The sequence below is a fragment of the Alteromonas gracilis genome, from assembly GCF_043642145.1.
Lineage (GTDB): Bacteria > Pseudomonadota > Gammaproteobacteria > Enterobacterales > Alteromonadaceae > Alteromonas > Alteromonas gracilis_B.
On record NZ_JBHZRZ010000006.1, the window covers coordinates 1 to 57,671 of the forward strand.

Consider the following 57,671-nt stretch of genomic DNA (forward strand, 5'->3'; position numbering starts at 1 on the left):
TGCTGTTTTGCTTTTCCCCCGAAGCGGATGCGCATTTTAGGGAAATGAGCGCTCACGTCAACACTTATTTTAAAAAAGTTGAAAAAACTGAACTAAACGACTAATTTTCATTCAAATGTGATAAATAGTAGACAAAAAGGGCTAGTTGCTAATAGGATGGAGCTTCAGATCCTATAAAGCAGTAGTTCTTAAAGTAGTATCTGATCCTGCCGTTGTTATAAGGAAGGTTGCGTAAAGGATTACGTATAAGAACGTATATCATCGTAAATAAGCAAAGCTTTGCGTTCTTAATAAAAGCAACAATACTGGTAGTGTCAGTAATTGACTACGCAATAATTATAAAGGTGGGTTTATGTTACGAATTCTTTCATCACTTTGTGCAGCTACATTAACAATTCATGTTAGTAATGTGGCGATAGCGAAAGAAATCTCTTCAGACGAAATTATTCAGCCAACCGCCTCAGCAAACGTTGAGCCCGTAGAAGAATCAAATCACTTCCAAACAGCTTTTTTGCGACGTCAAGTTGATCAAACCATGTCAGTGGGGAGAGCAATTAGTTCAATTGCAGGACATTATCCGAAAGAAATAGTTTCTATCGTTGATATTGCTTTAGATACTTATCCAGACAAGTATCGTGAAATTATTTTCGCAGCAATTTCTGCTCATCCATCTTCTACAGAAGAAATTGTTCAGCTTGCCATTGAAAAAGAGGTAAGTAGCTGCCCTAACATTGTTCAACTGGCAATTAAAGCAGAACCGACTTATGTAGACTTTGTAGTTCATGCCGCAGCCATGTCTACGCCAGAGGAACTTGACGAGATAGTGCGCGTTGCCGTGTTAACGCAACCTGATGCAGCGGATAGTATTGTACAGACACTTTCGAAAGAGCACCCTAACAAGATTGTTGACATTATGACCAGTGCTTTAAATGCCGTACCGTTTGTTGGCGAGTATGTCGTCGATGCTCTTTTAGCGGTATTCCCTAATGAAGCAGAGACCGTTGTTGAAACAGCAGTAAGGGAGTCAGCACAACAACGCGAGCAAGTAATGCGTATACTTAGCACAGCACAGCATGCAGGTGTTGCTCACGATAAATTAAAAGGGTACGCGATGTCAGCAGGCTTAAGTGAAGATGACTTTAATAGCGCTGTAAGTAATTAGCGCGACTACGCTTGGTTAGCCTTATTAAAAACGGCGTTTCGAGAAATCGAAACGCCGTTTTGCGTTTTAGGGTTTGACTGTTTATATAGATAGCGTCATAAACTTGAATAACCCAGAATGCTTGTAGCTTAAAATAGACAAGAACCTTTTATAGCGTATATAGCAAAGCCGCTTCTTTATAGAGTGCTAGCTCAGCTTTTAACAAGTCGACTTTTGCCTTTATTTCTCTTATTTGCGCCCTTATTTCATTTTGCGCACGTGCATTCAACACAAACATATCACTGTCTCCCGCATCAAAACGCGTCTTCTCTACCTGAGACAGCGTCTTCGCCAATTCCGCATTTTCACTTTGAAGTTCTACGATATCCTTAGCCTGTCCCCAATAAATAAGTGCTTGTTCAAATCGTTGAACAATTGCTTGCTGTGTGGAAGTAAGTTTGTGTTTGAGCTCTCTTTGTTTTGATTGGAGTTGAGCGCGCTCAGCTTTAGCCTTTCGGTTTCCTAAAGGATATGAAAATGATAACCCGACTTTCGTTTCTGTTCCTTCAAGCGTTTCAGATCCCGCGCCTACATCTCTGGCAATAGACGCAGTGAGATCTAATTTAGGTAACAGTGCATTGTTCGCAAGTTCAACTTTATTCTGCACAACCTGTTGCTCTAGTTTCATAACATCTAGCTCTGGATGACTTCGCAATGCTTTGCGTAGCGTGACTAGTTGGCCGTTACCCACCCAATATGGCCAGCTGATATCTTGGGGTAAGACATCACTTTTAACGGGTAACATTTCTCCATTAGGAGAGCGCCAGTAAAACGCCAACATTTGTGCGTGCATATCCCGTTTTTGTTTTAGTTCAGCCAACGTAATTCGTTGCTGAAGTAAATTCGCTTTAAACTCGGTAAGCACAATGTTCGCTAAATCCCCTTTCCTCACTCGTGTAACTAATGCCTTCTCTCGTTCAGAAGCGGTATTAAGAAGATCAGTGACAGCTTGTATCTGTAATGCACTTTCATACCAAGCAATATATTCGCTTACTCCCTTGTAAACGAACTCATTTATCAGGCTAGTCGCCAAAGCTTGCCATTGAGATGTGGCGAGGCCAGCATTTCGTAACTCTGTTCTACGCTTATCAATTTCGCGATTTTGTAACAATGACATCGCCAAACCAACGCTTGCCTCACCGCCAGACAACGTTTCGTAATCTCCTTCGTAACTCGGAAAGTCGCCATCTGAGATACGATATTCTCCAAACAAAGAAGCATTAAAGTCTTCTATAGGATTGGTAAATCGTTGTGTTAGGTTCGTGCCATCATAATATCCAGAAACACGGCTTTTAGTTTTTTGTTCAATGAAAGGGTCGAAACTGCTTCTCGCAATTTCAAGTTCAGCTGCTGCTTGGTAGTTACCTTCATTTATAGCAAGGACATAAGGGTGATAGCTCACCATACTTTCAATAAATGCTTCTATAGACGGCGCCTGCTTAGCTTCTTCACTTTGGGCCAAAACATGGGGAACATTCACTCCCCCAAAAAACCCGATTACCAACGATAACCATGCAAACCTTCGCACTACCATATTGAAGCTCCTGAAGGATCAGGACTAGTTGTAGTTGGTGTTTGGGTAGGCAATGGTGGGAAATTATTTAGTTGTCGCCACATCTCATAACCTAAACGAACTTCTTGAAGTAGAATCCACGCTTTTACCCGACTGCCAAGACGAGCTGAACTTTCGGCCGGCCAAGGGATATCAGAGTCATCTGGTCTGATCCAAACATTGAAGTCTCCTACTGATGTTGCTACGGGTTCAACATACACAACTTCTCCACCAAAGGTACCAATTGCACTGCCAGGCCAGCCACTAAACTGAAAAACAGGCCAGCCTTCAAATTGAATTCGCGCTTTGGCACCAGGCTTAACTAGCGGCGCGTCTAAGCCTCGCACCGTAACCCGGACGCTTCGCTTAGCATCTGCTGGAATAAACTGACCTAGAATGTCTCCCGCCTTAACAAATGTAGATACACCACCTGACAGTAAGCGCACCACGGTTCCGTCCACCGGCGCAAACTTAGTTTGTGTTGATTGGCGAGAAAGGGTCATACTCACCTCGTTAATTTCGGACACTGATGCTGCCGCCTTCGCCTTCAATTCTTGAACTTTAATCTCAGCTTGCTCAACTTCTTTACGAGACACTAATCCTTGTGCCTCAAGTGCCTTTTGACGCGCGAGATTATTTCCTGCATTTCTAACGGCAGTTTCGTTGGCTTGATTCTTTAGATTAGCCGCTGACAGCTGTGATTGCAGCTTTTCAAGACGTTGGGCATCAATGTCGATGAGTGTGACGATTGGCTCGCCAGCTTTCACTTGCTGCCCTTCACGCACATGCCATTGCTTAACCTGTCCATCAACTAAGGCATTAATGGGCTGAGTTCTATCTTTTGGATCAAGTGAATCGACCATACCAGTGCCGTAAGCCGTTTGAATCCAAGGCGTGAAATACAGGATGAACCCAGAAGCAATAACCAAAAAGATGATGACGCCTGTTATAACCCTGTGCAATTTGGGAACTTTCAAAGAAGGCAGTGAGGTAATGTTGCCTAAAAAGCGACGTTCTGCATTATTCATTTACTCACCCTTCTTATCAACTTGCGCATTGTGGTTATCGATTTGATTAGTTTCCGAATCTGCTGACGCGTTACCATTTGCGCTATCCTCTATTATAGCTGTTGCATGGTCCTGCAAATGAAGTACTCCGTCTAGGCACCCAGTCAATGGCATGTTCGTAAAATAAATTACTGTAAAGTCATATTTGCTCAAACGTCTCAGCAAACGCTCTCTCAAATCCAACGGGATCGCATCAAAGTGCTGATTAAGAATTAGTAATTTTGGTTTGCTGATTATCGCGGCAGCAAGTTTAAGTAGCAAAAACTCTAAGGGCAGGAGCGGCGCTCCCAGTACCGACACTTTGGTTTGAAGACCCTCTGGTAAGGCTTCAATGACCTTGGCCATTTCAACAACTTCAAGCGCGGTACGAATATCTGAAATCGTCGCCTGGGGTTGAGCAAGCTTCAGATAGCGTTCTATCTCTACTTCGATGATTAAAGAGCGATCAAGAATTGTCACAGCTTGTCTTAGTTCGTGCGTATCATAGTCGTTCAAACTTAAATCGCCCAACATGATGTCGCCTGATTTAACTTTATCGTACTGTTTCAATAAGCCTAAAAGCTGCTTTTGTATCCAACTTTTATCGGTGGTAACAAAATACTTTACTCCAGGTTCAAAAATAACGTTAAGCAAACATTCATCGTTTCCATGTCGAAGCTCGACATCGTGGAAAACAAGCTTAGAAGAAGCCGGTAAATGTTCTGACGAATTTAACTGTTCTTGTGGTATGGAAAGTGCCCCACCAAGCTTTTCAGCGGCACCATACAGCTCGTAGTAAAGTTTTAGATACTGAGTAAATCGAGATAGACCAAAGAACACCGCTGACATTACTAGCTCTGCTGCCACCAGCTGTCCTATTGATAACTCTCCTTGCACCACTAACACACCGCCGATGCCCAATAAAGATGCACTCGCTACCGCATAAAGCAATAAGAACATCACCACCTGAGAGAAGGTATAGTAAAAATGATTTTTGTGTTTTTTCACATAGTCTTTGATAAAGCTTTCTGTATTGCGACCAGCATAATCTACGTGGTCTGCTGATTTGAAAAACTCATGTGCACTTGCGATATCATATAACCACTTAGCAGTGCCATATTTTGCGTGAGACAGTTCGATGGCTGTGCGTTTAGCCCCTCGCCCCCAAATTTTCCACACTGCGTACATGGTAAGCAAAAGCACAACGTTAAATACAAATAAGGCTGGGTGATAAAAAGACACAAGCGTAAAGCCCACTAGCATTTGCAGTACTAACGCAAAGCCGTCGATCATTAAAGACGGCATATTTTTTTGAAACGTCATTATGTCGAAATAACGCTGTGTAATACTTACGTTTTGATGGCCTTCAAAAAAGCTATGAGGCGCAAGGATGGTCTTGAGGCCTAAGTCAGCTGTTAACCGCGCGTACACCTTGCGCTCGTAAAACTCCATAACTCGCATACGGAGTGCACTGAACACCCCTGATACGAATAACGTGAGAAACAATATAACTGCCAATATGACAACAGCGCGAGTAGAACCAATGTTGGCAATACTATTGATGAGCGTTTGTACGGCTATAGGCACCGCGAGTGTCATTAAACTAATTGCTACGCCATATGCGATAGCAACCCAAAAAAAGCCAGCTTCTGGTCTTAATAGCGAAAATAGGGTCTTTCGCGTTTTACGTAAATCAATTTTTTTAGCCATAAATATGTCTTCGTCAAAACCGCTAGCTTAAAGAAATCAGTAACTTGTACTTCTTCAATTATATAGAAAGGGACGGGATATAGTGTATTTCATTATTTAGTTAGGTTAAATCTGTTATATTCTTAATACTTCATCGATAATTTCTGCCTTTTAGCAATTCAAATTGCAGCGGTTATTTTTCAGATAATCGGTAACAGCCGAGAGATTAATGCATCACTTAAACTATCATCACTTGTACTATTTTTACTTAGTTGCGCGCGAAGGCAGTATCGCAAAAGCAGCCAAACTTCTTCACGTTACCCCTCAAACTGTGAGCGGACAATTAAGCACATTTGAAAATCAACTTGGCTATACACTCTTCGATAGAATAAACAAAAGGTTATACCTTAACGCAAAAGGAAAGGTAAGTTATCAGTATGCCAGTGAAATATTTCATAAAGGTAATCAACTAGCTGAAATTCTTAATAATAGCGATGAAGTAAATACGAAAGAATTCGTGATAGGTATTACAAATGGTATTCCAAAAGTACTTTTTTACGATTTTGTTCATAATACTATGCGCCAGTTTTCTCATGTGAAGTATGTGATAAAGGAAGATAGCTTCGATGGTTTGTTAAAGGAACTTGCGATAAATGCCATTGATTTCATTGTGGCGGATAGAGGAATTGCCCCCGGCACACAAATAAACGCCAATAGCTTCTTTTTAGGAGAAAGCTCGTTAAGTTTTTTTGCAAAGTCACCACTAGGTGAGAACCAAAAGTTTCCCGACTGTTTAAACCAAATGCCCTTACTCATTCAAGGTAATACATCTGGAATTCGCCATGCACTTGCAAGCTGGCTGGAAAACGAACAACTGTACCCTAGGATTGTCGCTGAATTTGATGATACTGCACTGCTTAAATTGTTTGGCAGTGAAAGTTTCGGCGTTTTTTGTGCCCCTTCAGCTATATCCAAGCACGTAGAAGAACAATATGGCGTGCACTGTATTGGAAACGCGAATACGTTAAACGAGAGATACTACGCCATAACAGGCAAAAGCCGCGCTGACTACACAATCAGTGAAGCCATTGTTCAAGAAGCTAGAATGATCTTGGGCTAAAAATTGGGGTCAGAGTATTTTTCTGCCCCAATTTTTTTATGCTGCAACGCCACCATCGATGTCTTGCGTGTAATAGCTAAGTATTAATATTTTTGCTGGCGCGAAACGCAGCATTTCTAAGGGAGGCACTTCAATATCTGGCTGGACAGCTCACGCTGCCTATTCATAACGACTCCGCTAATAAAAGCAAACTAATACAAATGCTCATGCTTTTTGAATTTAAAAGGTTGCATGAGCTCAACACTCTGTTGACTAGCTAAAGTTACCAATTGGACAGACTGCAGTGGAGGCGGAAAATGTACTCTGACCCCAATATTTTGAAGCATGCTTCTTCACTGTCTTTGATATGAGAAAGCTTGAGGCTTGCGGCTGGGGTTGAATTGGTGCGGATTTCATTTTGATTTTTGGGGTTTGGGAAGTGCTTTTTGGAACACTAAACCAATAAATCGTACCCTAATATAAGTAGCTTTTGCTGATTTCAATCTCACTATAACTCAGTATACTAAGTGGATAATAAGTAATTTTAAAATCAAGGAACGCTAATGAAGCCAGTTATTCTTGCAGGCGGTACTGGAAGCCGTTTATGGCCAAAGTCTCGCGCCGCTTTACCAAAACAATTTTTGTCTCTTACTTCTGACAAAACTATGATTCAAGAGACTGTGCTAAGGCTGGATGGGATAGAGTCTCTTCCTCCATCTATAATTTGCAATGAAGAGCATCGCTTTTTGGTTGCAGAGCAAATGCGACAAATTGACGTCGATAACAGCGATATACTTTTAGAGCCAGTAGGCCGTAATACTGCCCCAGCAATAGCACTTGCAGCTTTTCAAGCAATAGAAGACGGAAGCGATCCTATTCTTTTAGTTTTGGCCGCAGATCACCTAATTCAGGACAGCGAAGCCTTTCGCGTTAAGATTAAAGAAGCACAGGCTTTGGCTGAGCAAGATAAACTCGTTACATTTGGCATTGTTCCAACGCAACCTCATACTGGCTATGGATATATTAAGGCAGGAAGTAAGTTAAATGTAGGGTTCGATGTCAGCGAGTTTGTTGAAAAGCCAGATATGCCTACCGCAACAAAGTATGTAGATTCAGGAGAATACTTCTGGAATAGCGGTATGTTCATGTTCAAAGCAAGTGCATTTTTAAAAGCACTTGAAACTCATGCTCCAGAGATACATTCAACTTGTAAAAAAGCCATTGAAAAGACTGAGAAAGACCTCGACTTTGTCCGAGTTGACCAAGAGGTATTTGCTTCCTGCCCTAGTGACTCTGTCGACTACGCTGTAATGGAAAAGACTTCCGAAGCCGCTATGGTCACATTAGACGCTGGCTGGTCAGATGTAGGCAGCTGGTCATCTCTATGGGAGACCGGAGACAAAGACACGAATGGAAACGTGACATTTGGTGATACGCTACTTGAAGGCACCAACAATAGTTATGTAAACGCAGAACATAGTCTTGTGGCGGTTATTGGACTAGATGATGTGGTCGTTGTCGAAACAAAAGATGCTGTGATGGTAGCTAATAAGAAGAATGCCGAGCATATAAAAACCGTCGTGAACCACCTGAAAGCTGAGAAACGCCCTGAGTTTGAATTTCACCGTGAAGTATTCAGACCTTGGGGAAGTTATGATTCAATTGATAACGGCGGACGCTTTAAAGTCAAACGCATTACAGTTAAGCCAGGTGAGAAATTATCTGTTCAAATGCACCATCATAGAGCCGAGCATTGGGTGGTAGTATCTGGTACGGCTAACGTGACTATCGGTGAAGAAACGCAAATGCTAACAGAGAACGAATCGGTTTATATTCCAATTGGTGCTGTTCATGCTTTAGAGAATCCAGGTAAGATTCCACTAGAATTAATTGAAGTGCAATCAGGTGCCTATCTTGGTGAAGACGACATTGTTCGTTTCTCTGATAGATATGGGCGGTCTGACAAATAACCGCTTTTTAGTTTCCCTTGTCAAAACCAAAAGGGCCAGGTTAAAAAACTGGCCCTTTTCAATTGTGGAGTTAGAAAATGTACTCTGACCCCATAATTTTGCTTAGTCTGCGTTGAACAAATCGCGGCTATATACTTTATCTAGTACATCTTCGATATCGCCAGTTACGCGGTTAGCTACAATAACATCAGAAATCTTCTTAAACTCTTCTAGGTCGTTTACCACTCGAGAATTGAAGAAGTCTTCCTCTTTAAGCACAGGTTCATAAACTACAACTTCAATACCTTTAGCCTTAATACGTTTCATGATGCCTTGAATAGCACTTGCGCGGAAGTTGTCCGAGCCCGATTTCATGATAAGGCGGTAGATACCGACAATTTTTGGCTTTCGGCTAACAATTGAATCAGCAATGAAATCTTTTCTCGTACGGTTAGCATCTACAATGGCCTGAATCATATTATTAGGCACTTCACTATAGTTAGCTAACAGCTGCTTGGTGTCTTTTGGTAAGCAGTAACCACCGTAGCCAAAACTTGGGTTGTTGTAGTGGTTTCCGATGCGAGGGTCTAAGCCCACACCTTCTATAATCTGCTTAGTATCCAATCCATGACGTTCTGCGTAGCTGTCTAGTTCGTTGAAGTAAGCAACACGCATTGCTAAGTAGGTATTCGCAAAAAGCTTTATTGCTTCGGCTTCTGTACTATCAGTAAATAGTACGTCGATATTTTCTTTAATGGCGCCTTGCTGAAGAAGCTTAGCAAATACTTCGGCGCGCTCACTACGTTCGCCAACAATTATGCGGCTTGGGTGAAGGTTATCGTATAGCGCTTTTCCTTCGCGTAAAAACTCAGGAGAAAAGATGATGTTGTTTGAGCCAAAGCGCTCTTTAGCATCTTTTGTGAACCCTACTGGTACTGTAGATTTTACGACCATGACTGCATCAGGATTTATTTCCATTACGGTCTTAATCACTGCTTCTACACTACCAGTATTAAAATAGTTGGTTTGCGGGTCATAATCAGTTGGAGTCGCAATTACGACGTAGTCGGCATCTTTATATGCCACCTGAGCATCTAGCGTTGCCTCTAAGTTTAGATTTTTTGTTGAAAGATAGTCTGAAATCTCTTTGTCTTCAATTGGAGACTTTTTGTTGTTCAGCATCTCGACTTTTTCTGGGACTAAGTCGACTGCTTTCACTTCATTGTGTTGTGCTAGTAGCACTGCATTAGAAAGCCCCACATAGCCGGTACCCGCCACTGCTATTTTAAGCTTCTGCATAGTACTATCCATCTAATTTCTCTCCAGTTTATACAATTTAAATTCTGCAAATGATATTGCTAATATTACAAAATAGTTTTAAACAATCATGAACGCACTAGATAACAAGTTCACAGTACGCATTCGGCCTTTTGCTTTAACCCTAAACTTGTTATGCATATTATGCGCCTTTTAAACCCCGTTAAACTCTTCTCTACTCTTTATTGAAAAATTTTCGCGCTTTAACGTTAAATTCGGGCTATACGCGGGATCATTCTCGATAACATCGGCCCATTGTGTTTGTAAATACGAGAGCTCTTTATTAAATCGCGCCGCTTTCTCGGGTGATATATCTAGCCCCCTACTCACAGATTCATGATGGAAAAGCTCGGCTTCAGCGCAATAAACATTGTTAACACCTAACGCTTTTACCCTCAAACAAAAATCAACGTCGTTAAAGGCCACCGATAAGTCCTTTTCGTTTAGACCCGCAACTGCATCAAAGTGAGCGCGTTTCACTAACAAACAGGCTGCGGTAACAGCACTATAATTATTTGTTGCAATAATTCTTTTTAAATAGCCAGTGTGATAGCGAGGGAAGTTCTTATGAGCGTGTCCGGCACCACCTCCGTACCCCAAAACGACGCCAGCGTGCTGGATACGTGTATCGGAATAAAGCAATTTTGCACCAACACAGCCAACCTCTGCTCGTTGTGCATGCCCCACCAAATACGTTAACCACTCAGGAGTTATTACCTCTATATCATTGTTGATAAGACCAATAATATTACCTTTCGCGTGCTCGACCCCAAAATTGTTGATGGCTGAGTAATTGAAAGGGGCTGGGTATTTTAGAACAGAAACTTTTTCGAGCGTGTTCAAGTAGTCGAAATATTCAATACTCTCTTTCTCATCGGAACCATTATCAATGAGCAAAATTTCAAAATTTTGATAGGTAGTCTTTTTTAGAATAGATTCAATGCATGCCTGAACAAGTGCTTTACCATTTTTGGTTGGAATAATTAAGCTAACTAGAGGGTTAGTGTTACTCCAACAAAGTCTGTTTACCATAAACTGCTCATCAAGCGAAACGGCAACAGCGGTATGTTTTTCTAATACTCTTTTTACAGCGTTTAACGTCGCTACATCGGCAGAATTATTGCGCGTCGTGTGCACTAGCGTTTTAGGCACGTGGGCTACTTTTAGCTCTTTTTTTGACAACGCTAATTCAGTAAGAACACCCGCCACTCGGTTAAATTCAGTAGCATTTAATAGTTTAAGTAGCGAAGTTTCAATGAAAACACCAGTGTTGACGTATGCAGTCGAGAATTGCAATTCAGGGCTCCAATCAGGTAAAAACCTAGGATTAGTTCTCGTGCCATCTTCACTAAATTGGTCTGTATCACAATAAACAATATCGCTATGTGTCAATGCACTGACCAGCGTTGAAATTGCGCTAGCGTTAAGCGTATCACCACTGTTTAACAATAACGTAGGTAAGTTATCGTCAAGTTCCATCATATGTTGAGCATAGTTTTCATCTGCACCGTGCTTAACATTTACTATTTTATGCGCCCCCAACTCATTTAAGCATTTTTCGGTTTCACAGCTGCCGTTTTCTCCGAACACAACTGCTTGCCATCCAACCTGATGCGAAGAGGCAAAGCCCTCAGAGCCCTTTTCCATTTCTAACCATTGCGCATATAACTGTTGAGTTTGTTTGGGCGTGGGCGCGTCAAAAAACAGACCTGAGCGGCGGACTGATTTAATATATAAATTAGTTAAACGCTCATTTTGCTTAAGCTTATCTTTTAAGTTTTTGGGGATAAGTTGAAGAGCGGCTCTTACTGACCGCATAGCTATTTTTTTCATGAAGACAATTCAACGCCGTAAATATAAAAAGGCCGCTCTGAATAGCAGAGCGGCCTTATAGCTTATCATTTGTAAGCGCGTAAGTGTATTAACTACCTGTGCCCAAGCGCTCGCCTTGATAGCTTCCATCTAATACCGCTTTCCACCAGCTTTCATTATTCAAGTACCATTCTACCGTTTTGCGAATTCCACTTTCGAAAGTTTCCTCTGGCTTCCAACCTAGCTCACGTTCTATTTTGCTAGCATCAATCGCATAACGCATATCATGTCCAGGGCGGTCTTGAACATATGTGATCTGTTCAGCGTACTTGCTCTCTTTTGGCTTAACCTCATCTAAGATCGAACAAATGGTTTGCACCACTTCAATATTCTGCTTTTCGTTGTGACCACCAATGTTATAGGTTTCGCCAATTTCACCATTTAACGCAACCACGACCAATGCGCGAGCATGGTCTTCAACATATAGCCAATCACGAATTTGGTTCCCTTTTCCGTATACTGGTAATGGCTTTCCAGCTAATGCATTTAAAATAACCAATGGAATAAGCTTTTCCGGAAAGTGGTAAGGCCCATAGTTATTCGAACAGTTAGTTACCAGTGTAGGTAACTTATAAGTACGAAGCCATGAGCGTACCAGCTGATCTGAACTTGCTTTACTTGCTGAATAGGGTGAGCTTGGTGCGTATGGTGTTGTTTCAGTAAAGAGCGGAAGTTTAGTATTTGGCTCTACTTCATCTGGATGAGGCAAATCACCATACACTTCATCCGTTGAGATATGATGAAACTTGAAGTTAGATTTCTTCTCTCCTTCAAGCGCTGACCAATACGCTCTTGCTTGTTCAAGCAAGGTGTACGTGCCAACGACGTTAGTTTGAATAAACTCACCAGGGCCATCAATAGAGCGGTCTACATGTGACTCTGCTGCCAAGTGCATAATGATATCTGGCTGGTGCGTGTTGAAAACACGCTTTACTTCTTCAGCATCACAGATATCAACTTGTTCAAAGCTGTAGCGGTCGCAGCTTGAAACAGGTGTTAATGATTCTAAATTACCCGCGTAAGTTAGCTTATCTAAATTAACCACAGTGTGGTCAGTGTCGTTTATAAGATGGCGAACTACTGCTGAGCCAATAAAGCCCGCGCCACCTGTTACTAAAATCGTTTTACTCATTTTCTTTTTACCAAAAGTATAATCTTGTTCTTGTCGCTTACGCTTTCAATTCATCTAACATGCTGGCTAATTGCTTACGCCAGTGCGTGGGCTTACACGCCGCAAACACTTCGCGTGCAGATTGCTTGTCTAACACACTATAGTGAGGGCGCTTTGCGGGTGTGGGGTATTGACTAGAAGGAATTGGAAGAACAGGGATTGCCTTACTTGATAAGCCTTTTTCAATACCCAGCTCTTGAATAGCTAAGGCAAAATCGTACCAGCTTGCAACACCTTCATCAGTCCAGTGATAAATGCCCACCGTTTTATTTTCTGCAGCTGACACACAGGCTTCTGCTAATCCTTTCGCCCACGTTGGTGTGCCAATTTGGTCGTCTATTACAGCTAACTGGGGCTTTTCCGCCATCAAGCGAAGCATGGTTTTCACAAAGTTATTACCGTGAGACGAATATACCCAAGCAGTTCGAATTAGGCAGCTGGCCTCAGGCAGTATCTCGAGTAGGGCTTTTTCGCCTTCTGCTTTTGACTTGCCATAGGCACCTTGTGGCTCGATTGGATCGTCTGTTAAGTAAGGCGAACCTTTATGCCCGTTAAACACATAGTCGGTAGACACATGTACCATGAAAGCGCCACGAGCCTTACAGAACTTTGCTAAGTTCTTAACTGCGAGAGCATTGATTGCATTGCATGCATTGGTATCTTCTTCAGCTTTATCAACGGCGGTATACGCGGAAGCGTTAATCAAAACATCGGGTGATAAAGGCACTAGCGTTTCATTAATGTTATCGCTACTAGTAATATCAATATCATCGCGCCCCAAAAACGTAACTTGGTGCTCACTATTTTTTAGCTCACGAGAAAGCTCAAACGCTAGCTGACCAGACTTGCCTATAATTACAATATTCATTAATCGCTTCTTCTTGGTAAAAATTAGAATGTAGGTGCATCTACAAACATTAAACCCGCCTCGTCTTTACCAGACAGCGAAGGCTTCGCACCATTTACTAACGGCCAAGCAATATTTATTGTAGGGTCATCATACTTAACCGACACTTCAGACTCTGGGTGATAATAGTCTGTGCATTTATACACGAACTCAGCAGATTCGCTGGTTACGTAGAAACCGTGAGCAAAGCCCGTAGGTACCCATAACTGGCGCTTGTTCTCGGCAGATAAAGTCACCCCAACCCATTTACCATAAGTTGGTGAGTCTTTACGCATATCTACGGCTACATCGTACACTTCGCCGCTAACTACTCGTACCAACTTACCTTGAGTTTGCTCCATCTGGTAATGAAGGCCGCGAAGAATACCTTGGCTAGACTTAGAATGGTTATCCTGAACGAAATCAACATCTGCACATTCTTTCTTAAACCAATCGGTACGAAAGGTTTCTAGAAAGAAGCCGCGCTCATCGCCAAATACTTTAGGTTCAATGATTTTAACGTCTGGGATTTCTGTTTTAATTACTTGCATTTACTTTCCGTAAAACTTGGCACACGAATATTATGAGAAAGGTGGCAATGCCACCTTATAAAATGCGAATATAGGTTAAACTTTTACTCGGTCTTTGAGCACTTTAAGCAGATAGTCACCATAGCCACTTTTCTTAAGTGGTGCAGCAAGCCTTTCTAGCTGTTCAGCGTCGATATAACCCATTCTGTAAGCGACCTCTTCTGGGCAGCATACTTTTAAGCCTTGGCGTTTTTCGATAGCCGCAACGAAATTTGCCGCATCAAGGAGTGAATCTAAAGTGCCGGTATCAAGCCAAGCCGAACCGCGCCCCATTAACTCAACTTTAAGCGAACCATCTTTAAGATATAGGTTGTTAAGGTCAGTGATCTCAAGCTCACCACGTGGTGATGGCTTAACTTCTTTGGCGAAATCTACTACGCGGCTGTCGTAGTAGTAAAGTCCTGTGACAGCATAATTGGACTGGGGCACCGAGGGCTTTTCTTCAATTGAAAGTGCGTTCCAATCATTATCAAAATCAACAACGCCATACCGTTCGGGGTCGTTAACATGGTAACCGAATACGGTTGCTCCATGCTCTTGGCTATACGCACTTTGAAGAGACCGCTTTAGATCATGTCCATAATAAATATTGTCGCCAAGAATAAGTGTGCAGCAATCGTTACCAATAAAGCTCTCACCAATAAGGAACGCCTGTGCTAAACCATCAGGTGTAGGCTGCACTGCATATTGAACGCTAATTCCCAATTCACTACCATCGCCTATAAGCTCAATGAAACGACGCTGTTCATCAGGTGTTGTGATAATCAAAATATCTCTGATTCCCGACATCATAAGCGTTGCCAAGGGATAAAATATCATCGGTTTATCGTACACCGGCATGAGTTGCTTACTCACCACCTTGGTTAATGGGTGTAAACGGGTGCCGGAGCCGCCAGCTAATATTATTCCCTTCCGTTTCATAGTTTTTCCTTGCTAATTCTTTTTGATAACGCCCGACAAACTATTTGCCAGGTCAATGGCAAGATGTTCATCGACGGCCTCTATCATCACACGGATTAATGGCTCTGTTCCAGATTTTCTAAGTACCAGACGCCCATTTGAGCCTAGCACTTTCTCAACGCGGTTTACCTCTTCTTTTACAACATCCAAATTAAGCACTGAATCAAGTTCGCTGTGTCGGACGTTCACCATACACTGGGGAAGTTTTGTCATTCCTGCTTTTAACTCATTTAACGAGTATTCGCTTTTCACCACAACTGTTAGAATTTGCAGTGCTGCAATTATGGCATCTCCTGTGGGGGCGTAATCTAAATTGAGAATATGTCCTGATGTTTCCCCGCCAATTCGCCAGCCCGTCTCCTTGAGTTTTTCAACGACATACCTGTCACCCACTTTCGTTCTTACAAATGGAATATCTAGCTCTTTTAGCGCTATTTCTAAGCCTAAATTGCTCATCAATGTGCCAACAACGCCACCTTTATAACCCGCCTGCTTGGCTTCACGGGCCATTAAAAAAAGAATTTCGTCGCCATCAACTACTTCACCTTTCGAGTCAACAAACATTATTCTGTCTGCATCACCATCGACAGCAATCCCTAAATCAGCCTTATTTGTTGTTACAGCTTTACTTAAAGAGTCTAGAGAAGTTGCACCGCAGTCCTTGTTAATGTTTATGCCATTTGGCGTATTGGCGATACTAATTACTTTCGCGCCCAGCTCTTCAAAAACACTTGGAGCGACTTTATATGCAGCACCATTAGCACTATCAACAACAATAGTGAGACCATCTAAACTGAGTTCACTTGAAAAAGTACCTTTGCAGAATTCAATGTAACGACCAGCTGCGTCTTCAACTCTTCTTGCTTTGCCTAGACGTTCAGAACTAACGCAATCAATGCCATTTTCTAAGGCATACTGAAGCTTTTCTTCAATAGCTTTCTGTTGCTCAGTACCTAACTTTACTCCGCTTCGACCAAAAAATTTAATACCGTTATCGTAATAGGGGTTGTGTGATGCGCTGATAACGACGCCAGCGTCAGCCCGAAAAGTAGAGGCTAAATAAGCTACCGCTGGTGTGGGAATAGGCCCTGCCAATGCAATATTAACTCCTGCCGCAGACAAACCTGCTTCTAATGCAGACTCCAACATATACCCACTAGCTCGTGTATCCTTACCAACTAGTACTTCTTTTGTACCGTCTGCAGCCAAAACTACACCAGCGGCCCAGCCTAGCTTCATCACAAAATCGGGGGTCATAGGAAATTCGCCCACTTTCCCGCGAATTCCATCTGTTCCAAAATACTTTTGAGACATTTTTACTTCCTAAAAAACGAAAGGCCACAACCCAACGAGTTATGGCCCGATATCAATGCGTTAGTTTTATTCTACTGTAACTGACTTTTCATGAATGAGAGGCTGAACCACGTCGATACCTCTTATCAATGTCATGTTATTCTCGATTATATTATTGTGTACCGCAGCTACATGGTTAGATGAATAGTAAGGAAACGTGCTAGTTTCGTTCGTGCCGCGACATGCAGCCCATTGATCATGAGCAATACCTGTCTGGTCCGAAGCCGTTTCATTATCAAAAACTCCAGCTGAATTATTAACCTTATTTATTTTGCACCTGCGTTTAAATTTGCCATTCTTATCAATCATCGCAACACCACAAGAACATTATACCCTCTATCTTCTTTTCGACCCGAACCTTCTACAGGGGTTTTAAAAACATTACTTTAAGCTACTGGGTTCACTAATCCACACATATATTGAAGCTTTTAACACATGTATTACTTTCTGCTATAAACTCTTGGAACTCTATTTGAAATCAAACAAACGACTTCGTAAGGAATTGTTCCAATCTCTTCAGACATTTGGAGAACAGACAACTCGTCATTGATAATCTCGGCAATGTCTCCTGATTGCACATTTGCATCTACCAAAACCATACATTGATCCATACATATTCTGCCTATTACAGGGTATTTAGTTCCATCTATCATTACGGAACGGCCCTGATTTCGCCGAATAAAACCATCTGCATAACCAATAGGAAGTGTTGCAATGTACCCTGCTTTCTCCATCGTAAACGTGTGGTCATAGCCAACGCTAGTACCGGCAGATACATGTTTTACTTGGGTAACTCGTGCAAACAGCTTGATTGCTTGTTTAATTTCTCCGGCGATACTTAGTCGTTTGGGCTCAAGTAGGCCATACATAGATATTCCCAGCCTTATCGTATTACCTAAACTCAAGCTGTCTTCTAGTGACGCACTATTGCTTAAGTGCAAATAGTAATAATCAGATTTGTTGATACCTTTAGTAAGTTCATTAAAGAGTAACTGCTGTTTTTTCATGCTGTCTGGGTTTTCCCCAAAAGCATAATGAGTGTAAAGGCCTTCTTTTTTGAATAGATTGTTACTAGACAAAATGAAATCAGCTTCATTAACTTGTTCAGCTGTGTGAAGGCCTAATCTGCTCATCCCAGTATCGACTTTAAGGTGTATATTGATGGGAAGTCTTATGGCGTTATTGGCCATTTTTAGCCATCGTAAATCATGTACGGTTATGCTTAATTTGTTTTCAGATACAATGGGTAGCTCATCAACGTCAACAACCCCTAAAATGAGAATAGGATGCTCGGGAAAATTTTTTCTTAGTACCAGCGCTTCTTCTAATGTAGCGACAGCAAGCACGTTCACACCACACTTTATTGCTATTTTTGAGATTTCTATAGCACCATGGCCATAAGCATTAGCCTTTACTACAGCAATAGAGTAAACGCCCTTAATAGCACTAAGGACCGCTGAAATGTTATTTTCGATCCTCGTTAAATCTACCTCTGCCCAAGTTCGGCGCTGAGCGTTGAGCGATGTCATTTGGTGAACTTTCCAAATATTTCATTTTCCTCTTCTAACAAATTTTCCAATTCGTAGAGGGCATGAGGAATATCTAACTTCTCAAACTTTCCATTACTGATATCAATAATATTTTCAATTCCCTTTTTAACGTTAATTTCACTTCCGTTTTTTACTATTAGAGTAGTTATTGAAGACGTATTGGCGTCCTTTAAAAACTTAGAATAGACAGTACACAAATAATGGTGTTCGTATTTGGTTAAAATAGTTTTTGCCAGCGATAGCAAAGAAGCCACTTTGTGTCGTTCACATATAGCTATTAAATCATTAAATATTGGTTTCGGAGACTCAGTATCTAAAACATAATTTAAATGTGACCAGAACCTTTCTATCGGGCGCTGTAAAAACAATATGCGCTCACAACTATCTTTAGAGTCATCTTCGAATGCATTCGGGCTAAAGTGCCCTATTTGATTACCAGAAAAGCCGTAATTCTGAGCTCTTTCAGCTTCAGTTAATTCGCGCCCGTTCAATTGGTTGTAGTATAACTGCCAAAACCCTCGCTTGCTTTCTTGAGCGGCTTTTAACCAAAAAAAGTCAGAAGAGAAAGGTATATCGAAGAGTTTAACTTCGGTGTTCTTAGGTACTATCTCAGAAAAGCTACTACTCTTTCCAAGGGCCATTTCTTTAAAACTGCCCTTAAATCTCTTTACAGCATGAGCTTTGAAGCTTTTTAAAAATGCCAAGTCACTAATAGACGTATTTCGGGAAACCTCGGCTTCAATTGCTTTAAACCTTAAATAATCGCTCCTAGTATTAGGCGTGTTCTGTGATAGGAATTCATTAAGGTAACTTAGGTTTCTTTTATCTTTCTTAATGAATGATGAAATTAAGCGAGAAAAAACTTCTAAAGAAATATGCTGAAGCCTAACTTTACCTATTTTTTTTAATGCACATTGATTTAAAAGCTTTTCTGCATTGTTCACCGAATAATTTTTACAAAATGCGCTTAGCTGGCTTAGATAACTCGCTTTTGCACTATCAAACTTTTCAGCATCCATTAAACTGTAGCTTTCTGCGCCCTGTCCTTGCATTTGCAAAAATGTATCTAGGCTTCTTTGAAGGCTGCCTAAGTCGAATTGATTAAACCAACGCTTAAGCTGCAGCCCCTCATGCGAATAGCTGCTGTTAATACGCTTCTCTTTTTTAATTTCAATATGCCGTAGATCAACCTCTTCAAAAGAAGATAAAAAATCGGTAATGATGTTTCCGCCAGAGAATACGGGATCGCCATAACCTCGAAGAATCATCCTAGAATTGTTTCCACAACGTTCAGATATTTTTTGCAATTTAACCAGAGTCTGTGATCTAGGATGATCTGGAATTGATAGTTCAGCAGTTCTGCCGTGTCGCTTCACACCCTGATTATAAGATGACTCGAATTGCTCTAAACCAAAACGAATGTAAGCAATAAACTTCGCATCAGGGATAGCATCTATGAGGAGTTCAGCTTGTTTGAAAAAAAACTCTGAGGAAAAAACTATTATTTTTGCGCCAATTCCTTTTGCATGCTTTATTTCTTTTAATAGTTTGGTTTGTTTAAACTCTAAATTCCCACTAGAGTCTTTAGAGAACAATGACCTCAAATTCCCTGAGCTTATACCGTTCTCATCGACAGTATGAGATGGGTAATAAACAGAGTTTTCTAGCAACGTTTGTTGATGACGCGCGCACCAGTTCTGAATAGCGGAAGTACCACTCTTGGGAGGACCTATATGAATGTAAATTTGCATAAAAATTTTAGAGTAATTCTACTACCCTTACTTTAATTTCTTAAAAAAAGAAGAAAACTTCGTTAAAAGCGCTTGTTCACTAAAGGAGTCGGTTGCAAACCTCTTTGCCTTGTAGCCTATTGAATTCCTGAGAGAGGAATCATCCTTGAGTGCCATCAATACATCAACAACTCCCTGTACATTTCCACATGGCACTAAGAAACCCGTTTCGCCATTTTGAATAAGCTCAGATACTGCGCCCTTGTCATAGGCAATAGCAACTTTTCCGAGTAATTGCGCTTCAGCCACTGACCGACCAAATGTTTCAGAAAAGGACGAAAGACTTAAAACAACATTGAGAGTTGAAATTGCATCACTGGGAGTATCTACGTATCCACAAAATTCTACATTACCAGTTGCCTGAGCCATTGCATTTTCTAGGTACGCTGTCTTAGGCCCATAAATCTTAAAAGATAGGCCCTGAACCCCAGAACAAATTTTAGCAACTTTTATAAAATCGCCAACTCCTTTTTTCTCGATATTGCTGCTGATCAGTCCGACGGAAACATTATCAGTTTCTTGAGAAATCATAACGTCGGTATTTTCACACTCAATTAAGTTGTAGATTGCTGAAATATGCTTATTAAAAGACTTAGGCAATAAATTCTTAGTCTGTTGAAGGCAATAGGTCGAATTACAGAGAATGTTACAACCATATTCTACTAGTCTACTGATAGCTTGATCGGGCGAACAAAGCATAGTCTCACAGAGAGCTCTATCTGTTGGTAAATCTTCTCTAATGTGAACTACAGCCTTAATATTAAGCGCTTTGGCCGCTACTAGAGGCTCGTCTAGAACCAATGTGTTGGTGTGAAGTATATCGATACTGTTCTCGGTTAAAACGCCCTTGATTATATCAACAGTTTCTAAATTAGGTTGTTTGCCGTTAAACCACCATGTGTAGGGCGCAACTATCACCTTCAAAGAGTACTGCAAAAGTTGCTCAATATAATCACTATTTAACGCCTCTGGCAGCAAAACAAACACATTGAAATTCGAATTACACAGTAATTTAGCTAAATCCAAGAGGCTACGTTCAGCTCCAAAAAGCACCTGCTTCGCTTGGTGTCCAACTAGCAAAACATTCAAATTTTCACTTTGCGCTCTCTTACTTTCAAATTTGCCTAAATAATAAGAGTTGGCGTCGTGAAATCTAGAGTATCTAATTACTGCTTCTTGAGCTTCACATTGTTCTTTCTGAACATAAGAAGAGAGCGAAAAACGAGGCCCAGGATCTCTTAGTTCTAAAATACCACGTGATTGAAAGTGTTCGAAAGGGTGTACTCCCCCTTCTTGAATATCTTGGTAACGTTGAACATACCACGCTGCGTCCCACAAGCCTGATTGCTTTACCTGCTCAGCCCAATCCTCTGGATTAATTTGCCCCTCTTGCAGTAGTGCATTCGGTGCTCTGAAAGGGCGAATAGCCAAATTAGTACTTAAGTAAAGGCTATCTTTACTCTGGTTGTGCCATTTTAAGGCGGCGTCCATATACCATTTTCTAGGGCCTTCAAATTGGGTAGTTAACCCTATGGTTTTAGAGTTAGTTAAAGACTCATCTCTTACAAGTTGCATTGATAAAGGGGCATCAGGTAAAACATGTTTTATTGAATGTCGCCCAAAAGCCGTCTCAAGCCGATAGTAATACTCTGTATCAGCATTTGCTTTAACTTCATCCCAATAGCCCAAACTGGATAAAACGCTTTTGCGGATCATTAATGAGCTAACATTTCTTTGTATCCAAACTTGCTCAATGTTCACACATTTAAATTGAAATTCAGAAGTGACTCTGACACAAGAGCTGACAGTTGCTTGAATAGATTCGTCAATAAAAGCAGAATACTGAAACTCCAGCTTTTGGCAATGTGCCCAGTCATCAGCATCATTTACCGTTAAAAAGTCTCCTTTAGCCAATTGCATTCCTACATTCCGGCTATGGTAAGCACCTTTGTTCTGCTTATTTTCTACATATTTTAGTTTGAAGGTTTCATTATCAGGGTTGGTTAACAACCACTGTTTGTAAACAGAATAGGTATCGTCAGTACTTGCGTCGTTTACAACTATCACTTCAATATTGCGATAGGTTTGGTGTCGCAAAGAATCCAGCGTCGAAGTCAAATGCTCAGCCGCGTTGTAAGCGGGAACAATCACTGAAATCAGAGGAGACAGTGGCTTCTTCGAATCTTCAACTAATAGTGAGAAATTTTTTTTACAAGCTTCCAGTCTATTTTTTTCGACTAATACGACGGGAAAACAATTGTTAGCTAAAAGAATTTTATTGAGATAATTTACCCATTGAGCATTCGGGCTACACATCTTTTGTAACAGGTTTGATTTTAATAAATGATATTCGTTACAGTTCGGGTAATTCTCTTCAAGTACCTTTAAGCTTTTTTCTGTAAAGGAAAACTGTTTAGCATTGGTGGCTACATCAATTACCAGTGTAATATATGATTTATTCGGCTTAACCTTAAAGGTGCTTATAACAAAGAATAATTCTTCAACATAATGGAGTGCTTCCGCAACATACCCGTTATAAGCGTACCATCTTGATAAGTACCATAACGCCCTAGCTTTATCTTCCTCATTATTGGAAGAAACCAATAAACGCTTTAACTTTGTTAGCATGAGCTCTGGCCTACCAAGCCAAAGCAGGGCATCGTATTTATCTAGACGACTGTCGTTTGCAAGTCTTCCTTCGCTTCTTCCAAAAAACACAAAGTGGAAGAATGGTAATAATTGGTTGCCAGCAACGTCCTTGTACTGTTCTACATACCATTGTGAATCGAAATTTGGAATGTACTGGGGATCCAGAGGACTCCCATAAGTAAGTGAGTAAGCTACTTTGTATTTAGCCAATAAACGAGCTTTCGTTCCCCGAGGACACTCAAACAGAGGATCATTCACTATTCGATTAGTTTTCGAAGCAACAAATGGAACTATGCCACGTAGCAACTCTCGAGCAAACGTTAAAAAAAGCAAAATTTTGCCCTTGAAAATCATTCCGCTATTACTCTGCAACAACACTCACATAATTCCCTAAAGGGTCTAACTCTCCATCCTCGACACCTTTGTTGGTGTACATTATGCGATTTGCAGTAATCAAAGGAGCTTTTTCAAGTTTTTGTTTAAAAAGCTCTGTTGAAGGCGTGACTACTAACGAACAAGTCACTTCCATGCCATAAACTACTGGGTATACATTTGCCAAATCAAGAAGCTCAAAAAACATAGGAAGAGGCTCTTCTTTATCTTTACCATATTCTGGCCAATGAAGTAGCGCCACTTTAAAATTGGCTTTCCTTGTATCTGCCTCTAAATTTTTCTTTAGGGCATCAAATGTGGCTTCCTGACTAAAGTCGGCGAGATAAAGCACATCGCACGAAAGGAGGTTATCGCCACGCTTCAACATTGGATTTGGAACTGGAAAGGCTCGTTTTTTGTTCACTATCGACAGTTCATCTGACGTCTTATGCCACCATTGCGCTGCATTGCGGTACAGATTTCTCAGCCCCAAATGAATAGTGCTTACGTGAGTAGCCTTAGCCCTTGTTAGTGAAGCATCGTCATCTAAAGCGAATGAAAAAGGGATATTTGGCTTGTATTTAACTACCGCTCCCTTGCCGTAATGAGCTTGAACTCGCCAAATGAACTCTGTGTCACCACCAATAATTACGCTGTCCCAAGACCCTAACTCAGACAGCACTTCCTTTCGAAACAGAAAGGATGAATGGTTCCACTGCAGTAACTTTTCATTCAAATTCCAGTTGTGCGTAAACGTTAAGTCATCTAGTGCTCTAGTCCAATAAGTACATACTCCCATAACAGATTCTTTTCTAAGCAATAAATCCATCTGAGTTTCTATTTTTTGGGGGTGCGACCAATCATCCGAGTCGTGGGTAGTTATATAGTCACCAACCGCTTCTTTGAGGCCTCGGTTTCTCGCTAAGTAGGCTCCACCATTTTTTTCTTGCTTAAAAACCTTTACTCTAGAATCTATTTTCGCAACGTTTGACGCTACTTGGACAGTATTGTCAGTGCTACAATCGTCAACCACGATTATCTCGAGGTTGCTCCAAGATTGATTTAGCAAACTAAAAAGCGCTGCGCTAATTTTATCTTCTGCGTTAAAGGTTGGCATAATAACGCTAACCTTCTGCGAATGATGCCTACTTTGACTCGTGGCTTCTATATTACTTAAGCTTAAAGGTTTCTCAGCATCAATCTTCTCAATCAGAGCCAAGTCTCGTTGAGCAAATATTGTATTTACAACCTTTAACTTTTCTTCTTCGTTTTCATAGGTATTGGCCAAAACAAGCAACATATCTGTATCATTCTTGTTAGCTAATAAATATTGCTCGGCCAGCTCTCTTGCCTTAAGAGGCTCTCCCATCGCAAGGTATGCAGATGTAAACATCATTACTGTGTTTTTTTCATTGATGTAGTTCTTGTCAAGAGAGATAACGAGCTCGGCTAGTTCCAAAAGAACGTCATATGCTTGAATATAAAAATACCATCGAGCAGCATGCCAAGCGGCAAAAAAACGTAACTCAATGTGTTGAGACTCAGAAGCGTAGATTTCCTTCAGCTCTTGCAAAGCAATCTCTGAGTAGCCCCCCCACAGATGTTTTATTGTAGAGTTTCTCAGCTTTTCACGCTCATCTCTGGTTCTTTCTGTATATTTTCTTCCAGAAATACGCCGCCCTTCTTTTTGACCATACTTTAGATAATGAACTAGTGGATTAATACCTTCTTGCGCTACATCTTCGTAGTGCTCAGCGTACCATTCCGTGTCGAACCATTTAGAACACTTACGTCTCTCATCGCCACCAATAAGAAGAAAATGAAGAATAGGATTTTTAGACCAGTATTTATCACGCGCTACATCTTTGTGTTTCCACAAATAATACTTGCTACTGAACAAATCTGAATTCTGCAATAAAGCTATGTCAGCTTTATACTTTCTCTTCATTAAGTATGGATGGTTCTCAACCACCCTTTTTAGAGTTTTCAGTCCCATTTAACATCCATTGAGGGCAATAATTATAAACAGCCGGAGTATATCATTTTAATGAGTAATACTCGAAATGAAGATTGGTCATTGGTTTTTACAAATGACGATGAGTTGAAATCTCTATCATGCTATATTTGCTTTAATTATTTTAGGTCTACGCCTATAGCCTGTAGACCCGTTATCAAATTGGATATTATCGACGCAGATTTTGTGCGTAGCGTAAGGATTTTTAATGAACGCAGAAGCAATACCTCTACTTTATAAATTTGGATATCTAGCCAAAGCTGGAGAGCGTCTTAAATTGACGAGTAGCTTAAAAAGCAAACTTCCCTTTTGGCGCGAGCACTTCTTCAACGGACTCTCGTTGTTTGCACATCCAGATTTACCCATAGCGTTCTCTACTCAGAATAATAATAACGTAGTAATACTGGGCCATGCTTTTAACCCTTTCTCGAAAGTCCTTGATTCACAGCTGGTATGTGACAAATTGGCTAGCTTCAAAGAAGAGTCTTCAGCGTTTTTTGAAGAAATGGACGAATTAAGTGGTAGGTTCATAGTATTTGCAAAATTCGACGAGGTATGGCGCGCTTATCCTGATGGGTTTAGCTCTAAAATGCGCTACTTCACAAAAGAGTTGAACCCTACTTTGTCTTCTCATGTCAATTTACTTGCGGAAGCTACGGGCAGCAGTATAGATTTTGACATGTACGCCTTTATTACAAGCGAAGCTTACAAGAAAAAAGACGTAAAAAACCTACCTGGTTTGAAAACAGAATACGAGAACGTTTTCGTCGCCCCTGCCAACCACAGTTTAAGATTGGACAATGCATCATTATCTCGATTTTGGCCACGAGGCAATATTTGCCACAAAGATACCGAGTTAGCGAGTAACGTTTTAATAAGTTATTTAGATGGCTATTCTGACTACATTGCTCAAAACTTTGACGAAGAAATATTTGGCCTTACTGGAGGTATGGACAGTAGAACCATGCTAGCTCCACTGATTGCCAAAGGGGTGAAATTAAACACTTTTACACAGCTTCGTGGAAGTCAAAGCAATTTAGCAGACCTAAAAGCGGCGAAATCATTAGCAGAAAAGTTTAATTTCTCGCACCAAGTTATCGATGTTTCATCGCAAGATGCAAGGGTGAACGGCTATTTTTCTGAGAGCAGAAAAGCACTGCGAACGAATGGCGGCCCTCACCGATTAAATACAATTTTTTCAACAGATGCACTTTACAATGCATTCAAAGATTTAACGTCGAAGACTAATTATTCAAGAGGTTTCGGTGGCGAAATTTTAAGAGGGTTCCACCAACGAAATGGCAAAAAACTCAAAGTTGCAGAGGCTGAACATTTTTCCAGAATAATGGCTATTCACGCACAAACAGCCCTTTCTATTGATTCATTTTCAGAGCACATTGAAATGCTTGATTACAACAACTGTTATGACGCAGATTTGTATGATTTGTTTTATATGGAGCATAGAATGAGTAAATGGGGTGCAAATTCAATGAACGAAACTGATGTTGCTGTTCACACAATGGTTGGCTTTAATTCTAGAAAGTTATATGCATCCAGCATGGGCTTACCGCTTAAGATAAGAGAAAAAAGAAATGCCTTCCGTGATAGCGTCAACTACTTCTGTAAAGAGCTTTTTGAAGTGCCCGTTGTTTAAACACCAAACTCTCATAGTAAGAATTAGGCTTACTTCGATGTGAGCCTAATTAAACTAGTGTGAAAAGATTCGGGCATCATGATTACCATTTTCATCTTGCTATAAATGATATCGACCACAACAATAGCAATGTCACCACAGAAAAAAATAGCATCTGCCATAAGCTTCTACAAAGTGATATTGAGTTAGTCCTATCAAGTTACCTCCCGCAAGAAGCGCTATGAATCGCTAAACGAGCCTCAAAAAATCACTGGACGTGTGGCTCAACAGTAAAAGGACTCATCAGAGAAAAATGTACTGCGGTAGACATTACCGAAAACAATAATCGATGGGAAACAAACTTGGGCCGAGAAGAACCTAGCTCAAATCTAATCTGACAGCGCCACCTGGAGCAACGGGTAACTGTCAGATTAAGTCTGAGATAGTAAAGCCTAATTAATGAACCACTTCTTTTTAAGCACAAAAAAGCACGTTTTTACTAAATAATACTTAAGCTAGTCAACTCGTCAAAATAAACCAACGAAGTATTATAGTCCTGATTATGAGGAAGAAATCCGCGAACATCATTTGAACCAATCTCACTATTTTCTTTAACAGAAATTAGTACGTTTTGGGTTAATACCTCTACCAACTGGTCTGGAACATGTTTTAACAGCATTTCATTTAGGAACAGCGTGTTTCTTGAATTTACTTTCATGCCAAAAACACAGACGCTTATATTCTTTTCCATCAACAGACTATAAAACTTGCTGGAAAGTGGCTTAACACTCTTTCCAAATTGAGGGATGTGATATAAGACAATACTCATCCCATTCTTTGAATGCTCAAGAAGTAAGTCAAATTGCGCTTGAGAGAACCTGCCCAGGCTAAAATCTGAAACAGCTAAGAAGTCGGCAGCAACTTCATTGTCGCCCCTTTTCAACATCGTTTGAGGGGCAGGAAAAGGCCTATCGACGTAATTCGAAATATTAAGGGAATTTTTATTTTTCTTATGCCACCACTGGCATCCTTCTCTATATATGTGACGCATTCCATTATGCATAGTTTTAATATGAGTCGCTTTATTTCGAGTCAGCGAGCCTTCATCGTCTAAGGCAATGGCCATAGGAACTTCGCTATGGATTCGTTTGAACGCCCATTTCCCATATCTGGCTTGAACACGCCAGATAAATTCTGTATCTCCTCCCGCTATTACATTATCCCAATAACCAATGTCTGATAAAACCTCTTTCCTGAATAGAAAAGAGGAATGAGACCAATGAATCAATCTTTCATTCAATCGCCAATTATGCTGAAATTGAAGGTTGGAAGAAGCGCGAACCCAGAAAGTTGAAACACCTTTTACCTTCGGCATCGAGTCTAAGTACGCAACCTGACTGGCAATCTTTTGAGGATGCGACCAGTCATCACTGTCGTGCGTTGTAATAAAATCGCCTTTTGCGACTTTAAGGCCAGCATTTCTAGCGACATAAGCTCCGGCATTCTGCTTTTGTTCGACAAGCTTTACTCTAGAATCCAACTGCATTAACTGTTTCACGCTTTTAACGGTATTATCTGTACTGCAGTCATCAACAACAATAACCTCGATGTTGCTCCAAGACTGCTTAAGCAATGACTCTACAGCGACCTTTATTCGAAGTTCAGCATTGAACGTTGGAATGATTACACTGACACGTCTTGGATCACTTATTGTAGTAGCATCTCCATGTAAACTTCGAAAATCAATACTCTGCCCATCGCCTTTTAAGTCGATTCCCCTAAATCCATTTTTCTCAAACGCTTTATTTATCCAACTTAATTTTTCGCTTCGTTCGTGGTACAGATTAGACATCGAAAGAAGCGCATCAGCATCATCTGGCATGATATTCAAATATTCACGCAATACCTCTTCAGCCTGCTGGTTTAGGTTCAATTGCATGAGACAGAAGCTATGCATCAATACGACTGTCTTATCTAGAAGATACTCTTCCCCGAGGCTTCGGATGAAATGAGACAGCTCAAGGGCTTTCTTGTAATTTTCAGAGAAATAATACCAACGAGCTGCATGCCATGCAGTAAAAAACCTCAACCTTGTTGCCTCTCTACTGTCAGAGTAACAATTTTCGAGAACTTTTAGTGCTGGCTTCGAATAGCCTCCCCACAAGTTTTCTACAACACTAGTTTTGATACTTCTAATTCGTTTTTTTAACCAGGCATCGTGCTGCCTTTTATTGGGTTTTCTACCTTCAGACTTTCCAAATAAAATGTAATGAACAAAGGGGTTAATTTGCGTGACTTTAACATCAGTATAATTTTCTAGATACCAAGTGGTATCAAACCAGCTTGAAGGGTTATGCCCAAGCTCTGCTCCTTTTGTCAGATAGAATTTTATTGGATTTTTTGAGTCTGCTTCTGGGTATTTCTTTAAATAATATTTCCGATCAAACTTATTGCTATCATCAATAATTTTCTCATGAAGCTCAATAAGTCTGCCGCTACCGCGCTTTTGTTTCAAAGAAGACACAAGTTTCTTTAGCATCATAATACCGTACCAATGAATTTCGTCATATAGTACCAAGTAAGCTTGTCGCTAACTACTGTTTTGCTGAGTGGGGAGAGATACTCAATAAATTATGAAGAACTTATTTTTCTATGCATAGTAACACTTACTGCTTCGATATTTGGTTTTTCAAACAAGTCTGATGCTCATGTTTTCGTGAGCCCATCCATTTTGAATACAATAGAAGAGCTCTAGCGTCACTATACTTTAGATAAATCGACATCAGAGTTTACTAATAAAGCGTTAAATCAACTATCTAACTCTGAACATGTCGATTTTCAACGTAAGTTTTACGCCGTTAGGATTGTGGAAATTGCTGCAAGAGCAAGCACAAAACATGAAGAACAATTTAAAGGAGATGCAGCAGCAAGAGCTCATGCACTTTTGTGGCACATTACATAGAACCCAGCTCACAAAAAGAAAAGTGCAGAAATTATAAAGCTTGGGCCTCTACATTTAAGGGTTTCAAAGTTGCTAAAGGATACCAGCCAAAAATATTCCTCGAAAGCGCGTGGATACTGCCTATATGGATACCGTCTTTGGATATGATTAAGAATGATCTTACCGATTGGACATCGGATGACGAGCGGGAGTTTAGAATTTTTATAAAGAAGCTTCATCCGTATGCCAGAAAAGCACACAGAGACAATAATTGGGGTACATCGGCAATGTTGGCCGATATGTGTAGCGCAGTATATTTTAAAGATGAAATACTTTTCACAGAACAGCTTAAAAAGTTCACCTATTACTTAAAAATTTTATTAAATAAAGATGGCTCTTTAAATGCTGACTACTTATCTGACCCATGGCACCCACGATTATTGGATTAATACAAAAAGCAGAGATAGCTGCAAATCAAGGGGATAACCTCTTTGGTACGGTTATTGGTGACGAGAAAACACCAAGGCTGAAAGCGATTTTAAATCATTTTGAAGGCCTGTTTTTAGGCGAAGTAAAAGCTCCCAAGGGACTTAAAAGAGGGAGTTACAAAGGTGCGCACAATAATTAACAAAGTTATCAAATCGCGCTTTCATATTATAACCAGTCTGTTGGCAGTAGAGCGTTGACTGAATCTTTCCGAAAGAATTGGAACCCTAGCGAAACTTCTCAGCTTTTCATGATGTGGGATAGAGTCACTCACTCGCTGGAGATCATAAGAAGTTCAGATACTCTGCGGAAAAACTAAAAACACAATCAGTCAACTCAGATGATGACGATTCTAGAAGTAATGCATGACTATCAATTGAGGGCAGTCGATAATGACTTGGCACACTATGAATTTAGTATGCCTAACGTTGGAAAAGCACTGATGATAGTGATAAATTGCAGAGAAGATTTACTCTCTGACCTAGAATAAGGTTAAATTTTCTGCGTCGGAAGTCTCTAACAGTATTTTTAAAAGTAGGATAGTATGTCTATAAACTCCCTTCAGGAGAAAGGTCTTCTTGAAATAAAGAACACTGAACGCTCTACAGTTTCACCGGATGTAACCCTTGCGTTTGCATTTGACAGCGGTTACGCAGAGTGTTTCAAAGTTATGCTTGCGAGTATGGCTGAAAATGGCGTGTTGTGCCGAAATCCGATTGTTGTATATACCGATGATGAACAGTTACAGGATGACCCGGTAGTAGCTGCGGCAGCCGACAGGATTAGCATACTGTCTGGGGAACGAAAGAAGCGTCTTTATACGTTAGCTAGAGACAATGTAAAACGCCCTGAAAGAGCTAACTGGAATAGAGGAACTTTTCTGAAATGGTGCATTTTTGAAGAGCAAGAAACAAGTAAATTGCTTTTCTTAGATGTCGATATGCTAACCCTAAACTCGCTGGATGGTCTTTTAAGCGCGTTTCCAGATAAACCATTAGTTACATGCCCACAGTTTCAGCAATCTATTCGCACAGAAAATACTGATGAACAACTGCTTAATATGCTAAAAGGCGAGTTCGACAATAAGCACAAGAGCCGAATAAACTCAGGTGTAATGCTTGTAAATAACGAATTATTAAGCGATAGCTTTTTTGATGAAATAACAAAGTTCGCTTCCGAGAGAGTATCAATTCACGAACAAGGACTTCTTAGCGAATACTTTGCTAGTAACAAAAATATGCTCGGTATGGCTTCATCTCGCTATAACTATCAAGACAGCTACCTTCGTTTTGCAAGCGACTCAGTTTATAAAGACATCTTGTTAGATATCTCAATTATTCACTACGCTGGTGGAGTAAAACCTTGGCTAGATACCTCAAAATCAGTTGAAGATCTTGCTAGTATTAAAATTTGGCATCATTACAAAAGCCTTGCCACAAAAATTTTATAACTGAAGGGATTTGCTGTGAAGTTGAGTATCGAAGATGCCAAAAAACTTGTAAAACTGGGAGGCGAATTTTGTGAAGACTCTTATATTGAGTTTAGCGAAGCCGCCATATCAGCGATTAACAATAATTCATTAATAGTTAAGCTAAAGGTACACGGTAAAGGTAGACCACGAAAACGGTTTAGTGCCTATATAGGCGCTACATCTGGCGAAATAAACATATCTACTGGTGGCAACGACCAGTCTGTTAGGTTTGGCGAGGGCGCTAAGGGTTACTACGTCCTTAGAATGACCGGCGAAAGCAAAATAAACATCGGTGAGAACACTACTTCTAATGGCACCACCATTTATACACACGATACGGGCTTTCGCTGTGGAAAAGACTGTATGTTTTCTAGTGAAGTTTTAATACAAACATCTGACCAACATGCCATTGTTGACTTAAACACGGGTGATATTATCAATCTAAACTATAGTGAAGTAGCTCTAGGTGACCATGTATGGTTGGGAAGACGTAGTACAGTTGTAGCGGGCTCTAGCATTGCTAGTGGCTCTATAGTTGGAACAGCTTCTGTTGTTTCTGGTTTAATTCCAGAAAGTGTTATTATTGTTGGTTCTCCAGCACGAATTGTCAGAACCAACGTTACTTGGAGTCGAGATAAGCATCAACTTGATGATTACAGTTCAAATTGCCTAGCTCGCTAGCACAACTTAGATGAATTAGTCTCGACTTAATCTGACACTTCTTCTTGAATAGATGAGAGTTACCCGTTTTGACTAGACGTATAACTCTCATGCAGCATTAAATATCCAATTACAAAAAAAGCAGATTTGCTTAATGGCCGTATGACTAAAAAATGCCCTTATAGCCGTGTTCCGCTGTAAACCTCCCCTAATTAGTTACACCCATAATTAGAGGTCTCGGCCAGTTCATGCTTGGTTAAATATTCCCATGGTGTCAGATCATTCAGCGCATCATGGGGACGCTCTTCGTTGTATTCAGTCACCCAGCTCTCCGCCAGTTCACGCACTTCATTGAGTGTTTTGAAGACGTACATATTGAGTATTTCGTCGCGGTAAGTCCGGTTAAAACGCTCGATATAGGAGTTCTGCGTTGGCTTGCCCGGTTTGATAAATTCCAGAGTAATGCCACGTTCTTCTGCCCAGCTGGCCAGTGTGATTGAGATGAACTCTGGCCCATTATCCATGCGTAGCTTGGCAGGATAACCCCGCCACGCAACGACGCGTTCCAGCACACGTACAACCCGCTGCGACGGCAGGTTTAAATCAATCTCAATAGCCAACGCTTCACGGTTGAAGTCATCCACCACATTGAATGTTCTAAAGCGCCTGCCGCATTGCAGGCTGTCACACATAAAGTCCATCGACCAGCAATGGTTAGCCTGAACGGGTACGGCCAGTGGCTCAGGGTTTCGGGTAGGCAAACGTTTCTTGCCACGCCGTCGCTTGTTGAGCTTCAACTCACAGTAAATACGATACACTCGCTTGTGGTTCCAGCCGTGTCCCCAGCGTTTCAGAATTTTAAATAGCTTGCTGAAGCCGTAAGCGGGATAGCGCTCAACGGCTTCCTGCAGCTTGGCGATGACCTTGTCATCACGCGCTTTATCCGGTTGATATCGATAGACCGAGTCACTGATGCCAACTACGCGACACGCCATCCGCAAATTGGCACCATGCTGCTCTCGCGCATAATTCACTAGTTCACGCCTGATCGCTGGCTTTACAGCTTTTTTTCAACGATGTCTTTCAATATCCGATGCTCCAGGCTGAGATCGGCAAACATAGACTTCAGCCGCCTGTTTTCATCCTCAAGCTCTTTAAGGCGCTTGATGTCCGACGCCTCCATACCACCATATTTGGCTTTCCAGTTGTAGTAGGTGGCATCAGAAATGCCGTATTCACGGCAGACTTCTTTAACCAGTCGGCCAGCTTCCACTTCCTTCAGGATCTTTACGATCTGCGTTTCTGTGTATCGAGATTTTTTCATCAGGAGTTCTCCTTCTTGGCTCAGTGTACGCCGAAGAACTCTAAAAAGGTATGCCACTAGTTTTGGGGAGGTTTACACGCTTATTTAGCTTATTTTGTGAAATTACTTTTACCTATCATAGCATTTACCCTTTAAAGTAATAACTTTCCCAGCCATCAAAAGGAAAATTAAACTTTAAGAATTAAAAAACCACCTGTGTTCTCGCAATAAGGGGCTTTGTTTCCCCTTCTCGTTTTATAAAACCTCTTACAGCGATTTCCGCGCTGTTATCATAGGGAGAAATATCAAACTTTGTTAGGTTATCTGCCTTGTACAAATGTTTATCAACCACCTCTCCATTAACAACTAGATAAAAAGCGTAAACAAAAACACCGTCCAAATGGTCTTGATTGACATGTGTAGAAGCAATTAACGAACCTCGGTTTACTTCGCAAGTCACAGTAATTAACTCTGGTTTTAAATTAAGTCGATTAGCTTGCTGGCATTTCTCATCTTTAGGTTGGTGCTCTGTCGCTTTTACAGTTTCACTTATGGTGGAAAACTGAGTATTCGCAACCTGCTCGACAAAACTAACTAAGTGCCTAAACTTTTCTATCAAATGTTCATCGGGCTCATACTGAACATTTTTGCCCAACAAACTTGATTGTCCCCCTTTGCCAAAACTCCAACTATGAAGCAGCATTGTTAAACAGGGCAGCTTGAACTTAATGCTAAGATAAATTAAATGGCAGATCTGCTCAAACGAAGTGCTATTAAAGTTTAACCCTCTAACTTTATCTCCAATTCGATAACTAGTAAGTGGCACTTCGGTTAGAGAGGCACTTTTAAAAACGCCGTTACCAACAATTGATGACCGCGTCTCAAAGTAATTTTCTTCCACATTATCCATTAGTGAACTATCAATGCTAAAGCCCGCATTTCTAATGCAAGTTTCCATATTTGGGTAAACGTCTAGCCTACCGGAGCGGAAAGAAGTTATTGCTTTTGAATTAGGTATTGCTGACTCAATGCGCTGTTTACCCCAGCGCAGTACCTCTGTAAGTTTCTTTTCGTCTCTATACCACTCGTGCTGCAAATTGAGATGCTTCTTGATGCCTTCATCGATAGAAAAAGCATGACAATGTAAACCAACTTCAGTGTGCTCACGATTGAAGAAAGATATAACGCGCGAAAACTCATCACTACTATTTAAAAGTGACGAGTAACTCTCAATAAAATACGTACAAGGAATTTCCTTCGACAACAGCTCGGACTCGAGCACAGAACCATCACCAAAATCAGCGAAAATGAGCTTATTTACTTCATTCTCACACGCCGTTTGACTAGCGTAATAATCACTTATGGAAAATGCTTCAACGTCGACAGACAAGTTAAAATGAAGCTTGTGATTGCTATTCAAGGCCTCAATTTCAGATTTATATTTTGCTTTTATTTCCTCAAATTTCTCTGTAATAGGTTGCTTTGTAGAAGCGGTGATTTCTTCATCTAGCGCAAAACTATCACTAAGCACATTGCATGAAGCCAGCAGATTATGATGATTTCTAAACCATTTTGTGTAGAGATAGACTGATTCAAGAGTTTGATTGTGACGTCTTAAGAATGGCTGTTCGCGCTTCCTATTGACAGTTTTTGCTGGATCTAGAGTAAACCAATCTACAATTCCACCTGCATTGCTAAAATCTTTTGCCAACCCGCCTATTTCATCAAGCATGAACTTAAGATTTGCTTCAGAATGTTTAATTATTGGCTTTTCTGTCCACCCTATTTGTTCTGGTTCGGGACTATTCGTTGAAGGAAGTACGGCAACCTCGGCATTGATTTTCTTCAAAACATCTGGGTAAAAGCTAGGGCTTAGACGAATTGCAGGATCAATCTCTGTGGCCAATTGAAGTAGCCTTTTATCCATAAAAGGTAGCTCTACCTCTATATGCTTCCTTTGCGCGGCAATTGAATAGCCTACCGCTCGAGCACCGCGATTGTTTATAAGAAAGTTTAAAGCCCGTGTTTCCCTAGGGTACTTAGCTAACTCATCTGCAAGCGCTTTTCTAGCCAGCTTTTCTAACGTGTTATAAACAGGTTTTGAAAGCACGGTTGACGGAATCTGCACTCTGAAACGACGGAAGAATTCGTCAGAGTCTGGAAGCAGCTGGTCGTCATCGATACCTTGCTTCATTCCTCGAAAAATCAAATCGCCTGCATATCCATCAAAATTTACATGCTTTCTGGTAAGCGGAGTTTTTGTGAGAAAGTCATGCATCCAAATATGCATATTAGTAGAAAAAGCACTTTCTGTTAGCGCTTGCTCACTGAGTGATTGATAATAATTATCAGATAACTCGATTATGGTATGAGGTACGCTTAGACAGTTGGTTACTTGTGCAGAAAAAACTTGTTCTTTGTTATTTCCGCCATCATAAGTCGTCGTGTAAGCCTCAACATTTCGTTCGGGCGCTACCTTTCGGATGCCAGCCAGTATTGCTCTTGAGTCCCACCCCCCACTTAGGAACACTACGGGGTTAAAACTAGCTCGATGCTGCAGTTGTGTTTCAAGAACGTGAAGAAACACATCCGCTGCCTGTTGAGTAGCATACTCATAATTAGAAATTGTTTGGGCTATAGGTTCTAAATGGACTCTCTCTACAGGTAGATTTAGATCTGCTGGCTCAGTGGTATCGACATCTTTTAAATAACGAGCATTTCCCAGCGGGTAACCAAAAAAGAAATAGCTAGCCCACGCTTCCCAATTAATTTGTTTACTCATGGCATCATACTGCTAACTAAAATCAAGTTTTGAAATAATTGAATCATTTGGCTCTGATATTGTGACGTTCGGTTTATTGCCCACGACATTATTTTCGTCACTATATGAAAGAACGCCTACCCCCTTTTCAAGCGAGAAAAATTCCAGCGACATTTTGGTCAACTCTGACCATGCCTCGCAAATTTGCGTCTCCTCTTCGCGAATAGTGTCGTCCATCCATACCTGAGAGGAAGAATGTAACTTATCAATCACAGCTGGTACTGCTGGAAACCGACTAAATTTGCACGTTTTTCCTGGCGGACCATCAACCCAGACAAAATCGACAGCGTCTAAATTATCCAAAACTTTAGCATCATACCAATAGGGAGTTTCCTCCTCAGGAGTAAGGTGACTACCCAACCAAGGCACCAGGGGCGCAATTGTCAAATTGACAAAGCTCTCCAACCCTTCTTCTTTTAAATTACACTGAGTTTTACCGCCGAACTCATCGCTATCGTCAAACGAATAAAGTTTTCCGCTTCCATTTTGCTTTAAGGCGTCAGCAATTACAATTGTCGATGCACCACTACCAAATTCAACAACGCAGCTGGGCTTTGATTCGGTAATGAAAGAGTGTAACTTTAAAAGCACATCAGGCGACGTTGCCCAACCTCTAAGTGGAGGGAGTTGGTTTTTAAGTGACAACTTCTTTTCTAGCCAAAACAAGCTTTCCAATTGTGAATAAACTTGGTTCACCAGATTACGGTGTGTACGCTCTTGCTTTTCGATACGTTTGAATAAAGCTTGCTGCAAAGACGTTATTAGACTTTCAACGCTTTTACTTGATTCACTCATAAAATCAGCTCTCCCCGGCAATTGAAACGTCTGCCAACTTATAGAAATACATCAGTCACTAATCGCTTTTTCTATTAATGACTGAAGCACTATCTTCCCATACTTTTCGTTCATGTGAATTAAGTCTCTTCTTCCTTTAAGCTCAAAATATCGTTCACTTTCCGGAGTACCATATGCATTACTAAATAATTTATCAGTGCATATCTCTCCAACGACTGTTTCGTCTGGTTGATGAAGTACTTCAGTACCAAGTTCACAAAAGTATTGCGATGCATTTACAAAAGTTTCGCTTATGAATGATTGTTCTTCGTTATCAATACAAACCTGATGGACATCATCTGCATATTCACCATTGAGAAGATATTCAGACGAACGTGGAGTAGGCACAAGAAATACTTTCTTAAACCCAGCGTTGACTAGTGCTTGGTTTACCTTGAAGGCAAGAGAGTTCTTAGTTAACTCTTCAACCGTTGCATTAAAACAGTCTTCGGATATTAAAAATTTTGTCTCAGATTGTGAAGTTAACCTGTGTGTTCTATAAACATCCAAAAATTGTCTCAACTCAAAACCTAGGCCACAAATTAAAATCGCGTCATAATTTTCTATCGCAACTGTACTAGCTAACCCTGGAAGAATCTTGACCTGGTCGATTTGTGTCTCTCCATTTAGCCCTTTGACAACTAAACTATTTTCTCCCGTTGATCTCCAAATAAAGAAGTCAATAGAAACGTTCGTTTTGGTCTGACTTAATTGATCCCATGCCATTTTAAGCATTGCTGTGTGAGAATTACCTATTAACGCAATTTTTATCATTTGTTGAATGCCTCAAGTAACACGTCTTCACAAAACTCTTCATCAGAATTTTGAGACGGTTCTGAATAGTCAGAAGGCACGGACGTATCTTCGCCTGTATCTTCAATGAAAGCGTCTCCCGATTCGTTTACACTAAAAAATGTGTTCATCGCAATTCCGACCCCTTCAGGTGAGACTGAACGTAAATTCTTTTCGTATAATTTACCGGCCGCCAAAGTCGAAGTTAAAATGTCAAATGAAGGAAAATAGTCTATATCGTCATTTTCAGTGGCTAACTGACCAGCAACTCCCCGAAGCACCGATTTAGAATATGTCGTAGCAGTTAATACATGTTGGCCGGAAGCTGTTGCAGTTAAAGGAACAGGAGAAACACTCAAAATGAACCTAAGCTTCGGATTTACGCGCTTGATATGAGCCTTTAGTTTCATGAAATCATCGTAAATTTCTAAGAAGGTAAAATTTTTGAATTCATATTGAGAATCATCAAACTCTCCAGCGATAGTCCCCGGTGCAGTTGGATAAATGTCACCAGAATCTTTGTGCATCCAAGCTTCGGTGAGGCCCAAAGTGAAAATGAAAACATCGGCTGTTTTGAACATTGTTTTGACACAGGACAAATGTCTTTCTCTGTGCGCTATAACGTCTTCTGAGCGAGCATGCCCTTCTGGCTCTACTGAAGGTCGCATTGCATCAAAATAGCGACCATTTCTTTCCCAAACTACCGACGAAGGTTTCCAAAGCCCAAAAGCTTCTTCAAACAATTGGAGCAACTGCCTCATCACATAGACGTTGCCTGTCCTAGCTGAAAACAGTTCGTAGCCAAACTTATTTGCAGCTAACCCATGTAAACCTTTGGGAGGCGGCTCAGAATCAAATACCGTATATCCTCGCTTTCTCATATTTCTAGCTATATGCTGAGCAAAGCAACTGCCTAAGGTTATTACTTTCTCGGTCTTGTTAACTGGTTTTTTGGGTCGATAAACATTCGCTAAGCTTTCAATACTTTTTGCAGCGACACCTGTGCGCCAGAATGCATCTCTCGATAAACCTTGATATGGTGACTTCATATCTTCTCCAATATATCTAAATTAGCCGAACGCAGAAGCTAAACCGACCATGCTTACTTGCATCTATTTCCAATGAAGGAGCACTTTCATAAACCCCATACTGTTTAGAAAAAGGCCGTTCCTTTATTGCAACCTTAATGTTTTCGCTACCATATGAAATAATCATTCGTTGCTGTTCCTCAACACTGATAGTAGCTTGACTATTTTCTAAAGAGACATTAGCGAACTGGTGGAAGAAAAGGTTTTCCATCATTCCTTTTTCTGCCCCTTCAATAACGTCTGTTATTTCTATCAAACCAGACGCTAACTGACTTATATTGATTGTGCGCTTTATTTTTTGGCCATACAAAAAACTCTCCGCGACAATAAAGCCTTCAGTTACGTGTAGAGTCGGAACGCCGGCTAGCGCCTTCCTATTTCTGGTCGCTTTTTTGCCAACTATATAAGGCACATTATGACATTCGTTACTTCGAAGTGATATTCTGCGAGGATCTTTCTCATTGTGTGCGCCAAGTCCGCCATCTGATAGCAAATCAATATTGTCATAGCTTAGGTAAATGTGGAGGTCGTCATCATGACGGTGATATACCGAGTCAAAACAATTCTTTACCATTAAATACAACTGCTTATCTAAAACCTTTCCTTTAACAATCACATAACCTGACTTTGAATAATCATAAACGGTCAACTCGCGAGGGAAATCATATTTCTCAACGAAATGACCACCTCTTGTATCCCCGACCATAGGCAATGTTCCATCAACAAGGGTAAGGGCTTCTTTAAAATTTGTGGCACGCTCTTCAAGTAGAGCCGCTTTTTCGGATACTTTGTTAGCGTGTAACTTACCTAGCTTGCTAAATCGAGTTAGCCTTCTTAGCATGAATATATGATAACCAGGGCTGTTTTCTTTATGTACGCCTTCTTCCGTATACGCGAATTCAATTTCTTCAATTAATCGATTTTCAGACAATTCAAAAAACGATTTCCAAACAGAGTGATTCGTGTACAACCCAATAATGAATACAGCGGTGGCTTGATCGAGACCATGATTTGTATGCTTTGAATAATTTTCATCTTCGGTCAGCCAAGCAATATGCCTTTTCAGAATATCTTCCATCAGATAAGGGCTATCAAGTTCTTCTACGAACTCACTCAGATCATCATCCAGCCACAGACAAAATAACCAATTAAAGAGATTGGTCAATCGATACGACGTGGCATGGTCATGCCACCTTAGCGTCTTGTCATTATCCTCTGGGATGATCTCAATCCAATTGATAAGACTATCTTTGCAAAACTTCGCAGCAAGTTTTCGTTCTTGCGCGGAAAGCAACTTTCTACACGCCACGAACCAAGCTAAAAACGGAAGTGCTTGTACTTGCCACCACCAATTCCGGTCCTGGCCTGATGGTGCCCAGTCGAAAGTTCGGAAGTCAATATCGGCATCTTCGAAACTATTAGTTTTGACTATGCCTTCATTTATCGCTGCAAGTAAATTATCTTTCGCTTCTAGATTTTTACCTGTGTTTTCTCTGCAAAAAAAAGAAACCTGAGCGTCATTAACGCTCTTAAAAACATTTTTCAGCGAATTATTCTGCGTTGTTACAGCCATTACCCAATTAATTCCCTTATCTGACTTACTATGTGACTCGTGGTAAAGTGATGTTTGGCGTATCCCCTTATGGATTTCGACTTTGCCATGTCGAAAATCGGGGCTTCAAAGTTTTCGGGTAGGTTTTCGTATACATATTTTTTTGGATACACCGTTTCCGCTCCCGCCCAAGGCAAGATGATTGGAATCGCACCTGACGCCATTCCTTCAGCCACAGCTTGATGACTGCCTTCAAAGTCGCTTGTCGACAAGATATAGCCTATGTTTTGAAACCATTCTGGCATATCGTTACCGTGACCATCAAAAATAACGTTATCTTTCCACTTAGCCGCCGCGATACGAGCGTCTTGTTCCTCATACTTTACAAACTCGTCAGCAAACTTGGGCCCTTTCATCCAAGGATAATCATGTGGCGTTTTTCCTTTCACCCTTAATTTATATCTGCTGTCGGTTTGCCATAAAGACTCAAAAATGTCTAATGCTAAATCGAAACGCTTGCGCCACGGCACCATCCCGATGAACCCCAGTGTAAACTTAGCATCGTCGCTCTTGTCCAACGCAAAACGTTCACAATCTACCGTGTTGAAAATGAGTTTACACTTTTCTCTTGGCAAATTATGCATCTCAACAAACTCTTCATACCTATACGGTGCGATAAAGATAAATTGATCGATATTATCTAAGTTCCCTTCTTCAAGATATTGAGGAACTTGATTTTCTTGTAGGTGAATTCTTACTAAAAGTTTTTGCCCAGGCTTTTTGTTTTTCGAATACCAGCGGATATTACCCAATCCCCATTCACAGAAGATAACATCAGCAGCTTGTAGCTTTAACTTGCTTTCATTTTCATCGTGCTTTGTATGGCCATTCCATTGATCAATAAGCACGTTGTAATTAGTGTCTTTTTCGTAGGCAGAAATTACATCTTGCAAAAATTTGAGATCGTGTCCTGCGAATAACATTGTCTTTTTCTGGTAACAAATTAATCGCTCGATAATTTCATTGTGGTCAACCGACTTGGCGAAATTTTTGTATGCTTCATAAGACATTTCAGATGCCTTTTTGTAAAGCGCTACGTCTGTCAAAGCATCATGGATTTTATTAGCTGCATCAGTATTATTTTTTGCAAATAATGGGTAATCACTACCAAGTAAGTCTTTGTGTACTTTTGTGGGTCTTAATATGACCGGCTTCGCACTGCTCATGTATTCAAAAAGCTTTGTTGATAACTCCTGAGATTCGTCATTGTCAATTTTTGTCGAGCGAAGAGCGAAACCAATATCAGATTGTCGAGAAAGCGCAATGCTCTCTTCTCTAGAAACGACGCCAACCCAGTTAACACCATCTTCAGACTCGAAATAGGTTTGAATTTCATCTTTCCGACCTCCTAGTTCGCCGTGAAACTTATTTCCTGCGATATTTAATTTGGCGTACGGAAGCTTCTCCTTCAATAACTTAAATACATCTACCAAATCTGGGGTGCCCCACTCTTCAGAGAACTTCCCTGTGTAACAAACGCTATTAAGCTGATTACGGAAGCTAGGTCGCTTCATAATAGGCGGAATTAGCGGGGGTAGTATGTAAATATGCTCTTTGGACAAATCAAATTCACTGCTATAACTCTCTCGCATTCTTTCACTTTGCACTATGGCAAATGCTGTAGCGTTTAGCAGTTCAGATACCTCCACCTTTTCTTTCACCGACAGTTCATGGCGACGTTGAAAAGGCTCCAGCGTATAATAAACAAGTCTGCCAGCAAGGAATTTAACTAATGCCTTACCCATTTCAATGTGACCGCGCACAAGCACTCGATCGTAATTGTTTTCTTTGTCCAATTGCTCGATAGCTTCAGCCGCTTGCTCTGGCTTTAAGGGGCGAGCACTTTTTTCAATGCGATTTATATTGACCAGTTTATCTACCTGCCCATTCAATGGGCCACCTTGATGCGGCGCCTTAGACAAGAAGTCGAGCTGTACTCTCGGGTCTTTAGCGATTAGGGCCAAAAGCTCAGCGAGCCAAACAGAAGAGCCGTCCATTATATTTAGGTTTACGTCGGCGTAGATAAGTAACTTTATTGTTCTCATTATTGTTTCTCGCTTATCGCTGGGTGAATGTTGTCGTACTGCGTTTTAATGGCCACGTCTTCCATTAGCGTTTCTGCAATATTGTCATTCAAGTCTAGGTCTACACTCACACCCTCAAGCGGTTTTGCGAACTCGGTTAACACTCTAAAAATCTCTTTGTCACTATTAATGTTGAGATAAGGATAAAGCTCATTGCTATTTTCTAAATTTACGACCAGACGCTTATCAAAATACGTCTGTGAATTCACAAGCTTCCTTGCCTTTTCTACCATATCGACTGTGCCAGCGGTAATAACTGCATTCACTACAGGTAAATGAGGTACTACAGGAATGCCTACGCGCTTACAAACTTGCTCTAGTCTATCAGCAATTGTATGCTTGCCGAGTGTCTCTCTAGCACCCTGCTCAGCGATTCGCTTATATTCCTTCTCATCTTTCAGCATTTCTACATAGTCAATGATGTCTTTTTTGTTATCGCTAGCACAAACAATTCCGCTAAATTGCGTTACTACACCTTCGGAGTAGTTACTTATTACTGGTGTTCCTGACGCTAGTGACTCGTATACACGACGGGCGAACATGGTAGGACTATGCTTAACGGTGTTCATGTTCACCGTATAACGATACCCTTTGTAAGCCTTCCACATTTCATCAGGCTCTAAGTAACCGACTACATGTTTTTTGAAATATTCAGGAAATTGAAGATGAGACACACCGCGCTTCAAACAACGGTCATAAATTTCATAGGGTACACCAGCATCGTCTAGCCCCCCTAAAATGGTATGGAAGTCATCACATCGCTCTTTCTTGTCAGAATAGTAAGACCCAGCGAATGCTGCTTTATGGGAGCGTGTTATAACTTCAACAGGGTTGTGCACTTTGGGCTGACAGAAGAAAGAAAGTGGCTCTGCATCTATACCATACTCACTTTTGTAGCTTTGCACCATATTTGCATCTGTGGTGTAAACATAATCAAACAGCTTCGCAGTAGGAGCAAATCGGCTATAGTGCACAGGATCTTCTTTAGACCAAAAAACGGTTGGAATACCTTTTCTATTACAATAATTGATAACTTTTACCAAGCTATCCATTTGGTTGGCACCATTGGAGGTATACCCGTATATTAAACCACCCCACTGGTTCTTGTTGCCAAACCAGCAGCTTTCTACAAAGAAAATATCGGGACGAGATGCTTCTAACTCATGTTCCCAATTCTCTGGTGAAATAGGCACAAGATCTACTTCCATTCTGAAGCATTCCATAGTGAACTCATCGAGAATAGCTGCAACCTTGACGTTGGCTAATGGACGGGCAGGAGTTGCTTGCAGTGCTTTTCTTAAATCTGAAGCCTTACTTGTATCTGCTATTTTTTGAACATCCGGTGCGCACTGCATAGGACGCTCAACGAAAACATTACCTTTCGCATCCCACTTTTGCAGGCCAATCGCCAGTTTTGTCGCACCTTTGGGTGGAATTATTTTAGCTACTTTTTCACAAGTAACCTCTAAATACACAAAGTTTCCTACCGTCTTAGACTGAAGTAAACCTTGATGTTTACCCTCTAATTCATTGCCTTCGCTGTCATGGAATTTAACTCTTGCAATTAACGACTTCTTGCGCTGTTCGTTTTGATTTTCAAAATTAAATTTGGCAGTCAATGTATGCGGAACAAACTCTCTTACCGCAAAAGAAGTCCATAGAGGATCTTTGGTGACTCTCTGAGCCTGCTCTACTCTCACATCGCAGTTTGCTAATGACATCGTAACATCGAAATTGTGTACTTCGACAAACTCGGCACTTTCGCAGTTGAATGCACACAAACCAACTTCAATTTTTCTTACTTCTGGCGGCAACGCTAACTTGTGTAATAGCTTAACTTGCTTATTAGTGTCAGCAATGTACTTAAACTTAGATTGTAGATGAGATGAAAAGGCAAGCTTTCCTAACGCTTTGGAGATATCATTTCCCTGCTTATCAAAGGCCTTTACAAGTAATACTGCTTTCCTTTCTTTTTTAGTTGTATTTTGGTAAGCAACTTGACCAAGAACACGAAGTTCACACGGTCTTTCAACATCATATGTAAACCAAGATACTTCAGGTGAATTAAGTATAATTTTTTTATCAAACTGTTCACCACTCTCGTCTTTTGTAGTAGTGACAGTTCCAGTTACAGAATTAAGCGCTCTATCTCCACAAAAACTTTCTCCCATTAAGGCAGTATCAATCAGACTTTGCTTTAGGTTATGCCAATCTGGAGCCACTGTCTTTGCGTGTAAGCTTAGTATTAGCGTTTCCTTTAGGCTATTAATATTATCAGCCTCGAAATAATAAACGCTGCTAAACTTTTCAGTGATTTCTTTCAGTACTGGTAAGTTAGAGATAACAAGTTTCTTTCCATATGAAAGTGCTTCAATAGCTTTCATAGGAGGAACGATTTGACATACGTCCAAGTTCCTTCTCGGTATAACTATTGTATCGATAAGTGCCAAATAGTTTGGCACCTTATCTTGAGAAACTCTCCCTGTTCTAATCAGCCATGACGAGTCCGAATCAGACTCGTTACCATCGACACCATCCACAGGTTGATGATCACCCACTAATAGCAGCTTTATTTGCTCACCGTCTTCAATCAGTTGACGACAAGCCTCAATTAATGCTTCAAGCCCTTCGTATTCAGTAATACTACCTACATAGCCGACCACTTTTTCAGAATCTGAAATGCCAAGCTCCCTTCTCAATTCGCTATTGGCACTTTCGATATGAGGTAGCGCATCTAACCCGTTATGAATAACACTTATTTTCTCTTGACTTACCCCTCTGCGAGTAAGCTCAGCTTTCATTGTATAACTTAGTGTAAAAACCTTGTCTGCCTGATTGGCAACGAAAGTATCCCTTATGCTTTCCTTTTTGAAGCTTGGTGTTTCCTTGTATTCTGGCTCTCTTGCAATACGAGATAGTTCCCAAAAACCTCTTATTTCGTAAGCAAATGGAATATTTAGTGCTTTAGCAGCAGCCCAGGCTGGTAGGGCAATTTTCCAGTTTGAAGCTGCTATGATTTTTTCAGGTCTGTAAATTTGAAACAACTCGCAAAACTGGGCAAAAGATTGTTTTAAGTGTTCTTGCTCACTTATCCTGTAGTTATCATTTTCCCATCGAGAATGGATGTAACGTACCCCGTTTACATCAATTACAGGCTTGATTGAATTCGCAGCGTTAGCGTTTAGTTCCCAAGGTCTTCCGGGTCGCACGAAGCAGAATACATCTTTCCCATTGTCTATAAGAGAGCGTGCTACTCGTTGTGTTCGTACGGCATAGCCATTGCTAGCATAACTTGCACCGTGACTTACTACGTAGGCAATTCGATTTTTAATAGAGGAATAGACTTGATGGGATTTTTCGGACGCAAGCTCTTGTGCTAATTGAACAACTTTATCTTTTTTCATAACTGCATATGCCGTGCAAAGGGGTATTAAGAATTTTGAGGAACTACAAAAAAGCCGACGAAACGAGAACGTCTAGCCGGCTTTGAGATATCATGCTGGACTATCGTTTGAACAGGCCTGCAAAATCGATGGATTTTTCGCTAAATGCATGTGCTTTGAATTCTTTGTGAGCTACCAAGTATACAAGAATATCAGCATTACTGGCTTCTTCCTCAGACACCAGTTTAAGCCCATCAAACTCTTCAATGTTGGGTTCGACAGCAATTACATTGTGGCTTTCGTTGAGTTTTTGCGTGATGTAAAGCGCTGGAGACTCTCTCAGATCATCAATATCAGGTTTAAAAGCAAGCCCCATACATGCAATGATAGGAGCACGACCTTGTGCTTTTTCAAACTCTAGTGCGGCATTTTTCACTTTCTCCGCAACCCATTCAGATTTGTAATCGTTCGTTCTGCGTGCTTGTTCAGTCATTTTTGCTTTGCCGTTAGCAGAGTTCACAATAAACCATGGGTCGACAGAGATACAGTGCCCGCCTACGCCACAACCGGGCTGCAGTACATTGACTCGAGGATGATGATTTGCAAGTGTAATCAACTCATAAACATCAATACCCATGTCATCACATAACATGGATAACTCGTTTGCAAAAGCAATATTCACATCACGGAACGCGTTTTCTGTTAGTTTAGCCATCTCTGCTGTCTTTGATGTCGTTTCTAACACCTCACCTTCGACGAAGGTACGATAAAACTCAGCAGCAGCCTTAGTTGAAGCAGGGTTAATACCACCAACAACACGATCATTTTCAATGAGCTCACGCATTATTTGCCCTGGCAATACACGTTCAGGTGAGTGAGCAACATGAATTTCAGAAAGGTCTACCCCTGCAGCTTCGAGCTCGGCGGCCATCATTTCAGTGGTGCCTACCGGTGAAGTAGACTCTAACAGAACCAAATTTCCTGGCTTTACGAATGGTGCAATCGCTTGCGTAGCGCTTTTTACGTAGTCCAAGTTTGGAATAGGTGAGTTTGTCACTGAATTAAGCTTATCGTGATGGAAAGGCGTGGGTACAGCAACTAGGAAAATATCGGCTTCAGTTGGTTCTAAATGAGCGGAAAGCATGTTGCTATTCACTGCCGATTTTACAAATGTATCCAACTCGGGCTCAACGATGTGAATTTCACCCTTATTGATTGTATCAACCGCTTTTTTGTTTACATCAACACCGTGTACGCGGAAGCCGCGATTTGCAAGAAGTGCTGCAGTTGGCAAGCCAATATAGCCCATCCCAACAATACAAACATTTTTATTAATTTCCATTTAATGTCTCCATCAAAACTTCGATGATTTTTTCGCATGCTCTTCCATCGCCATACGGGTTATGGGCAAAGCTCATTTCTTTATATTCTTTATCGTTAGTAAGTAACAACGAAAGCTGTTGCTTTATCACTTCAACATCGGTTCCAACCAACTTCACTGTTCCGGCTTTAACTGCCTCAGGACGTTCAGTTGTATCACGCATGACAAGTACGGGCTTACCAAGAGAAGGCGCTTCTTCTTGAATGCCACCAGAGTCAGTTAAAATGATATGTGCCTTGTTCATCAAGTAAACAAAAGGCAAATAGTCTTGCGGTTTTATCAGGGTAATATTGTCAACACCATTCAGCAATCTATTAACTGGCTCCTGAACATTCGGGTTCAAATGTACAGGGTAAACAATTTGACACTCTGGGTGCGCTCCGGCAGTAGCAGCCAATGCTTGACATATCCTCTCAAAACCACCCCCAAAACTTTCTCTTCGGTGACCTGTTACAAGGATAAGCTTCTTGTTTTCGTCTAAGAAACCGAATTCTTCAGCCATTCGACTATTTAAAGCTATATCGGTCTTGAATTTTTCACTGACACTCAGAAGTGCGTCAATTACCGTATTTCCCGTAACTGTAATAGCAGACTCCGCCACTGCCTCATTCAACAAGTTTTGCTTTGAAATATCTGTAGGCGCAAAATGATAGGTGGTAATTGCCCCCGTTAGTTTACGGTTGGCCTCTTCCGGCCACGGCGAATAAATGTTTCCAGTTCTCAGGCCTGCTTCAACGTGCCCCACAGCTATTTGCTGATAATACGCAGCTAGACTTGTAGCAAAAGTGGTAGCTGTATCACCATGCACCAAAACCACATCCGGTTTAAAGTCTGCTAACACAGGCTTCATACCTTGCAAAATATTAGTAGTAACATCTGTCAAGTCTTGACCCGGCTTCATGATATCTAGATCATAATCAGGCTTCAGCTCGAACAGCTCTAAAACCTGATCAAGCATTTCCCTATGCTGTGCGGTTACACATACCCTAGCATCAAGACCCTGTGTTTCAGCCAGTTTCAATGCTAAAGGAGCCATTTTTATCGCTTCAGGGCGTGTACCGAACACGGTTAATATTTTCATTGTCTCTCTAAGTCCATCAGTTTAAATCGTAACTCTTGTACTTGGTTATAGTACTTTTCTACAAGCGCCTGAGATTGTTCTAATTGCTTTTGGTTACTCAGTGCTTCTTCGGAATAAATGAGGTGAGATTGATGCACGCATTGTGAACTTTTTTTGCTAGCAGCACGCTGTTTACAAAGCCAAAGATTAACTTCAACTAAATGTTTTCCCAGCACCGCTCCAGCGAGCTCATATTTTTCTGCAGCCTCTTGATATTTCTCTTCTCGAAACAGGAGATTGGCTTCTCTCATATACAAATGCTTTTTACTACTCATCTTCGTGCTCTATAACTTTTTTCTATTGCGCCCAAAGGTATACCATTTGCGACTCTGTATACTACCACAACTGATTATGTTTGCATTAATCAAGGATATTAGTCTCACAATGGCCTACTTTTAGCTAACAACGACTCACCGCTGTTGCTAAGCTGTTCAAAATTAAAAGAAAGCCCTCTTCTTTCTGTTTCAGATTGCCAACTTGTGACGAGCCTTTGCCTTAAGTCAGCGTTTTCTTCTTCTAGAAAGAAGTCAACTGCATGCATTGAAAGCTCGTCTAAAACAGATGGAAGTGCAACACTTTTACATTCTGCTGAATTGCTCTTTGTGTAGGGTCCATCGACAATCACAAGAATATTTGCACAACGGCCATCTAATACACGTTTGACTTCCCTAAGCTTCTCTTCACAACCGTAAAACAAGGAAGGCTCAACTGAACTGTATTTATTATCAATTAAAGGGGTGAGGCAAAGGTCTACAAGCTGCATCAGGTTTGCGTTCTCTAACAACTTAGATGTATTTCCCAAGAAAGTTTCTGATTGCTCAAAGGAAATAATGTAATTAGGTAAACTTCTGAAATTGCCGTTATTTATATTAGCTAACTTATCTTGCTCGCTTGAGCGCGTTGAGTCATCGTCGAGATGCAGAGTATTAGACCTCTTGAACTTCGATGCAATAACATCAGCCATTACTGCTGTGCTAGTACCACTTCCAAATTCAATAATAACATCATAGTCACTAAGTCGGATAAGTGATGTAAGAAAAAGGAGGCTTTCTGAACTAAGTGACTCCCCACAACCATAGGTGATGAGTTCCTTGTTATGCAGCACATCTTGAAGCTTATTTAAAGCCAATAGTTCTGTGCGAGTATTCGTTTCGCTTTTAGTAATATGACGCCCTAATGCGTTTGCTATCTCAACGCTTTCATTGCTTTGTGTTTTGAATAATGTATCTATCTTAGCTTCCAGCTCTTTCACTGACTTTTGAGTGTCACGAGAAGCCAGTAAGTTGTCTCTTTCCTGTTTTAGTGAATTGATTTGAGATTCAAGGACCTCTACCTGCTTTTTCCTACTTGCAAACCAAGAATAAACTTCGTCGCATTTATCTTGAGATTTTTTAAGCGCGTCTTCTAATGCTTTGATTTTTAGGATATCCTTTTCGGCACTATCGTTACGCTGCGATACTTCCTCTACCGATGCTTTCAATGCAGCGCTTAACTTTTCAATTTCATTGTTTGAAGTTTCTAGTTTAGCTTTTAGAGAATTAATCGTACTGTTTAATGTCTCAACCTCTATTGTAAACGAGTCAACATTACTTTCTGACTCCTGAAGCTGAATGCGTAGTTTTTCATTGTCAGATATACGTTTTTGCGCTTCTAAATTTGCCTTCTCAAGGTCTCTTTCTAGAGCTGAGAAAGCTTCACTGTTATCCTTTAATGAGTTACTTGCAACCTCCAACGAATTCTTTAACGAATTATTTTCAGACGAAAATTGAGCTACTTCAGAATCTTTCGAGGCCAATTGGGCTTTTAGCTCTACTACAGTCCTTTTTAGTTCTTTTGCTTGTCCCTCTGCAATTTCTAGCTGCGCGCTTACAGCACCAAGGTTGGCTAAACGTTCATCGTACATGTATTTGAACGATGGAATATCGGGGTCATCGGTATTAGTTGAATTTAGTTCGAAGTAGCCATTGTTCAATAACAATTCAAGCTCGCTTGCAGTTTTGGCGCCCTCATAAAGAGTTTCAATACCTGAAGACACATATATACAAGAAAAGAGTTCGATAGCGCGTGTATGGATGAGAGACTCGATGATTTCGCCTGCAATACACGGCAAATCAACAATCAACGTATTTTCGTGTCCTGAAACCTCACATAATGAGAGGCAATCTGAAAGACTTATGCCTTCAACCTCTCTAGTTTCCTCAACTACCAAACCGGGAAACAGTGTTTTTAGACCGGTTGGCATCTTTAGTGAACTTAGTTCTTCAATAGAATATATTTCTAAGTTGTTTGAAATACCACTTACTGAAACTGCTGCATTTACCAATTCCACTGAGCCATCGAATTTGCCCGAGATGTTGTTCAGAGCTTCTTGTCGAGCCTCAAAGAAATAGCAATGTTCATAGTCTTGTGTTTTTTCAGGTAAGTGGTTTGCTTCTCCGCAACCTAACCACAAAAGTTTTTTATTCATGACTACTTTGACTTCCTTCTCTCATGAGAAATCATAAGTGGAGAAATAGAGCGTCCCTCCTCGCGTCCATGCTTGATATAGTGCAGCAACGGATTCATTCCCGTTTCGGCCACATCAGGATATCTTTGAAGGTACCAGTTTCCATCAAAACGCGATGAAGGGTTTCTACCCTCAGATGCTCCTGCGCTTAGATAGTGTTGCACTGGATCAATACCGACTGCAGCAACATCTTTGTAGGTCTCAAAATACCAATCAGCATCAAACAAATCGCTGGTATAAATAAGACTTGCATCCAACAACTGTTGATTGCGGTCAGTCGCTTTCCTATCTAAAACATGGCTTAGCTTCTCGAATTTTTGAGAAAAACGCCAATAGGGAGACATCGTTGCTACTCGATATTTGGCCAAATCAGTTCGTAGCGCATGGGCAATGTCTTCTTGCTCACTGATTTTCGCTTCTAGTTTAATTATTTCTCTGTCTTTTTGTTTTTCAAGCAGCGTCAGACTCTGGCTCTTTTCCTTTAGCTCTCTAGCTTTATCCTCTAGCTGTCGCTCTAACTTGGCTATCCTCTTTGTATATTTAGCACATTGTTGTTTATGCTCTACTTTGAGCTTATCATGTGCCGAGCATTCGTGTTTGTACGCTTCATTAAGCTTTTCATGCGCAGAGCATTCTTGGTTATACCGTTCGTCTAGTTTCTCAAACTCATCTTCTAATTTGACCAACTCAGTTTTTGATTGTTTATGCGCTTTTTCCGCTTGCGCTAAATCTGAAGAAAGGTTTTTCCTTGCTACAACTTGTATCTCTAATTCTTCTTGTGTAGTGAGCAATGCTTCTACAGAAAAATCCAGCGCTTTACACTGCTCATCATGTATCTCTTTGAATGACGTTTCTTTGCTAATGCTTTGTGTTTTTAACTCAGTAAATCTGTCTTCTTCGACTTTAAGCCTAGCAATATTAACCTCTAGCGCTTCCTGTACACCAAGAATTTCGTCAACCAACCTGGCGTTATCGTGAACTAATTCTTGTTTCTCGTCTTTTTCCTGTTGCTTTCGTTCTATAACGTCTTCAACGTCTACTATTGGTAGAATATCTCTATGTGGAAAACGCAACGAAGCTTTTATGCGTTTATCCAAGTTCTTCAACTCAACTTTCGTGTTTAAAACATAATTAGACAGCAACAACTGTTGGCTATCAATATTGGCTAAAATCTCTGTAACATCAAACCTGACTGCTACATCTGGGTTTTCGCTTTCTGTACCACAAATACTGTAAAGAGGTATGAACGAAACTCTCAATCTATTCTGGGTTTGTAGCTTTAATGCACGACTGAGCGTATCTGATACGTGTTCAAGTTTTAAGCTACCTGATGAGTTTAGCGCTTCGGATATCAGAAGTTCAGTAGGAGGAATCAGAATACCCAAACTAGCTTCCGAATTAGCTGCTAGCAACTCTAGTAACGTTTCTTCGCTTTCTGCACGGAAGATATTGTTATTTTGGTGACTCTGTAAATCATCAAAGGTAGGTACAAATTTTAAAGAAGATTCATGAAAAATACGTTGGATGAGGTTAAAGGGGTCCAACGCGCACAAAACTACCATCTTTCTCTCCTAGAAGAACTCGGCAAACAATGCAACTTAAGCAAATAACAACACGGTTTGTAATTATCCTTATAAGACATAGATACTATCAGATTATGTCATTATTGATAGCTTAGATGTGTTACCACTTTGTTAAGCACACCATCCATTTACATAGGGAAAACTCAATAAATTGCGCTCTACACATCACAGATGTTAGAACATAAAAAAAGGGGCCTGAGTTTTCACTCAGGCCCCTTTTTCTAATCGAGTATCAATTACTCTTCAGTTGCTTCTACTGCTTCTTCTTCAGCTTCTACAACTGGACGGTCAACTAGCTCAACATATGCCATTGGGGCATTGTCGCCAGCACGGAAACCGCATTTAAGAATGCGAGTGTAACCGCCTGGACGAGCTTCGTAACGAGGACCAAGCTCGTTGAATAGTTTACCTACAACCTCTTTGTCACCAGTGCGGGCAAAAGCTAGACGGCGGTTTGCAACGCTGTCTTCTTTAGCCATAGTGATTAGAGGCTCGATTACGCGACGTAATTCTTTCGCTTTTGGTAACGTAGTTTTGATCACTTCGTGCTTGACCAAAGAACCGGCCATGTTTTTGAACATAGCTTGACGATGGCTGCTGTTGCGATTCAACTGACGACCACTCTTACGATGGCGCATAGTTTTATCCTTCTCTACAAATCAGTTTGATAAAAACCTGATTAATCTTTTTCAGCGATGCTCTCTGGCGGCCAGTTTTCTAGGCGCATACCTAGAGAAAGACCACGAGATGCTAGAACATCTTTGATTTCAGTTAGCGATTTCTTACCAAGGTTTGGCGTTTTAAGTAGCTCAACCTCAGTGCGCTGTACCAGGTCACCAATGTACTGGATAGCTTCTGCTTTCAAACAGTTTGCAGAACGTACTGTTAGCTCTAGGTCATCTACTGGACGAAGCAGAATCGGATCGAATTCTGGCTTCTCTTCCTTCGCTTCTGGCTCAGATACATCACGTAGGTCTACGAATGCGTCTAGCTGTTCAGCTAGGATAGTAGCAGAACGGCGGATCGCTTCTTCAGGATCCAAAGTACCGTTCGTTTCCATGTCGATGATTAGTTTGTCTAGGTCTGTGCGTTGTTCAACACGAGCAGACTCTACACTGTAAGCAATACGTTCAACTGGGCTGTATGAAGCGTCAACTAACAAACGACCAATTGGACGATCATCTTCTTCAGAGGAGCGACGGGTAGAAGCTGGTACATAACCACGGCCCATTTCTACTTTAATGCGCATGCTGATTTCAGCTTCGCCAGTTAAAGTACAAATTACGTGCTCAGGGTTTGTAATTTCTACGTCGCCATCATGCTGAATATCACCAGCAACAACAGGGCCAGCGCCAGATTTCACTAGAGTTAGGGTTGCCTCAGTTTTACCTTCAAGGCGAACCGCTAAACCTTTCAGATTAAGCAAGATTTCGATTACGTCTTCTTGTACACCTTCTTTGGTGCTGTACTCGTGAAGAACGCCATCAATTTCTACTTCGGTAACTGCACATCCTGGCATAGATGACAGCAAAATACGACGTAGGGCGTTACCTAGAGTGTGGCCAAAGCCGCGCTCTAGTGGTTCCAAAGTTACTTTGGCACGAGTAGGAGAAACGTTTTCGATCTCTACTAATCTCGGTTTTAGGAATTCAGTCACAGAACCCACAATGCTTCCTCTTTAGTTAGCTTTACTTAGAGTAAAGTTCGACGATCAACTGTTCGTTAATTTCCGCAGACAGGTCAGTTCTTTCAGGAACGCGCTTGAAAGTGCCTTCCATCTTGCTGCTGTCTACTTCAATCCAGGTTGGCTTCTCACGTTGGTCAGCCAGTTCCAAAGCAGCTACGATACGCGCTTGCTTCTTAGCTTTTTCACGAACAGAAACCACGTCTTCGGCAGAAACGTTAAACGATGGGATGTTCACAACTTGACCATTTACCATGATCGCCTTGTGGCTAACTAGCTGACGTGCTTCAGCACGAGTGCTAGCGAAACCCATACGGTAAACTACGTTATCAAGACGCTGTTCTAAAAGCTGTAGCAAGTTTTCACCCGTGTTGCCTTTTAGACGTGCAGCTTCTTTATAGTAGTTGCGGAATTGCTTTTCCAGTACGCCGTACATACGACGAACTTTTTGTTTTTCACGCAGCTGAACACCGTAGTCAGACAGACGGCCACGACGGGCACCGTGCTGACCAGGCGCTGTATCGATTTTACATTTAGAATCGATTGCGCGAACGCCGCTCTTAAGGAACAAGTCAGTTCCTTCGCGACGGCTAAGTTTGAGTTTTGGACCCAAATATCTTGCCATGATCTTTCTCCAACTGTCCGTCGATTAAACGCGACGTTTTTTCGGTGGACGACAACCGTTGTGAGGAATTGGGGTCACATCGGTAATGTTTGTGATCTTATAACCTGTAGCGTTAAGAGCACGGATCGCAGACTCACGGCCTGGACCTGGACCTTTAACGAAAACTTCAAGGTTCTTAAGACCGTATTCTTGTGCAGCAACACCTGCACGCTCAGCAGCTACCTGTGCAGCAAATGGGGTAGATTTACGTGAACCACGGAAACCTGAACCACCAGATGTAGCCCATGCTAGTGCATTGCCTTGACGGTCTGTAATAGTCACAATTGTGTTGTTGAAAGACGCATGGATATGAGCCATACCGTCTGCAACCTGACGTTTAGCGCGTTTACGCGTGCTACGAGCTGGTGCTTTAGCCATAACTTACTCCCCGCTTACTTCTTAATTGGCTTACGAGGACCTTTACGGGTACGCGCATTAGTTTTAGTGCGCTGACCACGTAGAGGCAAGCTACGACGGTGGCGAATACCACGGAAGCAACCCAGGTCCATCAAACGTTTGATGCTCATAGAGACTTCACGGCGTAGGTCACCTTCAACGGTGAACTTAGCCACTTCGTCACGAAGCTTATCAATAGTAGCTTCGTCTAGCTCTTTGATTTTTGTATCTTCTGCAACACCAGCACCCGCACAAATGCTTTTCGCACGTGTGGGACCAACGCCATAGATCGCTTGGATAGCGATTACAGCATGCTTGTGCTCAGGAATGTTAATGCCAGCGATACGGGCCATTAACAGCACTCCTCTTGTTTATTTGTCGACGACCTAAAAAGCCCGATAGGATACTTACCCGTCGACTAAATTGCAAATTAAGGTTCAAAATACTTTTAAACAAAACTAGCAGAACCTGACAAGTATAATCCAGGTTCTGCTCAATTAGCTTTGCAAATATTCTGTTCCGCTTTGATTAGCCCTGACGCTGCTTATGCTTTGGGTCAGAACTGCAAATTACACGCACAACACCGTTGCGCTTGATAACTTTACAGTTACGGCAAATCTTTTTTACTGATGCACGAACTTTCATTACATCTTTCCCCTTTCTATCAATATTAAGGGGCTAACTTATCGGCCGTAGCCTTTAAGGTTAGCTTTCTTCAGCACAGACTCATATTGACTAGACATCAAATGTGTCTGTACTTGTGCCATAAAGTCCATGATAACTACCACGATAATTAGAAGCGACGTACCACCGAAGTAGAACGGCACATTCCAGGCAATTAGCATGAATTCAGGCACTAAACAAATAAAGGTTATGTACAGTGCGCCAGCCAGTGTAAGGCGAGTCATTACCTTGTCAATGTATCGTGACGTTTGCTCACCCGGGCGGATGCCTGGGATGAACGCACCAGATTTCTTCAAGTTATCTGCCGTATCACGCGGGTTGAATACCAACGCCGTGTAGAAGAAGCAGAAGAAGATAATCGCTGCCGCGTATAACATCACGTACAGCGGTTGACCAGGAGATAGCATAAGCGCTACATCTTGCAACCACGCTGTTGATTCATTCTGTCCAAACCATCCTGCGATGGTACCCGGGAACAGAATAATGCTAGAAGCAAAGATTGGTGGAATTACACCAGCAATGTTGACTTTAAGCGGTAAATGGGTGCTTTGTGCAGCAAAAACCTGACGGCCCTGCTGACGTTTTGCATAGTTTACCACAATTCTGCGCTGTCCGCGCTCTACAAATACAACTAAGTAAGTAAGAGCAATAACAATCACGCCAATCAACAGTAGGAACAACATATTAATGTCGCCCTGCCTTGCTTGTTCCGCAGTCTGACCTATCGCTGTTGGCAGACCGGCAACAATACCAGCAAAAATCAATATAGAGATACCGTTACCAATACCTCGTTCGGTAATTTGCTCGCCTAACCACATTAGGAACATAGTTCCTGTGACTAGACTCACTACTGCCGTAAAGTAGAATCCGAAGCCAGGGTTTATCACCAATCCATTAATCAGGTTAGGCAAACCAGTCGAAATACCAATAGATTGGAAGATAGCCAATACAAGCGTTAAGTAACGCGTGTACTGACTAATTTTACGACGGCCTGCTTCGCCTTCTTTTTTAAGCTCCACCATCGGTGGATGAACCACCGAGAGCAACTGCATGATAATGGATGCAGTAATGTATGGCATAATGCCCAAAGCCAGAACGGATGCACGCTCAAGCGCACCACCAGAGAACATGTTAAACATTTCTACAATGGTGCCTTTTTGTTGCTCGAACAAGTCAGCAAGTACAGCTGGATCGATGCCAGGGATAGGAACATAAGAACCTAGTCTGAATACAACAATCGCACCTAGTACGAACAACAATCTTGCCTTAAGCTCACTCAAGCCGCTTTTCGCGCCTGAATCCAATCCTGGTTTAGCCATCTAGCTTATTCCTCTACTTTACCGCCAGCAGCTTCAATCGCTTCTTTAGCGCCTTTAGTAACCTTTAACCCGCTTACTGTAACAGCGCGTGAAACTTCACCGCTCTTAACAACTTTAACGAACTGGATTTCTTTCTTAACGATACCAGCTGCTTTTAAAGTCTCAA

The 57,671-nt window shown here is 41.2% G+C and carries 46 protein-coding genes (1 of these 46 running past the window's edge); 9 read left to right on the top strand and 37 right to left on the bottom strand.

Annotated features, from left to right (window positions below; translation table 11 throughout):
- Positions 1-352 precede the first annotated feature (352 nt).
- Positions 353-1,162, top strand: coding sequence for a hypothetical protein (locus tag ACHUFN_RS12780; protein ID WP_394222799.1), 810 nt, complete (start codon positions 353-355; stop codon positions 1,160-1,162).
- A gap of 148 nt (positions 1,163-1,310) precedes the next feature.
- Here the strand turns inward: ACHUFN_RS12780 and ACHUFN_RS12785 are convergent, their stop codons facing one another.
- From ACHUFN_RS12785 to ACHUFN_RS12795, 3 genes are read right to left on the bottom strand one after another with little or no spacing between them, the layout of a single operon-like run.
- Positions 1,311-2,735 carry a TolC family protein gene (locus ACHUFN_RS12785; protein WP_394222800.1) on the bottom strand — a complete coding sequence of 475 codons (1,425 nt, stop codon included), beginning with the start codon at positions 2,733-2,735 and terminating at the stop codon, positions 1,311-1,313.
- Positions 2,729-3,781 carry an HlyD family secretion protein gene (locus ACHUFN_RS12790; protein WP_394222801.1) on the bottom strand — a complete coding sequence of 351 codons (1,053 nt, stop codon included), beginning with the start codon at positions 3,779-3,781 and terminating at the stop codon, positions 2,729-2,731. The genes ACHUFN_RS12785 and ACHUFN_RS12790 overlap by 7 nt, the downstream gene beginning before the upstream one ends.
- Positions 3,782-5,509, bottom strand: a complete 1,728-nt coding sequence (locus tag ACHUFN_RS12795) for an ABC transporter transmembrane domain-containing protein (protein ID WP_394222802.1) — start codon at positions 5,507-5,509, stop codon at positions 3,782-3,784.
- A gap of 208 nt (positions 5,510-5,717) precedes the next feature.
- Here ACHUFN_RS12795 and ACHUFN_RS12800 point away from each other — a divergent pair, with 208 nt between their 5' ends.
- On the top strand, positions 5,718-6,608 hold the full coding sequence (locus tag ACHUFN_RS12800; protein WP_394222803.1) for a LysR family transcriptional regulator: 891 nt from the start codon (positions 5,718-5,720) through the stop codon (positions 6,606-6,608).
- Positions 6,609-7,150: 542 nt separating this feature from the next.
- On the top strand, positions 7,151-8,557 hold the full coding sequence (locus ACHUFN_RS12805) for a mannose-1-phosphate guanylyltransferase/mannose-6-phosphate isomerase (RefSeq protein WP_394222804.1): 1,407 nt from the start codon (positions 7,151-7,153) through the stop codon (positions 8,555-8,557).
- Positions 8,558-8,659: 102 nt separating this feature from the next.
- On the opposite strand, the gene ACHUFN_RS12810 is transcribed toward ACHUFN_RS12805, so the two are convergent.
- The 12 genes from ACHUFN_RS12810 to ACHUFN_RS12865 form a co-directional block, all read right to left on the bottom strand.
- Complete coding sequence (locus ACHUFN_RS12810; RefSeq protein ID WP_394222805.1) at positions 8,660-9,847, bottom strand: nucleotide sugar dehydrogenase; 1,188 nt, start codon at positions 9,845-9,847, stop codon at positions 8,660-8,662.
- Positions 9,848-10,006: 159 nt separating this feature from the next.
- Positions 10,007-11,686, bottom strand: a complete 1,680-nt coding sequence (locus ACHUFN_RS12815) for a glycosyltransferase family 2 protein (RefSeq protein ID WP_394222806.1) — start codon at positions 11,684-11,686, stop codon at positions 10,007-10,009.
- A gap of 88 nt (positions 11,687-11,774) precedes the next feature.
- Positions 11,775-12,857: a dTDP-glucose 4,6-dehydratase gene (gene rfbB / locus ACHUFN_RS12820; protein WP_394222807.1), complete on the bottom strand. Its 1,083-nt coding sequence runs from the start codon at positions 12,855-12,857 to the stop codon at positions 11,775-11,777.
- Between the two features lie 37 nt (positions 12,858-12,894).
- Positions 12,895-13,764: a dTDP-4-dehydrorhamnose reductase gene (gene rfbD / locus ACHUFN_RS12825; RefSeq protein WP_394222808.1), complete on the bottom strand. Its 870-nt coding sequence runs from the start codon at positions 13,762-13,764 to the stop codon at positions 12,895-12,897.
- Between the two features lie 23 nt (positions 13,765-13,787).
- The gene (rfbC, locus tag ACHUFN_RS12830; RefSeq protein ID WP_394222809.1) at positions 13,788-14,333 is read right to left on the bottom strand and encodes a dTDP-4-dehydrorhamnose 3,5-epimerase; all 546 of its coding nucleotides are present in this window, start codon (positions 14,331-14,333) and stop codon (positions 13,788-13,790) included.
- A gap of 75 nt (positions 14,334-14,408) precedes the next feature.
- On the bottom strand, positions 14,409-15,293 hold the full coding sequence (rfbA, locus tag ACHUFN_RS12835) for a glucose-1-phosphate thymidylyltransferase RfbA (RefSeq protein ID WP_394222810.1): 885 nt from the start codon (positions 15,291-15,293) through the stop codon (positions 14,409-14,411).
- Between the two features lie 12 nt (positions 15,294-15,305).
- Entirely contained in the window at positions 15,306-16,646 is a 1,341-nt protein-coding gene (gene glmM / locus ACHUFN_RS12840; RefSeq protein WP_394222811.1) for a phosphoglucosamine mutase, read from the bottom strand.
- Between the two features lie 66 nt (positions 16,647-16,712).
- Positions 16,713-16,994 carry a hypothetical protein gene (locus ACHUFN_RS12845; RefSeq protein ID WP_394222812.1) on the bottom strand — a complete coding sequence of 94 codons (282 nt, stop codon included), beginning with the start codon at positions 16,992-16,994 and terminating at the stop codon, positions 16,713-16,715.
- Between the two features lie 131 nt (positions 16,995-17,125).
- Entirely contained in the window at positions 17,126-18,214 is a 1,089-nt protein-coding gene (gene alr, locus ACHUFN_RS12850; RefSeq protein WP_394222813.1) for an alanine racemase, read from the bottom strand.
- On the bottom strand, positions 18,211-19,830 hold the full coding sequence (locus ACHUFN_RS12855) for a hypothetical protein (RefSeq protein ID WP_394222814.1): 1,620 nt from the start codon (positions 19,828-19,830) through the stop codon (positions 18,211-18,213). Before ACHUFN_RS12855 ends, alr begins: the two co-directional genes overlap by 4 nt.
- Positions 19,831-20,013: 183 nt before the next feature.
- The gene (locus tag ACHUFN_RS12860) at positions 20,014-23,052 is read right to left on the bottom strand and encodes a glycosyltransferase (RefSeq protein WP_394222815.1); all 3,039 of its coding nucleotides are present in this window, start codon (positions 23,050-23,052) and stop codon (positions 20,014-20,016) included.
- Positions 23,036-25,042 (bottom strand): glycosyltransferase family 2 protein, encoded by a 2,007-nt coding sequence (locus ACHUFN_RS12865; protein WP_394222816.1) that lies wholly within the window; start codon positions 25,040-25,042, stop codon positions 23,036-23,038. The genes ACHUFN_RS12860 and ACHUFN_RS12865 overlap by 17 nt, the downstream gene beginning before the upstream one ends.
- Before the next feature lie 226 nt (positions 25,043-25,268).
- Between ACHUFN_RS12865 and ACHUFN_RS12870 the strand changes: the two genes are divergently transcribed.
- Positions 25,269-26,714: an adenine nucleotide alpha hydrolase family protein gene (locus ACHUFN_RS12870; protein ID WP_394222817.1), complete on the top strand. Its 1,446-nt coding sequence runs from the start codon at positions 25,269-25,271 to the stop codon at positions 26,712-26,714.
- A gap of 478 nt (positions 26,715-27,192) precedes the next feature.
- On the opposite strand, the gene ACHUFN_RS12875 is transcribed toward ACHUFN_RS12870, so the two are convergent.
- On the bottom strand, positions 27,193-29,217 hold the full coding sequence (locus ACHUFN_RS12875; protein ID WP_394222818.1) for a glycosyltransferase: 2,025 nt from the start codon (positions 29,215-29,217) through the stop codon (positions 27,193-27,195).
- A gap of 422 nt (positions 29,218-29,639) precedes the next feature.
- Here ACHUFN_RS12875 and ACHUFN_RS12880 point away from each other — a divergent pair, with 422 nt between their 5' ends.
- The 5 genes from ACHUFN_RS12880 (at position 29,640) to ACHUFN_RS12900 (ending at position 32,272) form a co-directional block, all read left to right on the top strand.
- The gene (locus tag ACHUFN_RS12880) at positions 29,640-30,083 is read left to right on the top strand and encodes an alginate lyase family protein (protein ID WP_394222819.1); all 444 of its coding nucleotides are present in this window, start codon (positions 29,640-29,642) and stop codon (positions 30,081-30,083) included.
- A complete protein-coding gene (locus tag ACHUFN_RS12885; protein WP_394222820.1) occupies positions 30,059-30,262 on the top strand; it encodes a hypothetical protein in 204 nt (67 codons plus the stop codon). Before ACHUFN_RS12880 ends, ACHUFN_RS12885 begins: the two co-directional genes overlap by 25 nt.
- Positions 30,263-30,460: 198 nt before the next feature.
- Positions 30,461-30,610, top strand: coding sequence for a hypothetical protein (locus tag ACHUFN_RS12890; protein ID WP_394222821.1), 150 nt, complete (start codon positions 30,461-30,463; stop codon positions 30,608-30,610).
- Positions 30,611-30,664: 54 nt separating this feature from the next.
- Entirely contained in the window at positions 30,665-31,570 is a 906-nt protein-coding gene (locus ACHUFN_RS12895) for a glycosyltransferase family 8 protein (protein ID WP_394222822.1), read from the top strand.
- A 15-nt stretch (positions 31,571-31,585) separates the two neighbouring features.
- On the top strand, positions 31,586-32,272 hold the full coding sequence (locus ACHUFN_RS12900) for an acyltransferase (RefSeq protein ID WP_394222823.1): 687 nt from the start codon (positions 31,586-31,588) through the stop codon (positions 32,270-32,272).
- A 191-nt stretch (positions 32,273-32,463) separates the two neighbouring features.
- Here the strand turns inward: ACHUFN_RS12900 and ACHUFN_RS12905 are convergent.
- The 21 genes from ACHUFN_RS12905 to rplO all read right to left on the bottom strand — a co-directional run.
- A protein-coding gene (locus ACHUFN_RS12905; RefSeq protein WP_394222824.1) for an IS3 family transposase occupies positions 32,464-33,575 on the bottom strand; the annotation gives its coding sequence in 2 pieces (ribosomal slippage) (positions 32,464-33,314 and positions 33,314-33,575; 1,113 coding nt in all).
- Between the two features lie 181 nt (positions 33,576-33,756).
- Positions 33,757-36,336: an asparagine synthase-related protein gene (locus ACHUFN_RS12910; protein ID WP_394222825.1), complete on the bottom strand. Its 2,580-nt coding sequence runs from the start codon at positions 36,334-36,336 to the stop codon at positions 33,757-33,759.
- Positions 36,337-36,348: 12 nt separating this feature from the next.
- Positions 36,349-37,170: a class I SAM-dependent methyltransferase gene (locus ACHUFN_RS12915; RefSeq protein ID WP_394222826.1), complete on the bottom strand. Its 822-nt coding sequence runs from the start codon at positions 37,168-37,170 to the stop codon at positions 36,349-36,351.
- 51 nt (positions 37,171-37,221) lie between these two features.
- Complete coding sequence (locus ACHUFN_RS12920; protein WP_394222828.1) at positions 37,222-37,983, bottom strand: hypothetical protein; 762 nt, start codon at positions 37,981-37,983, stop codon at positions 37,222-37,224.
- Positions 37,980-39,050 (bottom strand): GSCFA domain-containing protein, encoded by a 1,071-nt coding sequence (locus ACHUFN_RS12925; protein WP_394222829.1) that lies wholly within the window; start codon positions 39,048-39,050, stop codon positions 37,980-37,982. Before ACHUFN_RS12925 ends, ACHUFN_RS12920 begins: the two co-directional genes overlap by 4 nt.
- Before the next feature lie 16 nt (positions 39,051-39,066).
- The gene (locus ACHUFN_RS12930) at positions 39,067-40,662 is read right to left on the bottom strand and encodes a heparinase II/III family protein (protein ID WP_394222830.1); all 1,596 of its coding nucleotides are present in this window, start codon (positions 40,660-40,662) and stop codon (positions 39,067-39,069) included.
- A complete protein-coding gene (locus ACHUFN_RS12935) occupies positions 40,662-42,746 on the bottom strand; it encodes a glycosyltransferase family 4 protein (protein WP_394222831.1) in 2,085 nt (694 codons plus the stop codon). The genes ACHUFN_RS12930 and ACHUFN_RS12935 overlap by 1 nt, the downstream gene beginning before the upstream one ends.
- On the bottom strand, positions 42,746-46,189 hold the full coding sequence (locus ACHUFN_RS12940; protein ID WP_394222832.1) for a glycosyltransferase: 3,444 nt from the start codon (positions 46,187-46,189) through the stop codon (positions 42,746-42,748). The genes ACHUFN_RS12935 and ACHUFN_RS12940 overlap by 1 nt, the downstream gene beginning before the upstream one ends.
- Before the next feature lie 100 nt (positions 46,190-46,289).
- Positions 46,290-47,510, bottom strand: a complete 1,221-nt coding sequence (gene wecC / locus ACHUFN_RS12945; protein WP_394222833.1) for a UDP-N-acetyl-D-mannosamine dehydrogenase — start codon at positions 47,508-47,510, stop codon at positions 46,290-46,292.
- The gene (wecB, locus tag ACHUFN_RS12950; RefSeq protein WP_394222835.1) at positions 47,500-48,630 is read right to left on the bottom strand and encodes a non-hydrolyzing UDP-N-acetylglucosamine 2-epimerase; all 1,131 of its coding nucleotides are present in this window, start codon (positions 48,628-48,630) and stop codon (positions 47,500-47,502) included. The genes wecC and wecB overlap by 11 nt, the downstream gene beginning before the upstream one ends.
- Entirely contained in the window at positions 48,627-48,944 is a 318-nt protein-coding gene (locus tag ACHUFN_RS12955) for a hypothetical protein (protein WP_394222836.1), read from the bottom strand. Before ACHUFN_RS12955 ends, wecB begins: the two co-directional genes overlap by 4 nt.
- A 104-nt stretch (positions 48,945-49,048) precedes the next feature.
- On the bottom strand, positions 49,049-51,136 hold the full coding sequence (locus ACHUFN_RS12960) for a coiled-coil domain-containing protein (protein ID WP_394222837.1): 2,088 nt from the start codon (positions 51,134-51,136) through the stop codon (positions 49,049-49,051).
- 2 nt (positions 51,137-51,138) lie between these two features.
- A complete protein-coding gene (locus ACHUFN_RS12965) occupies positions 51,139-52,737 on the bottom strand; it encodes a hypothetical protein (protein WP_394222838.1) in 1,599 nt (532 codons plus the stop codon).
- 257 nt (positions 52,738-52,994) lie between these two features.
- Positions 52,995-53,396, bottom strand: coding sequence for a 50S ribosomal protein L17 (rplQ, locus tag ACHUFN_RS12970; RefSeq protein WP_012519212.1), 402 nt, complete (start codon positions 53,394-53,396; stop codon positions 52,995-52,997).
- A gap of 41 nt (positions 53,397-53,437) precedes the next feature.
- Positions 53,438-54,427, bottom strand: coding sequence for a DNA-directed RNA polymerase subunit alpha (locus tag ACHUFN_RS12975; RefSeq protein ID WP_334015833.1), 990 nt, complete (start codon positions 54,425-54,427; stop codon positions 53,438-53,440).
- 19 nt (positions 54,428-54,446) lie between these two features.
- Positions 54,447-55,067 carry a 30S ribosomal protein S4 gene (gene rpsD, locus ACHUFN_RS12980; protein WP_012519214.1) on the bottom strand — a complete coding sequence of 207 codons (621 nt, stop codon included), beginning with the start codon at positions 55,065-55,067 and terminating at the stop codon, positions 54,447-54,449.
- A gap of 24 nt (positions 55,068-55,091) precedes the next feature.
- Complete coding sequence (gene rpsK / locus ACHUFN_RS12985; RefSeq protein ID WP_013786215.1) at positions 55,092-55,484, bottom strand: 30S ribosomal protein S11; 393 nt, start codon at positions 55,482-55,484, stop codon at positions 55,092-55,094.
- Between the two features lie 14 nt (positions 55,485-55,498).
- Positions 55,499-55,855 (bottom strand): 30S ribosomal protein S13, encoded by a 357-nt coding sequence (gene rpsM, locus ACHUFN_RS12990; RefSeq protein WP_071816100.1) that lies wholly within the window; start codon positions 55,853-55,855, stop codon positions 55,499-55,501.
- A gap of 175 nt (positions 55,856-56,030) precedes the next feature.
- On the bottom strand, positions 56,031-56,147 hold the full coding sequence (gene rpmJ, locus ACHUFN_RS12995; protein ID WP_012519217.1) for a 50S ribosomal protein L36: 117 nt from the start codon (positions 56,145-56,147) through the stop codon (positions 56,031-56,033).
- A gap of 38 nt (positions 56,148-56,185) precedes the next feature.
- Positions 56,186-57,505: a preprotein translocase subunit SecY gene (secY, locus tag ACHUFN_RS13000; RefSeq protein WP_159627411.1), complete on the bottom strand. Its 1,320-nt coding sequence runs from the start codon at positions 57,503-57,505 to the stop codon at positions 56,186-56,188.
- 5 nt (positions 57,506-57,510) lie between these two features.
- Positions 57,511-57,671 carry the final stretch of a 50S ribosomal protein L15 gene (rplO, locus tag ACHUFN_RS13005; RefSeq protein ID WP_394222840.1) on the bottom strand. The gene runs 274 nt beyond the window's last position, so the window shows 161 of its 435 coding nt (coding positions 275-435); its start codon lies beyond the right edge, outside the window; it ends in the stop codon at positions 57,511-57,513.

Excerpts from the sequence above, each read along its gene's own strand:
- ACHUFN_RS12780 (WP_394222799.1), top strand. The coding sequence starts at position 353 with ATGTTACGAATTCTTTCATCACTTTGTGCAGCTACATTAACAATTCAT.
- ACHUFN_RS12785 (WP_394222800.1), bottom strand. The coding sequence starts at position 2,735 with ATGGTAGTGCGAAGGTTTGCATGGTTATCGTTGGTAATCGGGTTTTTT.
- ACHUFN_RS12790 (WP_394222801.1), bottom strand. The coding sequence starts at position 3,781 with ATGAATAATGCAGAACGTCGCTTTTTAGGCAACATTACCTCACTGCCT.
- ACHUFN_RS12795 (WP_394222802.1), bottom strand. The coding sequence starts at position 5,509 with ATGGCTAAAAAAATTGATTTACGTAAAACGCGAAAGACCCTATTTTCG.
- ACHUFN_RS12800 (WP_394222803.1), top strand. The coding sequence starts at position 5,718 with ATGCATCACTTAAACTATCATCACTTGTACTATTTTTACTTAGTTGCG.
- ACHUFN_RS12805 (WP_394222804.1), top strand. The coding sequence starts at position 7,151 with ATGAAGCCAGTTATTCTTGCAGGCGGTACTGGAAGCCGTTTATGGCCA.
- ACHUFN_RS12810 (WP_394222805.1), bottom strand. The coding sequence starts at position 9,847 with ATGGATAGTACTATGCAGAAGCTTAAAATAGCAGTGGCGGGTACCGGC.
- ACHUFN_RS12815 (WP_394222806.1), bottom strand. The coding sequence starts at position 11,686 with ATGAAAAAAATAGCTATGCGGTCAGTAAGAGCCGCTCTTCAACTTATC.
- rfbB (WP_394222807.1), bottom strand. The coding sequence starts at position 12,857 with ATGAGTAAAACGATTTTAGTAACAGGTGGCGCGGGCTTTATTGGCTCA.
- rfbD (WP_394222808.1), bottom strand. The coding sequence starts at position 13,764 with ATGAATATTGTAATTATAGGCAAGTCTGGTCAGCTAGCGTTTGAGCTT.
- rfbC (WP_394222809.1), bottom strand. The coding sequence starts at position 14,333 with ATGCAAGTAATTAAAACAGAAATCCCAGACGTTAAAATCATTGAACCT.
- rfbA (WP_394222810.1), bottom strand. The coding sequence starts at position 15,293 with ATGAAACGGAAGGGAATAATATTAGCTGGCGGCTCCGGCACCCGTTTA.
- glmM (WP_394222811.1), bottom strand. The coding sequence starts at position 16,646 with ATGTCTCAAAAGTATTTTGGAACAGATGGAATTCGCGGGAAAGTGGGC.
- ACHUFN_RS12845 (WP_394222812.1), bottom strand. The coding sequence starts at position 16,994 with ATGATTGATAAGAATGGCAAATTTAAACGCAGGTGCAAAATAAATAAG.
- alr (WP_394222813.1), bottom strand. The coding sequence starts at position 18,214 with ATGACATCGCTCAACGCTCAGCGCCGAACTTGGGCAGAGGTAGATTTA.
- ACHUFN_RS12865 (WP_394222816.1), bottom strand. The coding sequence starts at position 25,042 with ATGGGACTGAAAACTCTAAAAAGGGTGGTTGAGAACCATCCATACTTA.
- ACHUFN_RS12870 (WP_394222817.1), top strand. The coding sequence starts at position 25,269 with ATGAACGCAGAAGCAATACCTCTACTTTATAAATTTGGATATCTAGCC.
- ACHUFN_RS12885 (WP_394222820.1), top strand. The coding sequence starts at position 30,059 with ATGGCACCCACGATTATTGGATTAATACAAAAAGCAGAGATAGCTGCA.
- ACHUFN_RS12890 (WP_394222821.1), top strand. The coding sequence starts at position 30,461 with ATGATGACGATTCTAGAAGTAATGCATGACTATCAATTGAGGGCAGTC.
- ACHUFN_RS12895 (WP_394222822.1), top strand. The coding sequence starts at position 30,665 with ATGTCTATAAACTCCCTTCAGGAGAAAGGTCTTCTTGAAATAAAGAAC.
- ACHUFN_RS12910 (WP_394222825.1), bottom strand. The coding sequence starts at position 36,336 with ATGAGTAAACAAATTAATTGGGAAGCGTGGGCTAGCTATTTCTTTTTT.
- ACHUFN_RS12915 (WP_394222826.1), bottom strand. The coding sequence starts at position 37,170 with ATGAGTGAATCAAGTAAAAGCGTTGAAAGTCTAATAACGTCTTTGCAG.
- ACHUFN_RS12920 (WP_394222828.1), bottom strand. The coding sequence starts at position 37,983 with ATGATAAAAATTGCGTTAATAGGTAATTCTCACACAGCAATGCTTAAA.
- ACHUFN_RS12925 (WP_394222829.1), bottom strand. The coding sequence starts at position 39,050 with ATGAAGTCACCATATCAAGGTTTATCGAGAGATGCATTCTGGCGCACA.
- ACHUFN_RS12930 (WP_394222830.1), bottom strand. The coding sequence starts at position 40,662 with ATGGCTGTAACAACGCAGAATAATTCGCTGAAAAATGTTTTTAAGAGC.
- ACHUFN_RS12935 (WP_394222831.1), bottom strand. The coding sequence starts at position 42,746 with ATGAGAACAATAAAGTTACTTATCTACGCCGACGTAAACCTAAATATA.
- ACHUFN_RS12940 (WP_394222832.1), bottom strand. The coding sequence starts at position 46,189 with ATGAAAAAAGATAAAGTTGTTCAATTAGCACAAGAGCTTGCGTCCGAA.
- wecC (WP_394222833.1), bottom strand. The coding sequence starts at position 47,510 with ATGGAAATTAATAAAAATGTTTGTATTGTTGGGATGGGCTATATTGGC.
- wecB (WP_394222835.1), bottom strand. The coding sequence starts at position 48,630 with ATGAAAATATTAACCGTGTTCGGTACACGCCCTGAAGCGATAAAAATG.
- ACHUFN_RS12955 (WP_394222836.1), bottom strand. The coding sequence starts at position 48,944 with ATGAGTAGTAAAAAGCATTTGTATATGAGAGAAGCCAATCTCCTGTTT.
- ACHUFN_RS12960 (WP_394222837.1), bottom strand. The coding sequence starts at position 51,136 with ATGAATAAAAAACTTTTGTGGTTAGGTTGCGGAGAAGCAAACCACTTA.
- ACHUFN_RS12965 (WP_394222838.1), bottom strand. The coding sequence starts at position 52,737 with ATGGTAGTTTTGTGCGCGTTGGACCCCTTTAACCTCATCCAACGTATT.
- rplQ (WP_012519212.1), bottom strand. The coding sequence starts at position 53,396 with ATGCGCCATCGTAAGAGTGGTCGTCAGTTGAATCGCAACAGCAGCCAT.
- rpsD (WP_012519214.1), bottom strand. The coding sequence starts at position 55,067 with ATGGCAAGATATTTGGGTCCAAAACTCAAACTTAGCCGTCGCGAAGGA.
- rpsK (WP_013786215.1), bottom strand. The coding sequence starts at position 55,484 with ATGGCTAAAGCACCAGCTCGTAGCACGCGTAAACGCGCTAAACGTCAG.
- rpsM (WP_071816100.1), bottom strand. The coding sequence starts at position 55,855 with ATGGCCCGTATCGCTGGCATTAACATTCCTGAGCACAAGCATGCTGTA.
- rpmJ (WP_012519217.1), bottom strand. The coding sequence starts at position 56,147 with ATGAAAGTTCGTGCATCAGTAAAAAAGATTTGCCGTAACTGTAAAGTT.
- secY (WP_159627411.1), bottom strand. The coding sequence starts at position 57,505 with ATGGCTAAACCAGGATTGGATTCAGGCGCGAAAAGCGGCTTGAGTGAG.